This is a genomic window from Scandinavium sp. UTDF21-P1B (assembly GCF_040750395.1).
Lineage (GTDB): Bacteria > Pseudomonadota > Gammaproteobacteria > Enterobacterales > Enterobacteriaceae > Scandinavium.
On sequence record NZ_JBFLVD010000001.1, the window covers coordinates 54790 to 111151 of the forward strand.

General features: G+C 54.4%; 61 protein-coding genes (2 of these 61 running past the window's edge). 51 read left to right on the forward strand and 10 right to left on the reverse strand.

Going from position 1 to position 56362, the window contains the following annotated elements; translation table 11 throughout:
* The 13 genes from fliF to fliR all read left to right on the forward strand — a co-directional run.
* Positions 1–756, forward strand: partial view of a flagellar basal-body MS-ring/collar protein FliF gene (fliF, locus tag AB1287_RS00320; RefSeq protein ID WP_435616571.1) — the 3' end only. The gene continues 954 nt to the left of window position 1, outside the view; 756 of the gene's 1710 nt are visible here — the last part of the coding sequence; the start codon falls outside the window, past its left edge; it ends in the stop codon at positions 754–756.
* Positions 753–1739: a flagellar motor switch protein FliG gene (fliG, locus tag AB1287_RS00325; RefSeq protein WP_435616572.1), complete on the forward strand. Its 987-nt coding sequence runs from the start codon at positions 753–755 to the stop codon at positions 1737–1739. The genes fliF and fliG overlap by 4 nt, the downstream gene beginning before the upstream one ends.
* Entirely contained in the window at positions 1726–2430 is a 705-nt protein-coding gene (locus tag AB1287_RS00330) for a flagellar assembly protein FliH (protein WP_435616573.1), read from the forward strand. Before fliG ends, AB1287_RS00330 begins: the two co-directional genes overlap by 14 nt.
* The gene (gene fliI / locus AB1287_RS00335) at positions 2427–3791 is read left to right on the forward strand and encodes a flagellar protein export ATPase FliI (RefSeq protein ID WP_435616574.1); all 1365 of its coding nucleotides are present in this window, start codon (positions 2427–2429) and stop codon (positions 3789–3791) included. Before AB1287_RS00330 ends, fliI begins: the two co-directional genes overlap by 4 nt.
* 28 nt (positions 3792–3819) lie before the next feature.
* Positions 3820–4251, forward strand: a complete 432-nt coding sequence (gene fliJ, locus AB1287_RS00340; protein WP_435616666.1) for a flagellar export protein FliJ — start codon at positions 3820–3822, stop codon at positions 4249–4251.
* Positions 4248–5330 carry a flagellar hook-length control protein FliK gene (locus tag AB1287_RS00345; protein ID WP_435616575.1) on the forward strand — a complete coding sequence of 361 codons (1083 nt, stop codon included), beginning with the start codon at positions 4248–4250 and terminating at the stop codon, positions 5328–5330. Before fliJ ends, AB1287_RS00345 begins: the two co-directional genes overlap by 4 nt.
* 130 nt (positions 5331–5460) lie before the next feature.
* Positions 5461–5967, forward strand: coding sequence for a flagellar basal body-associated protein FliL (locus AB1287_RS00350; protein WP_435616576.1), 507 nt, complete (start codon positions 5461–5463; stop codon positions 5965–5967).
* Positions 5968–5972: 5 nt separating this feature from the next.
* Positions 5973–6965 (forward strand): flagellar motor switch protein FliM, encoded by a 993-nt coding sequence (gene fliM, locus AB1287_RS00355; protein WP_435616577.1) that lies wholly within the window; start codon positions 5973–5975, stop codon positions 6963–6965.
* A 7-nt stretch (positions 6966–6972) separates the two neighbouring features.
* Complete coding sequence (gene fliN, locus AB1287_RS00360; RefSeq protein WP_435616578.1) at positions 6973–7356, forward strand: flagellar motor switch protein FliN; 384 nt, start codon at positions 6973–6975, stop codon at positions 7354–7356.
* Complete coding sequence (gene fliO, locus AB1287_RS00365; RefSeq protein WP_436799809.1) at positions 7356–7757, forward strand: flagellar biosynthetic protein FliO; 402 nt, start codon at positions 7356–7358, stop codon at positions 7755–7757. Before fliN ends, fliO begins: the two co-directional genes overlap by 1 nt.
* Positions 7754–8500: a flagellar type III secretion system pore protein FliP gene (gene fliP / locus AB1287_RS00370; RefSeq protein ID WP_435616580.1), complete on the forward strand. Its 747-nt coding sequence runs from the start codon at positions 7754–7756 to the stop codon at positions 8498–8500. Before fliO ends, fliP begins: the two co-directional genes overlap by 4 nt.
* Positions 8501–8510: 10 nt before the next feature.
* The gene (gene fliQ, locus AB1287_RS00375; protein WP_435616581.1) at positions 8511–8780 is read left to right on the forward strand and encodes a flagellar biosynthesis protein FliQ; all 270 of its coding nucleotides are present in this window, start codon (positions 8511–8513) and stop codon (positions 8778–8780) included.
* Complete coding sequence (gene fliR, locus AB1287_RS00380) at positions 8780–9559, forward strand: flagellar biosynthetic protein FliR (protein ID WP_435616582.1); 780 nt, start codon at positions 8780–8782, stop codon at positions 9557–9559. Before fliQ ends, fliR begins: the two co-directional genes overlap by 1 nt.
* Positions 9560–9864: 305 nt before the next feature.
* On the opposite strand, the gene AB1287_RS00385 is transcribed toward fliR, so the two are convergent.
* Together AB1287_RS00385 and AB1287_RS00390 are read right to left on the reverse strand one after the other, a co-directional pair.
* The gene (locus AB1287_RS00385; protein WP_435616583.1) at positions 9865–10389 is read right to left on the reverse strand and encodes a hypothetical protein; all 525 of its coding nucleotides are present in this window, start codon (positions 10387–10389) and stop codon (positions 9865–9867) included.
* Positions 10355–11182, reverse strand: coding sequence for a transcriptional regulator (locus AB1287_RS00390; RefSeq protein ID WP_435616584.1), 828 nt, complete (start codon positions 11180–11182; stop codon positions 10355–10357). The genes AB1287_RS00385 and AB1287_RS00390 overlap by 35 nt, the downstream gene beginning before the upstream one ends.
* A 734-nt stretch (positions 11183–11916) precedes the next feature.
* On the opposite strand from AB1287_RS00390, the gene AB1287_RS00395 reads away from it, so the two are divergent.
* Positions 11917–13098, forward strand: coding sequence for a methyl-accepting chemotaxis protein (locus AB1287_RS00395; RefSeq protein WP_435616585.1), 1182 nt, complete (start codon positions 11917–11919; stop codon positions 13096–13098).
* A gap of 221 nt (positions 13099–13319) precedes the next feature.
* Here AB1287_RS00395 and AB1287_RS00400 read toward each other — a convergent pair whose 3' ends face one another.
* A complete protein-coding gene (locus tag AB1287_RS00400) occupies positions 13320–13856 on the reverse strand; it encodes a flagellin (protein WP_435616586.1) in 537 nt (178 codons plus the stop codon).
* A gap of 266 nt (positions 13857–14122) precedes the next feature.
* Entirely contained in the window at positions 14123–15640 is a 1518-nt protein-coding gene (locus tag AB1287_RS00405) for a flagellin (RefSeq protein WP_435616587.1), read from the reverse strand.
* Positions 15641–15940: 300 nt separating this feature from the next.
* Here AB1287_RS00405 and fliD point away from each other — a divergent pair, with 300 nt between their 5' ends.
* From fliD to fliT, 3 genes are read left to right on the forward strand one after another with little or no spacing between them, the layout of a single operon-like run.
* Complete coding sequence (gene fliD / locus AB1287_RS00410) at positions 15941–17395, forward strand: flagellar filament capping protein FliD (protein WP_435616588.1); 1455 nt, start codon at positions 15941–15943, stop codon at positions 17393–17395.
* Positions 17396–17438: 43 nt separating this feature from the next.
* Positions 17439–17843, forward strand: a complete 405-nt coding sequence (fliS, locus tag AB1287_RS00415; RefSeq protein WP_435616589.1) for a flagellar export chaperone FliS — start codon at positions 17439–17441, stop codon at positions 17841–17843.
* Complete coding sequence (gene fliT, locus AB1287_RS00420; protein WP_435616590.1) at positions 17836–18156, forward strand: flagellar protein FliT; 321 nt, start codon at positions 17836–17838, stop codon at positions 18154–18156. Before fliS ends, fliT begins: the two co-directional genes overlap by 8 nt.
* 178 nt (positions 18157–18334) lie before the next feature.
* On the opposite strand, the gene AB1287_RS00425 is transcribed toward fliT, so the two are convergent.
* From AB1287_RS00425 to flgA, 3 genes are all read right to left on the reverse strand, one after another.
* Positions 18335–18778 (reverse strand): flagella synthesis protein FlgN, encoded by a 444-nt coding sequence (locus tag AB1287_RS00425; protein ID WP_435616591.1) that lies wholly within the window; start codon positions 18776–18778, stop codon positions 18335–18337.
* A gap of 20 nt (positions 18779–18798) precedes the next feature.
* Positions 18799–19095 (reverse strand): flagellar biosynthesis anti-sigma factor FlgM, encoded by a 297-nt coding sequence (gene flgM / locus AB1287_RS00430; RefSeq protein WP_435616592.1) that lies wholly within the window; start codon positions 19093–19095, stop codon positions 18799–18801.
* Positions 19096–19169: 74 nt separating this feature from the next.
* On the reverse strand, positions 19170–19868 hold the full coding sequence (gene flgA, locus AB1287_RS00435; protein WP_435616593.1) for a flagellar basal body P-ring formation chaperone FlgA: 699 nt from the start codon (positions 19866–19868) through the stop codon (positions 19170–19172).
* A 259-nt stretch (positions 19869–20127) separates the two neighbouring features.
* Between flgA and flgB the strand changes: the two genes are divergently transcribed.
* From flgB to fos, 20 genes are all read left to right on the forward strand, one after another.
* Positions 20128–20541 carry a flagellar basal body rod protein FlgB gene (gene flgB / locus AB1287_RS00440; RefSeq protein ID WP_435616594.1) on the forward strand — a complete coding sequence of 138 codons (414 nt, stop codon included), beginning with the start codon at positions 20128–20130 and terminating at the stop codon, positions 20539–20541.
* Positions 20542–20546: 5 nt separating this feature from the next.
* A complete protein-coding gene (flgC, locus tag AB1287_RS00445) occupies positions 20547–20951 on the forward strand; it encodes a flagellar basal body rod protein FlgC (protein WP_435616595.1) in 405 nt (134 codons plus the stop codon).
* Between the two features lie 9 nt (positions 20952–20960).
* Complete coding sequence (locus AB1287_RS00450; RefSeq protein WP_435616596.1) at positions 20961–21656, forward strand: flagellar hook assembly protein FlgD; 696 nt, start codon at positions 20961–20963, stop codon at positions 21654–21656.
* Between the two features lie 27 nt (positions 21657–21683).
* Complete coding sequence (flgE, locus tag AB1287_RS00455; RefSeq protein WP_435616597.1) at positions 21684–22895, forward strand: flagellar hook protein FlgE; 1212 nt, start codon at positions 21684–21686, stop codon at positions 22893–22895.
* 12 nt (positions 22896–22907) lie between these two features.
* On the forward strand, positions 22908–23642 hold the full coding sequence (gene flgF / locus AB1287_RS00460) for a flagellar basal body rod protein FlgF (protein WP_435616598.1): 735 nt from the start codon (positions 22908–22910) through the stop codon (positions 23640–23642).
* Between the two features lie 21 nt (positions 23643–23663).
* The gene (gene flgG, locus AB1287_RS00465; RefSeq protein WP_435616599.1) at positions 23664–24446 is read left to right on the forward strand and encodes a flagellar basal-body rod protein FlgG; all 783 of its coding nucleotides are present in this window, start codon (positions 23664–23666) and stop codon (positions 24444–24446) included.
* Positions 24447–24504: 58 nt separating this feature from the next.
* A complete protein-coding gene (locus tag AB1287_RS00470; RefSeq protein WP_435616600.1) occupies positions 24505–25218 on the forward strand; it encodes a flagellar basal body L-ring protein FlgH in 714 nt (237 codons plus the stop codon).
* 1 nt (position 25219) lies between these two features.
* Positions 25220–26347: a flagellar basal body P-ring protein FlgI gene (locus AB1287_RS00475; RefSeq protein WP_436799810.1), complete on the forward strand. Its 1128-nt coding sequence runs from the start codon at positions 25220–25222 to the stop codon at positions 26345–26347.
* Positions 26347–27276 carry a flagellar assembly peptidoglycan hydrolase FlgJ gene (gene flgJ / locus AB1287_RS00480; protein WP_435616602.1) on the forward strand — a complete coding sequence of 310 codons (930 nt, stop codon included), beginning with the start codon at positions 26347–26349 and terminating at the stop codon, positions 27274–27276. Before AB1287_RS00475 ends, flgJ begins: the two co-directional genes overlap by 1 nt.
* Positions 27277–27384: 108 nt before the next feature.
* Positions 27385–29028, forward strand: coding sequence for a flagellar hook-associated protein FlgK (gene flgK / locus AB1287_RS00485; protein ID WP_435616603.1), 1644 nt, complete (start codon positions 27385–27387; stop codon positions 29026–29028).
* 11 nt (positions 29029–29039) lie between these two features.
* Positions 29040–29933 carry a flagellar hook-associated protein FlgL gene (gene flgL, locus AB1287_RS00490; protein WP_435616604.1) on the forward strand — a complete coding sequence of 298 codons (894 nt, stop codon included), beginning with the start codon at positions 29040–29042 and terminating at the stop codon, positions 29931–29933.
* Between the two features lie 78 nt (positions 29934–30011).
* On the forward strand, positions 30012–31649 hold the full coding sequence (locus AB1287_RS00495) for a methyl-accepting chemotaxis protein (RefSeq protein ID WP_435616605.1): 1638 nt from the start codon (positions 30012–30014) through the stop codon (positions 31647–31649).
* Positions 31650–31817: 168 nt separating this feature from the next.
* On the forward strand, positions 31818–32543 hold the full coding sequence (fliA, locus tag AB1287_RS00500; protein WP_435616667.1) for an RNA polymerase sigma factor FliA: 726 nt from the start codon (positions 31818–31820) through the stop codon (positions 32541–32543).
* Between the two features lie 342 nt (positions 32544–32885).
* The gene (gene flhD / locus AB1287_RS00505) at positions 32886–33266 is read left to right on the forward strand and encodes a flagellar transcriptional regulator FlhD (RefSeq protein ID WP_436799811.1); all 381 of its coding nucleotides are present in this window, start codon (positions 32886–32888) and stop codon (positions 33264–33266) included.
* Positions 33259–33837 (forward strand): flagellar transcriptional regulator FlhC, encoded by a 579-nt coding sequence (gene flhC, locus AB1287_RS00510; protein ID WP_435616607.1) that lies wholly within the window; start codon positions 33259–33261, stop codon positions 33835–33837. Before flhD ends, flhC begins: the two co-directional genes overlap by 8 nt.
* A gap of 85 nt (positions 33838–33922) precedes the next feature.
* Entirely contained in the window at positions 33923–34819 is an 897-nt protein-coding gene (gene motA, locus AB1287_RS00515) for a flagellar motor stator protein MotA (protein ID WP_435616608.1), read from the forward strand.
* Positions 34816–35700 (forward strand): flagellar motor protein MotB, encoded by an 885-nt coding sequence (motB, locus tag AB1287_RS00520; protein ID WP_435616609.1) that lies wholly within the window; start codon positions 34816–34818, stop codon positions 35698–35700. Before motA ends, motB begins: the two co-directional genes overlap by 4 nt.
* Positions 35687–37666 carry a chemotaxis protein CheA gene (gene cheA, locus AB1287_RS00525; protein WP_435616610.1) on the forward strand — a complete coding sequence of 660 codons (1980 nt, stop codon included), beginning with the start codon at positions 35687–35689 and terminating at the stop codon, positions 37664–37666. Before motB ends, cheA begins: the two co-directional genes overlap by 14 nt.
* The gene (locus AB1287_RS00530; protein ID WP_435616611.1) at positions 37663–38169 is read left to right on the forward strand and encodes a chemotaxis protein CheW; all 507 of its coding nucleotides are present in this window, start codon (positions 37663–37665) and stop codon (positions 38167–38169) included. The genes cheA and AB1287_RS00530 overlap by 4 nt, the downstream gene beginning before the upstream one ends.
* A gap of 86 nt (positions 38170–38255) precedes the next feature.
* Positions 38256–38660: a fosfomycin resistance glutathione transferase gene (gene fos / locus AB1287_RS00535; protein ID WP_435616612.1), complete on the forward strand. Its 405-nt coding sequence runs from the start codon at positions 38256–38258 to the stop codon at positions 38658–38660.
* A gap of 9 nt (positions 38661–38669) precedes the next feature.
* On the opposite strand, the gene AB1287_RS00540 is transcribed toward fos, so the two are convergent.
* Positions 38670–40082, reverse strand: a complete 1413-nt coding sequence (locus tag AB1287_RS00540; protein WP_312629808.1) for a PLP-dependent aminotransferase family protein — start codon at positions 40080–40082, stop codon at positions 38670–38672.
* 177 nt (positions 40083–40259) lie between these two features.
* On the opposite strand from AB1287_RS00540, the gene AB1287_RS00545 reads away from it, so the two are divergent.
* From AB1287_RS00545 to AB1287_RS00565, 5 genes are all read left to right on the forward strand, one after another.
* Positions 40260–40424 (forward strand): DUF1127 domain-containing protein, encoded by a 165-nt coding sequence (locus AB1287_RS00545; protein WP_312629805.1) that lies wholly within the window; start codon positions 40260–40262, stop codon positions 40422–40424.
* Positions 40425–40616: 192 nt separating this feature from the next.
* Positions 40617–41081, forward strand: a complete 465-nt coding sequence (locus AB1287_RS00550; RefSeq protein WP_312629804.1) for a MarR family transcriptional regulator — start codon at positions 40617–40619, stop codon at positions 41079–41081.
* A 3-nt stretch (positions 41082–41084) separates the two neighbouring features.
* Positions 41085–42152, forward strand: a complete 1068-nt coding sequence (locus AB1287_RS00555; protein WP_312629802.1) for an HlyD family secretion protein — start codon at positions 41085–41087, stop codon at positions 42150–42152.
* Positions 42142–43215 (forward strand): DUF2955 domain-containing protein, encoded by a 1074-nt coding sequence (locus tag AB1287_RS00560; protein ID WP_435616613.1) that lies wholly within the window; start codon positions 42142–42144, stop codon positions 43213–43215. Before AB1287_RS00555 ends, AB1287_RS00560 begins: the two co-directional genes overlap by 11 nt.
* 480 nt (positions 43216–43695) lie before the next feature.
* Positions 43696–43857, forward strand: a complete 162-nt coding sequence (locus AB1287_RS00565; RefSeq protein ID WP_312629800.1) for a hypothetical protein — start codon at positions 43696–43698, stop codon at positions 43855–43857.
* 39 nt (positions 43858–43896) lie between these two features.
* Here AB1287_RS00565 and AB1287_RS00570 read toward each other — a convergent pair whose 3' ends face one another.
* Positions 43897–45177 (reverse strand): DUF445 domain-containing protein, encoded by a 1281-nt coding sequence (locus tag AB1287_RS00570; RefSeq protein ID WP_312629799.1) that lies wholly within the window; start codon positions 45175–45177, stop codon positions 43897–43899.
* Between the two features lie 46 nt (positions 45178–45223).
* Entirely contained in the window at positions 45224–47107 is a 1884-nt protein-coding gene (locus tag AB1287_RS00575; RefSeq protein ID WP_435616668.1) for a potassium transporter Kup, read from the reverse strand.
* A 1039-nt stretch (positions 47108–48146) separates the two neighbouring features.
* Between AB1287_RS00575 and AB1287_RS00580 the strand changes: the two genes are divergently transcribed.
* The 9 genes from AB1287_RS00580 to AB1287_RS00620 all read left to right on the forward strand — a co-directional run.
* Positions 48147–48926 carry a transcriptional regulator gene (locus tag AB1287_RS00580; RefSeq protein ID WP_435616614.1) on the forward strand — a complete coding sequence of 260 codons (780 nt, stop codon included), beginning with the start codon at positions 48147–48149 and terminating at the stop codon, positions 48924–48926.
* The gene (locus AB1287_RS00585; protein ID WP_435616615.1) at positions 48923–49417 is read left to right on the forward strand and encodes a hypothetical protein; all 495 of its coding nucleotides are present in this window, start codon (positions 48923–48925) and stop codon (positions 49415–49417) included. The genes AB1287_RS00580 and AB1287_RS00585 overlap by 4 nt, the downstream gene beginning before the upstream one ends.
* A gap of 1047 nt (positions 49418–50464) precedes the next feature.
* Positions 50465–51019, forward strand: coding sequence for a helix-turn-helix transcriptional regulator (locus AB1287_RS00590; RefSeq protein WP_435616616.1), 555 nt, complete (start codon positions 50465–50467; stop codon positions 51017–51019).
* 356 nt (positions 51020–51375) lie between these two features.
* Positions 51376–52101 carry a transcriptional regulator gene (locus AB1287_RS00595; protein WP_435616669.1) on the forward strand — a complete coding sequence of 242 codons (726 nt, stop codon included), beginning with the start codon at positions 51376–51378 and terminating at the stop codon, positions 52099–52101.
* A complete protein-coding gene (locus tag AB1287_RS00600) occupies positions 52091–52585 on the forward strand; it encodes a hypothetical protein (RefSeq protein ID WP_435616617.1) in 495 nt (164 codons plus the stop codon). Before AB1287_RS00595 ends, AB1287_RS00600 begins: the two co-directional genes overlap by 11 nt.
* Positions 52586–53682: 1097 nt before the next feature.
* On the forward strand, positions 53683–54354 hold the full coding sequence (locus AB1287_RS00605) for a fimbria/pilus chaperone family protein (RefSeq protein WP_435616670.1): 672 nt from the start codon (positions 53683–53685) through the stop codon (positions 54352–54354).
* A gap of 117 nt (positions 54355–54471) precedes the next feature.
* Positions 54472–55188, forward strand: a complete 717-nt coding sequence (locus AB1287_RS00610) for a DUF1120 domain-containing protein (RefSeq protein WP_435616618.1) — start codon at positions 54472–54474, stop codon at positions 55186–55188.
* 38 nt (positions 55189–55226) lie between these two features.
* A complete protein-coding gene (locus AB1287_RS00615; protein WP_435616619.1) occupies positions 55227–55937 on the forward strand; it encodes a DUF1120 domain-containing protein in 711 nt (236 codons plus the stop codon).
* A gap of 93 nt (positions 55938–56030) precedes the next feature.
* Positions 56031–56362: the beginning of a DUF1120 domain-containing protein gene (locus tag AB1287_RS00620; protein WP_435616620.1), read on the forward strand. It continues 376 nt past the right edge of the window; only the first 332 of its 708 coding nucleotides appear in the window; its start codon is at positions 56031–56033; its stop codon lies beyond the right edge, outside the window.

A 56362-nucleotide genomic window follows, 5' to 3' on the forward strand; every position in this document is an offset into this window, starting at 1 on the left:
AATCAGCCTCCTTCTCCCGCCACCGCGCCGGTGACGCAGCCGCTGAATACCCCTGCGCCCGCCGCCGGGGCCGCAGGGGCAGCAGCAGGTGACGCGCGACGCGCCGCGACCAATGCCGGGGGCCGGGAAACCGCGCAGCCGTACAACAACCGCAGCGATGAGACCACCAACTTTGAGGTCGACCGCACCCTTACTCACACCAAATCGAACGCGGGCCGAATTGAACGCCTGTCGGTGGCGGTGGTGATTAACCATCTGCCGCAGGGTGAAGAGGGCAAAACCGGGCCAATGAACGACGCGGAGCTGGCACGAATCAACGCGCTGGTCAAAGAGGCGATCGGCTACAGCGAACAGCGTGGCGACAGCGTCAACATCATGAACTCGCCGTTTAACGGCGTGGTGGAAGAGCCGCTGCCGCCGTTCTGGAAGCAGGAGAGCTTCTATGCCCTGCTGATGTCGATTGCCCGCTATCTGGTGATTGCGATTATCGCCTGGGTGATGTGGCGCAAGCTGGTGCAACCGGCCTGGCAGCGCCATCAGGAAACGGCTCTGCGCCGCATGGAAATGGAAAAAGAAGCGCGCCAGGAACAGATGGCCGAGAAGAAACGCGCGTCGGAAAAAGAGGCTCGCGAACGTGCCCAGCAGCGCGTGGACACCGAACTCAATACCCAGCAGCTGCGTGAGCTGGCTGAGCAGGAGCCACGGGTGATCGCCCTGGTTATCCGCCAGTGGATGAATAAGGATCTCAAATCATGAATGCCGCCGAAAAAAGCGCCATCGTCATGCTGACGCTGGGCGATGAGCTGGCCGCCGAGGTGTTCAAGCACCTCAACGCCCACGAGGTGAAACAGATCAGTAGCTCAATGGTCAACATGGCGGGGTTCACCCATGACCAGATGGCCGACGTGTTGCAGGAGTTTAAAAATGACTCCAACGAATATGCGGCCCTGAGCCTCAACACCAATGACTACCTGCGCAGCGTTCTGGTCAAGGCGCTGGGCGAAGAGCGCGCCTCGTCGCTGCTGGAAGATTTGCTCGATACCCATCAGGGTACCAACGGCATCGAAACGCTCAACTTTATGGAGCCGCAGTCGGTGTTTGATCTGATCCGCGAAGAGCATCCGCAGATCATCGCCACCATCCTGGTCCATCTGAAGCGTAACCAGGCGGCGGACGTGCTCGGCAAATTCGATGATAAGGAACGTAACGACATCATGCTGCGTATCGCCACCTTCGGTGGCGTACAGCCCGCGGCGTTGCAGGAGCTCACCGAAGTACTCAACAATCTGCTGCACGGTCAGAATCTCAAGCGCAGCAAAATGGGCGGTGTCCGTCCGGCGGCGGAGATCCTCAACCTGATGAAATCGCAGCAGGAAGAGTCCGCTATCGAAGCGGTTCGCGATTTCGACGGCGAGCTGGCGCAGAAGATCATCGACGAGATGTTCCTGTTCGAAAACCTGGTCGACGTCGAAGATCGTTCTATCCAGCGTCTGTTGCAGGAAGTGGAGAGCGAGACGCTGATTATTGCCCTGAAGGGGGCCGATCAGGCGCTGCGCGACAAGTTCTTCCGCAATATGTCGCGCCGCCAGTCGGATCTGATGACCGAAGATCTGGCGTCGCGTGGCCCGGTACGTCTGTCGCAGGTGGAAGCCGAGCAGAAGACGATCCTCAATGTGGTGCGTCGCCTGGCCGAGTCGGGCGAAATCCTGATTGGAGGCAGCGACGATGCCTACGTTTGATGATAACCCGCAGCCGCAGTGGCGCAGCTGGCAGCCAGAAAATCTGCTTAATGAGACCCCCGATTCGCCGCTGCCGAAGCTCGACAACGCGCAGTCCGATGAACAGCTGAAGGCCGAGCTGGCGCGTTTACGCCAGCAGGCAGAGAAGCAGGGCCATGCCCAGGGGCTGAGCCGCGGTCAGGAAGAGGGCCGCCAGCAGGGTTATGAAGCCGGTGTGCGCGAAGGCCGCGAAGCCGGGCTGGCGCAGGGCATAGCCCAGGCGAAACAGGATCAGCAGGCGCTGCTTAGTCAGGCCCAGGACTGGGTGAATAATTTTCAGCAGACCCTGGAGAACCTCGACAGCCTGATCCCTGGCCGTCTGGTGCAATTGGCCCTGACCGCCGTACAGCAGCTGTATGGCTCGGTTAGCATGGTGGATAACTCCGCGCTGGTGAAACAAATTCGCACCCTCATGAAGCAGGACGCGCTGCTGCACGGCACTATTCAACTGCACGTCCACCCGGATGAGCGTGCGCAGGTGGCGGCGGCGTTAGGTGAAACGCTGGCGTCGGTGGGCTGGGAGCTGCATACCGATTCGCAGCTGGCTCCGGGTGGCTGCCGTCTGGTATCCCCGGACGTGGAGTTTGATGCCAGCCTGGAAACCCGCTGGCAGACGCTGTGCCAGCTGGCGCGTGAGGAGCTGTCGCAATGAGCCAACGGCTAAAAAGCTGGCTGTCGGCGCTCGACCGCGTTGAAGAACGTTTCGCAGAGATGCCTGATTTTCGCCAGTACGGCAAGCTGACCCGCGCCACCGGTCTGGTGATGGAGGCCGTCGGCCTGAAGCTACCGATTGGTTCGCTTTGCATCGTCGAGCGTCAGACCAGCCAGGGGATCACCGCGGTGGAAAGCGAAGTGGTCGGCTTTAACGGCCAGACTCTGTACCTGATGCCGCTCGAACAGGTGGACGGCATTCTCCCCGGCGCACGGGTGTATGCCCCGGAAGCGGACAGCGCCGATGGCAAACAGCTGCCGGTCGGGCCGCATCTGCTGGGCCGCGTGCTCGATGCGCAGGGGCGACCGCTCGACGGGCGTCCGGCCCCGGGCAAGCCGGTAGCCGGGCTGTTTACTCCGACCCTTAACCCGCTCCACCGTGATCCGATCAAAACGGTGCTCGATGTCGGCGTGCGGGCGATCAACGGCTTACTGACGGTGGGGCGTGGTCAACGTATGGGCCTGTTCGCCGGTTCCGGCGTCGGCAAAAGCGTGCTGCTCGGCATGATGGCCCGCTTTACCACTGCGGATGTGATCGTGGTGGGGCTGATTGGCGAACGTGGGCGCGAAGTTAAAGACTTTATTGAAAACATTCTCGGCAGCGAAGGGCGCGAGCGCGCGGTGGTGGTGGCGGCCCCGGCGGACGTGTCGCCGATCCTGCGTATGCAGGGTGCGGTGTACGCCACCCGCATCGCCGAAGATTTTCGCGATCGCGGGCTGAACGTCCTGCTGATCATGGATTCTCTCACCCGTTATGCGATGGCGCAGCGTGAAGTGGCGCTGGCCATTGGCGAACCGCCGGCCACCAAAGGCTATCCGCCGTCGGTATTTGCCCGCCTGCCCGCGCTGGTGGAGCGGACCGGAAACGGGATGCCGGGCGGCGGGTCGATCACTGCCTTTTATACCGTGCTGACCGAGGGCGACGATCAGCAGGATCCGATCGCCGATTCGGCGAGGGCGATCCTCGACGGGCACATCGTGCTGTCGCGACGGCTGGCGGAGGCCGGGCACTATCCGGCGATCGACATCGAAGCTTCGATCAGCCGTGCGATGACCGAGCTTATTCCCCACGAACAGTACCGCAAGGTGCAGCGCTTTAAACAGTTGCTATCGACCTATCAGCGCAACCGCGACCTGGTCAGCGTCGGGGCCTATGTGAAGGGCAGCGATCCGCTACTCGACCAGGCAATCCTCGACTATCCGGCGCTGGAGGCGTTTCTGCATCAGGCCATTCACGAGCGCAGTCGCTATGAAGATGCGATTGCGGGGCTGTCGGGCCTGTTCCCGGCGATGAGCGAATAAGGGGCCGCCAATGAAGGTCAAAAACCCGATGGTGATGCTGCGCGAAATGGCGGAAGAAAAGCTGACGGAAACCACCCGGACGCTTGGCACCGTGCAGCAAAGTTTGCAGGACGCGGTTGCCCAGCACCAACAGTTGCAGCACTACGAGCGTGAGTACCAGCAGTCGCTGCGTCAGGGCATGATGAGCCGTGGCATGTCGGTGGCGGACCTGGTCAATCACCAGTCCTTTATCGTGTCACTCAATCAGGTGGTGAAGCAGCACGAAGGTCACGTCAACAGCTGTGAAAAAGCGGTGGATCGGGCGAAAGCGAGCTGGATCTCAGACAAGCAGCGCCTGAATGCCTTCGAAACCCTGATTGTTCGCCGCGAGACGGCCCAGGCGCGGGTGGAAAGCCGCCACGAACAGAAACTGATGGACGAGTTCGCCCAGCGTGCCGGACAAAAAAGAGAGAGATTATGAACCTAGACCTGACCCGGCTGTTGTCCGGCGGCAAGGACGCACTGCCGCTGAACGGCGAGCTGACCAGTGCGCTGAGCATGGAAGACTTCGGCCTCAAGCTTGACGAAAAGCTGGCGGAGATCGGATTAGCGACCCTGCCCTTTGCCGCCGAACTGTTGGCGCAACTGCCGCAGCTGCCGCAGCTGCCCGCCCAGGCGCTGGATGCAGCGCCTGACGCCGACGGTGAAATCAGCCTTGAGGGCATCAGCCTGACGGAAGCGGCGCTCCCGGAAGACGTGCTGGCGGCGCTGGTTGCGGAAAGCGGTGAGGAGACGCCGCAGTGGCAGCTCCAGCAGCTGGTACTGCGAAATGCGACCGGCAAGAGCGACGCGGTTCGCCCTGACGTTGCGAACCCCGGTGTTCGCCCGAGCGCGGCGGATGTCATGTCAGCGGTGGCCGGTAAAATGGCGAAAGAAGATAAACCGCTGCCCGCCACAACGGCTCGCACTGAAACTACCCCGGTGGTGGTTCCGGCCAGCGCCCCGGTAATGAACGGAGTTGAAATGCCGGACTCTGCGCCCGCGCAGACGGTCAGCGTCAGTCCGCTGACGCTACCGACGGTTGCCCGTCCGGTGACCCACGCCGCGCCGCTGCCGGTGGCGACGGTCAGCTATCCGCCGGAAGCGCCAGAATGGAAACCTGCGGTCAGCCAGCAGATTGTGATGTTCGCCCGCAACGGCGTCCAGAACGCGGAAATCCGCCTGAATCCTGAGGAACTGGGGTCGCTGCACATTACGCTGCGACTGCGTCAGGATCAGGCCCAGGTCCACGTTGTCAGCGAACATGCGCAGGTTCGCCACGTCATGGAGCAGGCGCTGCCGCAGCTGCGCTCGGCGATGGCGGACTCCGGTATCCAGCTGGGGCAGGCGAGCGTGGGCGCGGATAATCCGTATGCCAGCGCGGACGGGCAAGGCGAGCAGGGCGCGGGAGATCAACAGGCTCAGCAAACTGACGATGAAAAGGTGTCTGATGAGCAAATTGTTCCGCAGCTGTTAACGACTACACCGGGTAATGTTTACGGAATTAATACCTTTGCCTGATGTGCTGAATTAGCGACAGGAATGAAATTTTATCCCCTGATTATGCAGCTCATTAAATGGACTACAATACCCGCCTATTAAATCGGGAGGGCCGATAGTGGCCCTCTCTTATTACAGAGTTTAACTGTCGATGAGTAACAAAAATAAAAAGGCCGCCTCCGGTGGAGGGTCGCGCTCGCTTCTGACAACCCTGATGTTTCTGATTGCCGTCACCGCTTGTGGATTTGCCGGTTATATGTTCTGGGAGCTGAAATTTGCCCAGCCTGCCGTCGCCGCGAAGGAAGAGTCGCAGGAGGCGAAGCCCGCGCCGGTTAACGTCGAGCCGCTCTATTTCTCTCTGAGCTCGTTCACCGTCAGCCTGAAGCCGACGGCCAATGAATCTGACCGGGTGCTGTATCTGGGTATTTCGGTACGCCTGACGGACCGTGACTCGTTATCCATTCTGGAAAAATATTTACCGGAATACCGCAGTCGTCTTTTTATGCTGCTGACGCATCAAACCTACGAAGTCTTATCGACCGATGAGGGCAAAACTCAGCTCATTGCCAGTATTAAGAATGAACTGAGTAAACCGCTGACGCATAACCAGGCGGTACAGCCCACCGACGTTTTAATTAATGAATTTATTCTGCGGTAAATATTATGGCTGACAGCTTCTTATCACAGGATGAGATCGACCGCCTGCTCAATGCCGATAATGAGAGCAGCGACGATCGCCACGGCGGCAGTGCGGATGGAGGGATCAAACCCTACGATCCGCATACCCAGCGCCGGGTGATCCGCGAACGTCTTCATTCGCTGGAAATTATTAACGAACGTTTTGCCCGCCAGTTTCGGATGGGGCTGTTTAACCTTCTTCGCCGTAGCCCGGATATCACGGCGGGTAATATTAAAATTCAACCGTATCACGAGTTTGCCCGTAATTTACCGGTGCCAACCAACCTGAACTTGCTGCACCTGAATCCGCTGCGCGGCACCTCGCTGATGGCATTTTCGCCGGGGCTGGTGTTCATGGCGGTGGATAACCTGTTTGGCGGCGACGGACGTTTCCCGACCAAAGCGGACGGGCGTGAATTTACCCCGACCGAGCAGCGCGTTATTCACCGCATGCTGAGTATGGCGCGGGAAGCCTATGAGTTTGCCTGGAGCTCGATTTACAAAATCAAAACGGAATATATCCGTTCTGAAATTCAGGTGAAATTTACCAATATTACCTCGTCGCCAAACGACGTGGTGGTGACCACGCCTTTTTCGGTGGAAATTGGCTCGCATCGTGGGGAGTTCAATATCTGTATTCCCTTCAGCACCATTGAGCCGCTGCGCGAACTGCTGAGCAACCCGCCGATGGATAACTCGCGCCACGAGGATTCTCACTGGCGCGGGATGCTCGCCAGCCAGATGCGGGAAACCGAACTGGAACTGGTGGCGCGATTCGCTGATATCAGTACCCGACTTTCAAACGTGATGCGGATGAAAAAAGGTGACGTTATCGGCTTAGACAAACAGGAGTTTATTGCAGCGAGTGTCGGCGGGGTGCCGGTATTCACGGCGAAATATGGCTCTGTAAACAATCAATATGCTCTGAAGGTCGAGCAGATGATTCAACCTGCAATACACTCATTAAACAAGGAGTAATTTCCCCATGAGCGATATGAATACCTCGTCGGGCCCGGAAGAGCAGTCCATTGATAATCTTTGGGGTGATGCACTGAGCGAACAACACGCGGCGGGAATTACCGATAGCATGGCTGTCCCACAATTTTCTGAAGAGATGAACCTGATTCTGGATATTCCGGTCAAAATGACCGTGGAATTAGGCCGCACCAAAATGACGATTAAAGAGCTGCTGCGCTTAAGCCAGGGGTCCGTGGTTTCCCTCGACGGTCTGGCCGGTGAGCCGCTCGATATTCTGATCAACGGCTACTTAATTGCTCAGGGCGAAGTGGTGGTGGTGTCGGATAAATTCGGCATCCGTATTACCGATATTATTACGCCGTCCGAGCGTATGCATCGTCTGAGCCGCTAATGAACCGTACAACGCCTCTCCCTGACGTCCAGAAGACGGCCGACGCTATGGCGTCGGACTCCGTGCTGATGACGGTCATGGGCGCGCTGGCGCTGGTGGTGGTGCTGATGGTGGCGCTGGCGTGGGTTTTCCGTCGCAGCGGCCTGTCGCGCCGTCTGAACGACGGCAGCGGCGCCATGACCCTGGTCGCCAGCAAATCCCTCGGTGCGCGTGAGCGCCTGGTGCTGGTGGACGTGGGCGATCAGCGTCTGGTACTGGGCGTGACTGCCAGCCAGATAACCTGTCTCACCGCGCAGCCGCGGCCTGCCGCCGAAACGGCAACCTCCGCCGCTGCGCCGCTGACATTCCCCGCGCTGCTGGAAAAGCTGCGCCATAAATACCGCCAGGATCCAGACTCATGATTTCCCGTCGTCAACTGTGGCGCTGGCTGCTGGGCGCCGGGCTGCTGCTGCCTGCGTTCGGCGTGCTCGCCGCCAATAGCGATATCACCCTTGCCAAACCGATGGGCGAGGCGGGCTGGTCGCTGCCGGTGCAGACCCTGGTTCTGCTCAGCGGCTTTACCTTTATTCCCGGCGTACTGCTGATGATGACCGGGTTTACCCGCATCGTTATCGTGCTCGGCCTGCTGCGTAATGCGCTGGGCACGCCGACCGCGCCGCCGAACCAGGTGCTGGTCGGGCTGGCGCTGTTTCTCACCTTTTATGTGATGTCGCCAGTGTTCAGCCAGATTTATGACAAAGCCTGGCTGCCGTTGCAGGAAGACAAAATCACCATGGAAGTGGCGCTGGCGGAAGGGGTGAAACCGCTGCGCGGCTTTATGCTCGACCAGACGCGCGAAAGTGACCTCGCGATGTTCGCCCGGATTGCCAAAGCCGAGGATATCGCCGGGCCGGAAGCGGTGCCGCTGAGCATTCTGGTGCCCGCGTTCGTCACCAGCGAGCTGAAAACCGCCTTCCAGATTGGCTTCACGATTTTCATCCCGTTCCTGATTATCGATCTGGTGGTTGCCAGCATTCTGATGGCGCTGGGGATGATGATGGTACCGCCGACCACCATTGCCCTGCCGTTCAAGCTGATGCTGTTTGTGCTGGTTGATGGCTGGCAGTTGCTGATGGGCTCGCTGGCCCAAAGCTTTTACAGCTAAGGAGCGCACGATGACCCCTGAAAGCGTGATGATGATAGGTATGCAGGCGATCAAAGTTGGGCTGATGGTCGCCGGGCCGCTGCTGCTGGTCGCATTGGCGACCGGCCTGATTATCAGTATCTTGCAGGCTGCGACCCAGATTAACGAAATGACCATGACCTTCATCCCCAAGATCCTGATGATTGTCGGGGTGGCGGTGGTGCTCGGCCCGTGGATGATGAAAATCTTCATCGAATACACCCGCACGCTGCTGCTCAACATTCCCTTTGCGATCGGCTGATGGCGTTCGGTCTTCCCCTTGAGCAGTTCTATGCGCAGATAAGCCACACCTTTTTTATTATGGTGCGCATCGGCGCGCTGTTGCTGGTCGCGCCGGTGTTTAGCGAGCGCAGCGTCAGCGCGAGGCTGAGGGCCGGGCTGGCGCTGATGACCGCGCTGCTGGTGAGCGGCAGCGTGCCGGATGCCGGAGTCGGGCTCTATTCGTGGACCGGCGTATGGGTGCTGGCTAAACAGGTGGTCATTGGCGCCGCACTCGGGGTCACGCTCCAGCTGATGTTTGCCGCCGTACGCCTGGCAGGGGAAATCATCGGTATGCAGATGGGGCTGTCGTTCGCCACCTTCTTCGATCCCGGCGTGGGTAACAGCCCGGTGATTTCCCGTTTTTTGAATCTGCTGGTGACGCTGCTGTTTCTGGTTTTCAACGGCCATCTGTGGATGCTGGCGCTTATTGCTGAAACCTTTCATGCCCTGCCGATTAATGCCGCACCCCTGCACGCGGGCGGGTTTTTATATCTGGTGAGTCATGCCGGATTAATATTCAACCAGGGACTGATGCTCGGGCTGCCGATAATTGCGCTGCTGCTGTGCATTAATTTCACCCTCGGCCTGTTAAACCGTTTAACGCCTCAGCTCTCTATATTCGTGGTGGGCTTCCCTCTCACGCTCACCGTGGGAATGGTGGCGCTGTTTCTGCTGGCGCAAACTCTTGCCCCGTTCTTCGAACATTTGATGTCACGCGTTTTTGATCATTTCTCGGGCCTGGTGATGTCACTTTCCTGACGCTTTTTATGCAGCATAAGTTTGTGCAAATGGTCTGAATAATCCCCCTTACTGTAATAAGGAAATCTCCTCTGTGGCAGCCAGTCTTTCGCTGGCGTTTATTTCCAGGCCATCGGCCTGGGCCGCATGCAATGATTCCACTCCACCACCGGCCAGACGGTCACCTGTTCACCCACCGCGCATCTGGCTATCGCTATCAGCCACACTAACGATCCTGACAGCCAGCACCGGGAAGATTACGCCGGTACTCCGGGCCTGAGAGTGAACTGCCAGGTTTCCCCCGGTGCGATACCGGGGGCGTAAGGTCAGTTGATGCAGGCGAAGCGGGGCACAGTTTCAGTACCGGTCGCCAACACTTTGCCGTCAAGCAGATAGAGCGAGGTGGTGCCGGTATCGTGGTTTTTGATCTCCGGGAAAATATAGGCCCTGACATCGCTGTCACCGCTCTGATCGCCGAGACGACGATGGTGGCCGGTCACCGTCGTCGACATCACGTTGCCGGAGAAGCTGACATCGAACATCACTTCACGCTGTACCGGCGTCGGCTTGCCTGACAGCTTGCCATCCTCATATCGGGAAATGCTGCCGATAAAGGTCACGCGCCCTTTGTTGAATCCGGCGCGAAATGTGCGGTAGACGCCACGGGTCAGCACCGTATTGTTATCATCGCTAATCGAGTACAGCGACACCGGCATGACGCACTGTGATTTCATCGGCACGGAGTAAATTGAGTACGCCAGATACCCGCCAAACGCCGCGATAAAGCCGCTGAAAAACACCAGCACCCACGGTGATTTAATCAAACCGAAAATAGAACGATTCACAGTCATTGTTTGAATCCTGAAACGGTTGTTCGCAGGCGATAAGCCCCAAATGCTTCTTGATGCGGGGATCCCCGAGCGTGACGTACAACACCTGGGGAGGATTTTCATCCGTCCGCTTAATGAGCGAATGTTGCGTGTAAGCACGCAGTGTGGCTTCTATCAACTCCAGCTGGTTCTCTTTGCCCCTCGGCACCATCACCTGAGTATTGGCAGGCACGCCCGGCCCGTCCCAGCGCACAAAATTGATACGTTCCGGGGTCACGATAAACAAATAGTGCAGCAGTATCGCCACACCTAGCCCGGCGAGAATGCCGCACAGTCCGGTAATCAGGTATTTGCGCGGGTTGCTCCGTTTAACGGGAGGAGGGGGACGCCTGACAGGCTGAGACGCAGGAGGAGCACTCTGAGGATGGAGCGGTGAAGGTGAGGGGGGAGATGCGTCGGTGAGCGGCCCGGTGAGCTCAGCCGTACCGTCGTCTCGAACAATGAGCCGATAGCCGCTGCGGGTCACGGCCAGCAGGGTGACGCTGTCCTGAAGCCCGAGCGAGTTCAGGGCGCGGCGCAGTTTGTTGATCATCACGCGCACGCTATTTTCGGTCACTTCCACACCGGCGCTGCGCCAGCCGATATCCATCAGCTGTTCCTGAGACAACACTTCTCCGTGCGCATCCACCAGGGCCTGTAAGCACAGGCAGGCCGAGGCGGGCAAGGTGACGCTTTCCCCATCAAGCGTCCGGGTGAGTGTCCGGGTATGAAGATCCAGCGTCACCGACGATCCAATCGCAATGTTGTTGAGCATAGTTATTGATTCTTCTAATTAAAATATTGGGTGTTCCGTTAACGATTGATTTTATTAATGGTGGTTAGGTGTCCTTGTTAAAGAGGCGAATACGCGCCAGATTTCTATGTCTTACATCGTCTTTTTTCAAGCATCGCAAAAGGGTAGTAGCAACATTATTAAGGTTATTAATTTTTGTGGTTGAGCGTTTTGTTTACCCCTGGACGGCAGTTGGTTGCGTTAATAAAGTTAACACTGGCGATGCGCGATGTACAACGAGCCCCTTCTCCTCGTCTTTTTCGTTAAATAACCCCATGGTTATTACGATAATAACTATAGCTGACATCAACTTAGTCTGCCGGGGCAGACGCTACGCTATTTACCCATTTGGCGCGCCGCCCGCAAGCGGAGTCGCCTTCCCGATGAAAAAAAATCTTCAGCAGGCCATGGGAAATAGTCGGCACGCAGTTCACCTTGTTAATATTAATTAATAAGTACCGCTTTAATATTTAGGGTTATTCCTGAAGTGAAAAGCCGCACCAAAAAAAATAAAAAACCGCCAGAAACTATTGCACAAGGAAACAATCATATTTTCTTAAGTATGCTTGCTGTTTTTCGACCTGCTTTTTTCGCCACATCGTGGCAAAAGTGCGCGGTTATCGCCCGTTCAACGACCGCCATTCCGCGCCCCGACATAATAAAATACGCGCTGAGTGGCGGCGTGGTGCTGCCGTGGTTTTTACAGGCGTTTATTAATGTTACTCACAGTTATCGTGGTTTTCGTATGCATCCTGCTGCTGGTGGTTGTTCAGTACTATGTGATGCCGCACTTCATCAAATCCGAGGGCGACAGAATTCGTCATCAGGTGGATTCGCTGGCCACCCAGCTTCGCGAACAGCTGGATCGGGTGGAAGCGCAGCAGCGCTCCATGACCGAAAATGTTGTGACCCTTAAAAGCTATGCGCTGGATAAATCGCTGCCCGGTGGCGGGGACGTGGACGCGCAGAGCGGACAGGCACGCAACTTCTTTAATTCACTGGTAAAAGAGCTGGGTGACCGGCTCGGCGGTCGGGTGTGGATTGTTGACGTTGACGGACGCATCGTCGGTGAAGCGGCGGGGGCGGCAAGCCTGCAATCGCTGAACGACGCCGACCTGCCGATGGCGGTGCCGTTGCGCACGCTGCTGGCGCAGAGCGGGGAAGGCCTGCGCCAGACCCGCTTTCGCACCGCCAGCGGCGAGCACACGCTGATCGTCCAGCCACTGCACGACACCACGTGGCTGCTGGCGGTGGATATTCCGACCCGCCATCTGGGCGAACGCCCGACGCTGATCCTGCACAAGCCCTGGCCGCTGGCGACGCTGGTGCTGGTTTCGACATTGACCCTGCTGCGCAGTTTGAATCAGCATCTGGCCCGCCTGAATGAAGAGCTACCCTCGCAGCTGAGAAGCGAGGTTGCCGCGGTGCGCGAGAAGCAGGCGCATCTGCCGCCGCTGATGAACGAGATTGGCGAGCAGGTGCGCACCATCGCCAGCGCCGCCTGCATGATTGCGCAGAAAAACGAGCTGCTGCTTCAGCGTCCGGAAGAGAACGCTAACCGCGTGGCGATGCTGGTCGAAAGCGTGATGAGCGTGGTGCAGTCGATGCATGCGCTGCATCAGGCGGCGTTACAGATTGCCGACGGTGCAGGTGCTCTGGTTCAGCTTTCCAGCCGAGCCTACAGCTATTCATTGAATGGCGACGAAGGCGTGTTTGCGGTTGAAGCGCGCAATCTGGCGCAGCGCTGCGCCCGGTCGTCGAAGGACCTGCGTGCGCTGGTCACCGACGCGGCGATGCAGGCGCAGGACGGCAGCCCGGCAGGAGCGCAGAGTCATAATGTGTTGATTGAAGAGGTCTATACCGTGGCCAATGCGTTGACCCAGCGCAGCAACGGGTAAGCGTATTGGCACGATCGCCCGGCGGCGCAGGCTTGCCGGGCCTACAGCCCCAATCCCAATCCCAATCCCAATCCCAATCCCAAAATTGAAATTGACATTGACATTGACATTGTAGGCCCGATAAGCGTAGCGCCATCGGGCAAAAACATTGGGCACAATCCGGGCAAAAAAAAGCCCTCCGCATGGGAGGGCAAAAGGACAAGCTAAACGACAGGAAAGAATTAACGCAGCAGGCTCAGCACGTTCTGCGGCACCTGGTTTGCCTGAGACAGCACGGAGATACCGGCCTGTTGCAGGATGTTTGAACGGCTCATTGCCGACACTTCCACGGAGAAGTCAGCATCCTGAATACGGGAACGCGCTTCGGTGGTGTTAATCACGGTGGTGTTCAGGTTGGCAATGATCGAGCTGAGGCGGTTCTGAATCGACGCGCGGTCGTCGTTGGAATTAGTGCCGTTTTTCGCCTGCACGGTCAGCTCGCGGATACGCTGTAAGTTCTCGGTCACTTCTTCCAGTGCACCTTCGGTGGTCTGCGCCAGGGAGATACCGTCGTTGGCATTACGCGCCGCCTGGGTCAGGCCACGAATGGAAGAGGTGAAGCGGTTAGAGATGGCCAGACCGTCGGCATCGTCCTTCGCGCTGTTGATGCGCATACCGGAACAGAGGCGCTCGATGGCGGTGCCCAGAGAGGTCCGGGATTTGTTCAGGTTGTTCTGAGCCATCAGGCTCAGTGCGTTGGTATTGATGAGCTGGGCCATATTCATATCCTTTTAAGGTGGGAATATAACCGGACGACACTATCCGGAATACGCGAAAGGGAGTGCGCATACTGTATTTATCGGTGCTAATCGAAATGGCTAAAAAATTTCTTCGGAATTTTAATGGGGTGAATTGGTGTTATTAATGGCACTATTTTGATGGTTGTTTTTCAGGCGGCAGAAATAAAAAAGCCCTCCGGGACGAGAGGGCAAAACGGGGCACGGATGGAGGCCCCGGAAATGAGGTGGTAAAACGTTTTTTATTATTAGCGCAGCAGGGACAGCACGTTCTGCGGAACCTGGTTAGCCTGGGCCAGTACGGACACGCCTGCCTGCTGCAGGATGTTCGCGCGGCTCATGGCGGACACTTCTACGGAGAAGTCGGCGTCCTGAATACGGGAGCGCGCTTCGGTGGTGTTGATGATGTTGGTGTTCAGGTTCGCAATGATGGAGCTGAAACGGTTCTGAACGGCACCCAGGTCGGCACGGAAATCGGCAATCTGAGTGATTGCATTATCCAGTTTTGCCAGCAGGTCACCAGCGATGACACCATTCACCTCTTCCAGAATGGCTGCTTCATCCATTGCACGGGCATCAGCTGCTGTGGCGTTAGTAGCGTCGTCATCCGGGAACTCAATTTCCTGTACAACCATATTGCCACCGGCATCTTTGCCATAAGCGAAGAATTTATCAACGCCAGCATCAGTGGCTTTGAAGAGCTTCATCCCTGAAGCCGCTACATCACTGCCAAATGCTGTATTGGAAATTTCATCAAGTGCAGCGGCGTCCAGGGTAAGTGTGTTGCCATCCAGGGCCTCAATGGTATCACCGGCTTTAAGGGCTGCAATGCCCGTCAGCGCTGAAGGTCCGTTCAGCAGCATATCCTTGTCGAATTTGTCAGTGACTTCTGTAAGGTTGCCAGCAACAACGGTGGCAATCTTGGCATTGGCACCGCCATCATCTGCGAATGTCATGGCAGCAGTGTCAAGCTTATAAATCTTGCCGTCAGCATCGTTTAAAACGAAAGCTTCTTTCGTGGCCTCGTGGACCACGACTTTCATGTTAGCGTCTGTTGCACCACCACCAATAGCCGTTGCGAGCAGCGCAGCATCACCGGCATCCACCTTCCATGTTTTACCTGCTACATTTGTGCCGATTTCGGTATCGACACCAACGCCTTTTGCCACCGCTTTTTCGGTATACTGGACTGCATTTGTACCCGCGCCGTTTACCGTGATACCGATGTCTGCGAAATCAGCCATAAATGTATCCAGACCCAGCGTTTCCATGTCCAGTTTGTTCAGGGTGATATCGATGGTATCGGCATCTTTATCACCAATCTGAATAGTGATCTTATCTTTCGAACCATCAAACACCTTCACGCCGTTAAAGTTGGTGACTTCAGCCACGCGGCTAATTTCTTCCAGACGGGTACCGATTTCTTTCTTGATGGAGTCCAGGTCGCTGGCAGAGTTGGTGCCGTTTTTCGCCTGCACGGTCAGCTCGCGGATACGCTGCATGTTCTCGGTCACTTCTTCCAGTGCGCCTTCGGTGGTCTGCGCCAGGGAGATACCGTCGTTGGCATTACGCGCTGCCTGGGTCATGCCGCGGATAGAAGAGGTGAAGCGGTTAGAAATCGCCAGGCCTGCCGCATCGTCTTTTGCGCTGTTAATACGCATACCGGAAGAGAGGCGCTGAATCGCGGTGCCCAGGGAAGTCTGGGATTTGTTCAGGTTGTTCTGAGCCATCAGGCTCAATGCGTTGGTATTAATGACCTGTGCCATTTTTATATCCTTTTAGGTAATTACGACTGTATGGGATATGCGTTCGTTGATGCGCATACTTACTTCATCGGAGGGAATAAAAATGACTTAATTATTTTTTTAATTTTTTTCAATCGTGGGAAATGGCTGCAAAATTGACACTAATTATTTGGGTTGGTGCGGGGAATAGACCAATAAGACAGCATAATTGTATTCTGCAACAATTAGCATTGTTGGCAGATAAATGAAAAATTAAACTCTCTTCTCTATTGTCCGATAGGAATAGTGTCAGGCTAACCTATTTCAAAAGGAACGTTTATTATGGCTTCAACGAATTTTTTAGGCATAGGCTCCGGGCTGCCGTTTGACCAGTGGCTGGCGGATGAGCGCAAGGGGATCACGCAAAAGCTCAATCCTTATTTGCAAAAGCAGAGTAGCTATAAAGGGCAAATCTCTGCCTGGGGCTCAATTTCCAGTGCACTCAGCACGATGAAGGATAATCTTGGTAAGCTTCAGGATGAGGGATTTAACGGCGTTAGCGTGAGCGACAACAAAACCTTTAAGGCGACGGCGGGCAGTGGTGCCATTCCCAACAGCTATTCCATTGCCGTAAAAAAGCTGGCGAAGGCACACCAGCTTGGGGTTACGCATAACTCACGTGAAACACCGCTTGGTCGCAATAGTGCGACCGTAAAAATCACTATGGAGGGTAGCGATAAGCCGCTTGAGGTGAAGCTGGAACCCGCGGACACCTCCCTCAATAAGATTGCCGAAAAGATCAACGTTCAGAATGGCGATGTGGTGGCGGAAGTGGTGACGATCGATGGGAATGAGCACAAGCTGGTTTTAACCTCTAAAAAAACCGGCGAGGCCGGTGAAATGAGCATTGAGGTGACCGGCGATGCCACTGTTAAGAGTAAGCTGGAAAGTGCCAGCCTCGAAGCAGCACCGCAAGATGCGGAGATCACGCTAAACGGTAAAGATATCAAGCGCAGCTCGAACACCATCACAGATCTGATCACCGGCGTGACGCTTGAGCTGCGAGAAATCTCGGAAGAGCTGTCTGGTGGAGGATATAAAGAGGAATCCCTTACTATCACCGAAGATACCTCAAAGGTGAAAACGCTTATTGAGGAGTTTGTTAAGAACTACAACAGCTACCTCAGCACCGTCGCCAGTGCCACCAAATATACGGCCCCCGATCGCGACAGTAATTCGGATGCTATTGCTCAGCCCGATCCCACCAACGGTGCGCTGTTTAGTGATGGCTCTTTGCGTCGCCTGACAAGCGAGTTAAAAGCCACTGTTGGTGGTGACTATTCTGACGTTGATGATGTCATTAAGTCGCTGGGCAGTCTCGGTATTACCGTCACCTTCGACGGCAAAACTGGCGATGAACGTACCGGCACGCTGGGAACGCTTACCATCGATAATAAAAAGCTTGATGCCGCGCTTAAGGATAACCTTAATGCGGTCGAGGCGCTTTTCCTTGGTAAAGAGGGAAAAGAAGGTATTAAAGATCGAATGGAAGGAATATTTAAAACCTACCTCGGTGATAAAGATTCGATTCAGAAGGAGGATGGGGTAATTGAAACTACCCTGGAATCTATACGTGAACAAGAAAAGCGTATTGGCAAGCAAATCTCGGCGGTTGAAAGACGCATTGAAGAGACCATGGCGCGCAGAGAAAAAGAGTATCAACGCCTCGATAAAGTGATGAGTGAAATGAACAACATGAGCTCACAGTTGATGGGCGCGTTGGCTGGGTTAGTTTAATCTTCACAGAACCGGGCAAATGCCTGCCCGGCAGGATTTAAAGATGTATAGCAAAACGGGCAATAGCGCCTACTCCTCCGTTTCTCTCGACAGCCAGATCGCCGGGGCAACGCCCCATCAGCTGATTGTTATGCTGTTTGATGGTGCAATTAACGCCATGCGTCGGGCGGAAATCTACTTCCAGTCCGGCAATATCGCCCGTCGTGGCGAGATGATCTCCCGGGCCATTAATATTATCGATAACGGCCTGCGCGCCGGGCTTAATCATGAGATTGGCGGCAAGATTACCGAAGATCTCGAAAGCCTGTATGAGTACGTCTCGCGCAATTTGCTGGAGGCCAATATCAACAAGTCCGGCGAGAAGTTGCCGCACCTGATCTCGCTGATGGTCGATTTGTCCGAGACCTGGAAGGCTATTGAACCGAACAGGCAGGCTCAGCATGGATAACTCAGTGGTCAAAGATCTGGAGCAGCTGCTGGAGCGTAACCGCGCGCTGTACGCGCTGGTTGAACAAGAGGCCTGGGAAACCTTTACCGGTGACGTCGAGGACTACACGGTGCGCCTCAACCGGCTCTCCAGCGTCGATTTCAACGGCCTGGCAGACACCGAACGGGAAATGGCCATTCAGTGTCTGGAAACGCTGCTGATGCATGACGCTCAGCTGATGCAGTGCATTCAGGCCCGCCTGAATACCCTCAGCGGGGAGATGAGCGCCCTGCGCAAATCCCGCAGCTCGGCCCACGCCTATACCGCCGTTTAACGGTGGTTTTTTTGCCGGGCGGCACTTCGTTTGCGCGGGCCTACAACACCATCCACGCTCGCCCATAACCCGTAGGCCCGGCAAGCGCAGCGCCGCCGGGCGTTACCGCTGAACGCAGCGCAAAAAAAACTCGCCACATGGGCGAGCAAAAATGTTGAGGCAACAACGAAAGAATAGGTCAAATACTGATGTTGTACTTACGACCGGTCGGGGCGAGGTTCGATTCACCGGCCGGGCCGTACAGGGTATTCGCGTGACCCACCTGATCGACCACTTTCTGCATGTGCTGATTTTTATGCATATGATTTTGCAGCAGTGATTCCACTTTTTGATTCAGCGCGCGGGTCTCGCGCACTTTCTCACTGATTTGCTGCCAGCAGGTGGCGAGCCGGTTCTGCGCGTGATACGGCGCTTCGATGACCGAGACCTGCTCCTGCTGGCGACGCATCTCATCGTAATACTGGATGGTCGACAGCAGCTGGCTTTTATTGTCAGTCAGCACCTGTAAGGAGACCGGATTGATCTGCGCCCGGTTGAGCTGATTGACCTCTTCAATCATGATCGCCTCCAGTTCATCGAGAGACGTTTTCATCTGCGTGAGTATCGGGTACAGCTTATCCATAACTAAAAAAAGTCCTGCGGTTAGTGAAACTGAAACATATCCTGCACCAGTGCCTGGGCGATTTTTTCCGGCTCAAGCGGAAGCTCTCCGGCGGCCAGGGCGGCACGAATTTCGGCGACGCGGGCGTGATTCACATCGCCGCTGTCGTCGGTCTGGATCTGGCGCGTCAGCGCGCTTAAGGTCACCGCAGTTTTGCTTTCGTCCGCAGAAGGGCCGGACGCCGGGGTGTTCTCTTGTGTCGCCGTACGGGCGCGCATCTCGGTAGAGGAAGGGATTCCGCTAACCGGAGTGGTCGGTTGGGTGCTGTCAATGCTCATCGTGGTCCTCGCCTGTAACATCATTTTTCAACGGTCTATACACTTCTCATCGGTGCTTCACGAAAAAACTAAAATTATTGTCGGAAAAAAATCATCACCTGACCGTCGGCGGCCACTTTTCCGCTGACGATCTGCCCGTTGGCGGTCTGTACTTTCAGCGTATCGTTGACCGTGGCGTTGCCGAGCGCCTTGCCCTGGCCGCGAATGCGAAAGCCGTCGCCGCTGGTCACCAGGTCCACCGTCTGCCCGGCGCGCAGCCGCCACTGCTGGCGCAGCTGGTTTTGCAGCACCGGCTTCCCGGCGGTGATGGCGCGGGTCAGGCGCTGGCCGATAATCTCATCCGGGCTGAATACCAGCCCGGCAGGCTGCCCATCCAGGCTGCCGGTATGCGGCTCAATATCGCCGTGCTGGACAATCGCCCCGCCTGGCAGGCTTTGGCTGGCAACCCACCAGGTGCCCTGGGCGCTGACGCGTACCGGCAGGTAGAATTTGCGCTTGCCGCAGCGGGCCGCCACCGTGCGTTTACCGGTCAGGCGGCTATCGTTGCCGGTGAGGCTCAGCTCCGGGGCATCACAGAGTGCGGCAACCTGCTGCGGGGTGGCGAGCAGTTCCACGGTGCGCGCGATAGTGTCCTGATTGTCCGACGGCTGAAACAGCGCGTTCAGCTTCAGCAGCAGCCGCTGTTCTGCGCTCTGTGCCGACGGCACGCTGGCCTGCGCCGGGGTGGTGATTGCCAGCGCCAGCGCGGTGAGAGCGAAAAAGGTAATTCTCATCTTGTTGCCTTATTTAAATAAGCGTAAAGTCAGATCGCTTAATATTCATGGTCAAATTATATACGTGTTGCCAATGCTTTTATTGGGCCAAATGCGCGCACTTTTGTCGGCATTTAAATTCATCACATTTTCCCCATCAAAATATTTTCTTCGAATACGTTAAAAGCGCTTATTTCTGTCGGGTCTTCGCAGTGTGATATTTCACCAGCGCTGTCTACACTATCGCACTCTGGATAAAGCGAGGCAGGAGCCGCTATTTATGATCAATAAACTTGATGATGCGTTTCGCTTTCAACAGCAAGCGTTAAGTCTGCTCACGCGCCGTCAGGACGTGCTGGCATCGAATATTGCCAACGCGGATACACCGGGCTACCTGGCGCGCGATCTTGATTTTACTCAACAGTTAAAAAGCGCCATGGATAACACCTCCATGGCGAAATCACCGGTCTCTCTCTCATTAACGGCAAACCGGCATATTCCTGCAAAGGCGATGCCTTTTGATGACCCGCAGTTGTTATATCGGGTGCCCGATCAGCCCAGCGCTGACGGTAATACCGTGGACATGGACAGAGAACGAATCAATTTCGCGGATAACGCCGTGAAATATCAATCCGGACTGACGTTCCTCGGTGCGGATATTAAGAAAATGATGACCGTACTCAGTCAGGGATAATCGTCATGTCGTTATTTAGTATTTTTGATATATCGGGTTCGGCGATGGCCGCCCAGTCCCGCCGTCTCAACGTCAGCGCCAGCAACATGGCTAACGCCGACAGCGTGGCGGGGCCTGACGGGCAGCCGTACCGCGCCCGTCAGGTGAAGTTTGAAGTTGACGCTGCCGCAGGCGATGCCATAGGCGGCGTGAGGGTCAGCGAAGTGGTGGAAAGCACCGCCCCGGACCGGATGGTGTATGAGCCAGGCAACCCGCTGGCGGATGAGCAGGGCTACGTGCGTATGCCCAACGTCAACGTGGTGAACGAAATGGTGAACACCATTTCCGCTTCCCGCAGCTATCAGGCCAACGTCGAAGTGATGAGCTCCGCCAAGACCCTGATGCTGAAAACCCTGACCCTTGGTCAATAAGGATAAGAAATGGCAGTTTCTTCCGTTAACAACAGCGGTAGCGGCAGCGGTTACGGTGATGGCACCAGCGCCGGTGACCTTAGCGACAGCTTTATGAAGATGCTGGTGGCGCAGATGAAAAACCAGGATCCGACCAACCCGATGGATAACAACCAGCTCACCGCCCAGCTGGCGCAGTTCAACACCGCCGCGGGCGTCGAGAAGCTGAACTCTTCTGTCGCCAACGTTCAGGCGATGATGGCCCAGCTTGGCAGCATGAGTGCCGCCTCCTGGGTGGGTCGTTCGGTGCTGATAGAAGGCGATCCGAAAGTCACCACCGGATCGGGCATCGGTATTACGCAGGACGGCGAGAATGCAGCGGACAGCTTCAGCTTCCTGTTGGGCGGCGATGCGGACACGGTGACCGTCACCCTGACCGCCGAAGATGGCACGGCCTACACCGCGGACCTCAAAAACGTGAAGTCCGGGGTCAAGACCTTCAGCCTCGACGATTTGCAGAACTTCCAGCCGGATCCTGGCCCAGCACCGGATACCGAGTACACCGTCACCTTTGATGCGAAAAACGCAGAAGGTGAGAAGCCGGAGGTGTCGGGTCTGATGCAGGCGCTGGTCGAAGGGGTAACCATGACCCCGGGTGGCGCGGTGCTGCACCTTCTTAACCACGATCCAATCGGCATGGCTGACGTGGTCGTTATCCAAAAATAACTCACTTTTACTCTCAGGAATTTCACTATGGGTTTTTCACAAGGTCTGAGCGGCCTCAGCGCGGCGGCGAAAGCGCTCGACGTGGTCGGCAACAACATCGCCAACTCCCAGACGGTTGGTTTTAAATCCGGCGCGATTGCTTTCTCTGACGTGTTTGCTGGCACGATGGGGCTGGGCGTCCAGGTGGCAGGCGTTACCCAGAACTTTAACGATGGTAACCTGCTGGGCACCGGGCGTAACCTTGACGTCGGCCTGCAAGGGCGCGGTTTCTTCCGCATGGTCAACGAAGGCGGTGGCGTGTTTTACGGTCGCAACGGCCAGTTCGAACAGGACGTTAACGGCAATATCTACAACAAAACCAACGGCCTGTTTTTGACCGGCTATCAGGCCACCGGTACGCCACCGGTGATTTCGCCGGGGGCGCCAATTGGCCCGATTCAGATCCCGACCGACGATATGCCGCCTGTCGCCTCAACCGCAGGCTCGATTGCCGGCAACCTGAAGGCGAAAACGGAAGATTTTATTACCGAAGATTTCGATTATGAGGATGATAAGACCTACGACTACGTAAGCCAGGTCGAAGCCACCGACAGCCTCGGCAACAAGCACACCGTCAAGCTCTACTTTGTGCAGACTGGCAAAGGGGAATGGACAGTGCACGCCCGCGATGAAAGCTCGCCAACAGCTGCTAATGATGGGGTGACGTCGGCAAATATCAAATTCGATGAAGATGGGAAGCTGACCGGGGCAATTGATTCCATTCTCGTGGGCGGGGATCCGCTTAATGGTTCCCGTGCGCTGGCCCTTAATCTGGACCTGTCCTCCATCACCCAGATTGCCGGGGATAACACCATCAAGACCGACAAAATGGACGGACGGGCACCGGGCAAATACCAGACCTTCCAGATTGGTGATAACGGCGAAGTGGTTGCGACCTACAGCAACGGCGAACGCCTGACCGTAGCGCAGATCGTGCTGGCCGATTTCGCCAACAGCGGTGGTCTGTCGCCGCAGGGCAACAACGTCTGGAGCGAAACCCCGCAGTCCGGCCAGCCATTCTTTGGTGAAGCAGGCAGCGGCAGCTTCGGTTCGATGAAGGGCGGGATGCTTGAGCAGTCCAACGTCGAACTGGGCGATGAGATGGTCAACATGATCGTTTATCAGCGTAACTACCAGTCGAACTCCCAGACCATCAAAACCCAGTCGGAGCTTCTCCAGACGCTGGTGAACCTGCGTTAAGGATAGCCGACGATGGATCGCGCAATTTATACCGCCATGAGCGCCGCCAATGCGGCGCTCAACCGCCAGGCGGTGACCTCAAACAATCTGGCGAACAGCTCCACCGCCGGTTTTCGCGCCCAGATGTCCGCGCATCGCGCGGTGCCCATCGAAGGGGAAACCCTGCGCACCCGTGCGCTGGTGGCCGAATCCACGCCGTTTCATGACAACACCATGGGCCCGGTGACCCACACCGGACGTAGCCTCGACGTGGCCCTGCCGCAAAACGGCTGGCTGGCGGTGGTGTTAGCGGACGGCAGCGAAGGCTACACCCGCAACGGCGGCATTGAAGTGGACAACGAAGGCGCGCTGAGCGTCAACGGCAAGCCGCTAATGGGCGACGGCGCACCGCTGACCGTGCCGCCGCAGAGCGAAGTGACCATTGCCGCCGACGGCACCATCTCGGCGCTTGGCGCAGGCGATGACCCGACGGCGGTTGCGCCGGTCGGGCGTCTGAAAATGGTGTCCGCCACTCAGAGTCAGCTGATGCATGGCGACGACGGCGTGTTTCGGGCCTACGCCGGGACCCTGGCCCAGGACGAAACGCTGCGTCTGAGCCCGGAAGCGCTGGAAGGCAGCAACGTCAGCCCGGTGAAAGCGATGACCGAGATGATCGCCATCTCACGCGGTTTCGAGATGAACATGAAGGTTATCCGTACCGCCGATGAGAACGCCCAGAAGGCCAATCAGCTATTAAGCGTGAGCTAATCGCCCACCGAGGAGTCATACATGATCCGTTCTTTATGGATTGCAAAAACCGGGCTGGAAGCACAGCAGCTCAATATGGACGTTATCTCCAACAACCTGGCGAACGTCAACACCAACGGATTTAAGCGCCAGCGGGCGGTATTCCAGGACCTGCTGTATCAGACCATGCGCCAGCCAGGGGCTCAGGCCTCCGAGCAGACGTCGCTGCCAAGCGGCCTGCAGTTAGGTACCGGCGTGCGTCCGGTCTCTACCCAGCGGGTGCATACCCAGGGCGGCTTCAACCCGACCGGCAACGAGCTGGACGTGGCAATTGAAGGCAAAGGCTTCTTCCCGGTGCAGATGCCGGACGGCAGCACCGCCTACACCCGTGACGGCCATTTCGACAAAAACGAAAACGGCCAGCTGGTGAACGCCGACGGGCATCCGATTCAGCCGGGGATCACCGTACCGGCAGATGCCAAAAAGCTGGAAATCAGCCCTGACGGCATCGTCAGCGCCACCGTGCCGGGCCAGGCGGAGCCGCAGCAAATCGGTCAGCTGACCCTGGCGACCTTCGTCAACGAAGCGGGCCTCGAAAGCATTGGCGGCAACCTGTATCGCGAAACCCAGGCCTCCGGCGCGCCGAACGAGCTGAACCCGGGCCTCGAAGATGCGGGCACCCTGAAGCAGAGCTACGTCGAAACCTCCAACGTCAACGTGGCGGAAGAGCTGGTGAGCATGATTCAGGTGCAGCGCGCCTATGAGATCAACAGCAAAGCGGTTTCAGCGTCCGACCAGATGCTGCAACGGCTCTCCCAGCTGTAATGTCCTCTCTCTGGCCGCCGCGATGTTTAGCGGCGGTCAGACTTTTATCGACACTGACATGAAAACACTTTTGATTTCCTCTCTGTTCCGCACGCCGCGCTCGCTGCTGCTGGTCAGTACGCTACTGCTGAGCGGCTGTGCGCATATTTTACAAAAACCTCTGGTGGATGGACCGACCTCCGCAGAGCCATTACCGATGGCACCGGTTGCGACCGGCGGCTCGCTGTTTATGGCCGGTCAGGGCATGAACTACGGCTATCAGCCGATGTTCGAAGACCGCCGTCCGCGCAACGTTGGCGATACGCTGACTATCCTGTTGCAGGAGAACGTTAGCGCCAGCAAGAGCTCCTCCTCCAGTGCCAACCGTAATGGATCGGCCGGAATGGGGCTGATTGCCGTACCGACCAAGCTCGACAGCTGGCTGGGCGATGGCAAAGCCGATTTCGAAGCCGAAGGTAAAAACGATTTTGCGGGCAAAGGCGGCGCGGCGGCGCGTAACACCTTCACCGGCACCATCACCGTGACGGTCAATCAGCTGCTGCCCAATGGCAACCTGCGCGTAGTGGGCGAGAAGCAAATCGCCATCAACCAGGGTACCGAGTTCATCCGCTTTTCCGGGGTGGTTAACCCCCGCACGATCAGCGGCAGCAATACCGTGCCGTCCACTCAGGTGGCAGATGCGCGCATCGAATATGTCGGCAACGGCTATATCAACGAAGCGCAGACTATGGGCTGGCTGCAACGCCTGTTCCTGAACATTTCACCTTTCTGATATCGCCATGAAAAAAGAATTTGTCCTGTTTTTTATCAGCATGATGCTCTACGGCATGATGCTCACCGTGCCAAAAGTGGCGCAGGCGGAGCGTATTCGCGACCTGGTGACCGTGCAGGGTGTGCGCTCCAACTCGCTGATGGGCTACGGCCTGGTGGTCGGGCTTGACGGCACCGGCGACCAGACCATGCAGGCGCCGTTTACCGGCCAGAGCCTCAACAATATGCTCTCGCAGCTCGGCATTACCGTGCCGCCGGGCACCAACATGCAGCTGAAAAACATCGCTGCGGTAATGGTCACCGCCGAACTGCCGCCGTTCGCCCGCTCGGGCGACAAAATTGACATCGTGGTTTCGTCACTCGGCAACGCCAAAAGCCTGCGCGGCGGCACGCTGTTGATGACCCCGCTGAAGGCGGCGGATAACCAGATTTACGCCATGGCGCAGGGTAACGTGCTGATTTCCGGCGCAGGCGCGCAGGCGGGCGGCAGCCGCGTGCAGGTGAACCAGCTCAACGGCGGGCGCATCAGCGGCGGCGCAACGGTCGAGCGTGAAGTGCCGAACGACTTCGCCGCCCAGAGCGTGGTGCGTTTGCAGCTCAATGAGTCCGATTTCTCCCTGGCCCAGCTTATCAGCGATGAGATCAACCGTCGCTACAGCGGCGGCGCGGCTATCCCGGAAGATGCGCGTACGGTGCGGCTGTTTGCCCCGGCCGATGGCCCGTCGCGGGTGCGATTCCTTGCCAATATCCAGGATATTCCCGTGAAGGTCAGCGTGCAGGATGCGAAGGTCATTATCAATTCGCGCACCGGCTCGGTGGTGATGAACCGCCATGTGACGCTCGACACCTGCGCCGTGGCGCACGGCTCGCTGACGGTAGAAGTGACGCAGAACAACGTGGTCAGCCAGCCGGATACGCCGTTTGGCGGCGGTGAAACGGTGGTGGTGCCGCAGACCGATATCTCGGTGCGCGATCGCGGGGGCGCGTTGCAGAACGTGCGCAGCAGTACCGATCTCAACAACGTCATCCGGGCGCTGAACAACCTGGGCGCCACGCCGAACGAGCTGATGTCGATTTTGCAGGCGATGAAAAACGCCGGTTGCCTGAGGGCGAAACTGGAGACCAACTGATGAAGGAACTCGACCGTTTTGACCGCCCGGCCTTTGACGTGCGCTCGCTGGATGTGCTTAAGCGTGAGGCCGGGCGTGCAGCGCCCGGCGCGCTGAAGGCGGCGGCGCAGCAGATGGAAGGCGTCTTCGTGCAGATGATGATGAAAAGCATGCGCGATGCCACCATCAAGGGCGATTTGATGAGCAGCCAGTCCTCGGAGATGTTCACCGCGATGCACGATCAGCAGGTGGCGCAAAACATCGCCGGGAGCGGCCAGCTCGGCTTTGCCAACCTGATTGTCCGCCAGCTTGGCGGCGAGGGTGAAGCCGTCACCGCAACGCCTGGCCGCGACCCGCTCGCGCTGCCGGGCGCATCGCTTTCTGAGGCCCGTCCTGCCACCGGGCCGATGCGTTTACCTGCCCCGGTCTCCTTTGCCCAGCCTGCGGAAGGCGCGCATCCGTTTATCGCCCGTTTGATGCGCCCGGCCCAGGTGGCGGCGCAGCAAAGTGGCCTGCACCCGCAGCTGATCCTCGCCCAGGCGGCGCTGGAATCCGGCTGGGGGCGGCGGGAAATTCCGGCGGCGGACGGCAAGCCGAGCCACAACCTGTTTGGTATTAAGGCCACCGGCGGCTGGGAGGGTAAAACCACCGAAATCACCACCACAGAATACATCAATGGCGTGAAGCGCAAGGTGAAAGCGGCGTTCCGCGTCTACGACTCCTACGAACACGCGCTGGCCGACTACGCGAAGCTGCTGACCAAAAATCCTCGCTACAGCAACGTGGTGCAATCGAGCACGCCGGAGCAGGGCGCGAAGGCGCTGCAGGCGGGCGGCTACGCCACCGATCCGGCGTATGCGAAAAAGCTGATTACCATCATTCAGAAGGTAAAAGGCGATATTCAGCAAGGGGTTGCCGCCTACCAGAACGATTTATCGAAACTTTTTTAGCAAAGTCGTTTTAGAGAATGCCGCAATCACCGATGAAATAAACAGAACACTGATTTTTTTGACCGGCAGAGTCCCCCGGTCATCAACCACGAAACCTGTTGGATTGTTATGAATAATCTCTTTAGTTTAGCGAGAAGCGGCCTGAGTACGGCCCAGGCGGCAATCAGCGTGGTCGGCAGCAACCTGACCAACGGCATGTCCCCGACCTACAGCCGTCGCGATATTATTATCGCGGAATCCGGCGGCCTGGCGACCCCCAACGGCTTTTACGGCTACGGCGCGAAGGTCAATGGCGTGCAGCGTGCGTACGATGCGTTTGCCAACAACCAGCTGCGCGGCTCCATCTCAAACTGGTCGGCGCTTCAGGGCCGCCATGAACAGCTCTCCGATATCGACGATATGCTCGGCAACGAGTCGGATAACGTCTCGGTATCGCTGAACAACCTGTTCAAAGCGATGGCGACCCTGGAAGGCAACGCCAGCGATGGCCCGTCCCGCTCGGCGGTATTTAACTCCCTCGGGGCGCTGACCCAGCGTTTTAACGAAAGCGGTAAACGCCTGTCGGGTCTGGAAAAAAGCACCAATACCCATATTGAGCAGACCGCGAAAGACATCAACAGCTACACGGAACAGCTGGCGGAAATCAACACTCAACTGGAGCGTATTCAGGGGCAGAACGGCACGCCGCCAGCCGATTTGCTGGACCAGCGTGATGCGCTGCTGGAAAAGCTGAGCGAGCAGATTGGTATTGATGTAGCCGAAAACAAAATTACCGGTCGCGTTGACGTCACTCTTGCCGACGGTCGTCCGCTGGTCTCCGGCGGGACGTCTTACAAGCTGGAAACCTCACCGTCCGCCAGCGATCCGAACAAAACCATCGTCTCCTACGTGGGCAGTGACGGCAAGGCTTCGCCGATTAACGAAAGCAGCATTACCCAGGGCCGTCTCGCCGGGCTGTTTAAGTTCCGCAATGAAGACCTGACCGTTGCCCGCAATGAGCTGAACCAGATTGCCTTCCAGATGGCGACCCGCTTCAACGAGCAGCATACGCAAGGTTTCGATCGGAATGGGGACCCGGGTGAACCGCTGTTCTCGCTGCCGGACATCAAGGCCCGTGCCAGCAACGGCAATGCCGGCACTGGCAAGATGGACAGCATTCGGGTGACGGACCCGTCGAGGGTCAGGGCAGACGATTACATCATCAGCTTTGAGGGCGGAAGCTGGACGGTGACCACCGCAGACGGCAGAACTGTTGAGGCGGAAGTCATGCCAGGTATGCAGCCAACCCTGACCTTTGAAGGTGTGCAGATTGATCTTCCGGCGGGCGTTGCCGACGGTGACAGCTTCACGCTGAACCCAATGGCGGGAATGGCGGAAGGCATTGGCCGGGCAATTGACAGCGCGGACAAACTTGCCGCGGCGGGCGATGAAGAGGGTGGCCCGGGCGATCACGACAACCTGACCCTGCTGCTGAAAATTCAGGATGAGAAGCTGGTCGGCGGTGACACCCTGACCGGGGCTTATACCAAGCTGGTCGGCACCATCGGGGCTAACGCCCGTGCGGTGCAGTCGGGGCTGACCTCTGCGGAAATCGATCTTGATACCAAGTACAACACCAAGCAGGCGTTGACCGGGGTGGATATGAACGAAGAGAACGTCAACCTGGCGATGTTTTACCAGTATTACCAGGCGAACTCGCAAATTCTGCAAACCGCGACCTCACTGTTTGACACGCTGCTTTCGATTAGATAAGGGAATACAGGATGCGATTAAGTACGCTTTATATGTTTAAACAAAGCGCTGAGAGCATGTCGAAGCGCGTCAGTGATAACAACGACGTCTATCTGCGTCTCACCGCCGGTAAATCGCTGCTGCGCGCGTCGGACGACCCGAAAGGGGCGACGGATGCGGTGAAATATCAGGACGCGCTGGCGAAGCTCGAAATGTACCGCAGCGCACGCGGCGATGCCCGCAGCGCCATGGAGCATGAAGATCATATCTTAAGCTCGGTCGGCAACCTGCTGACCACCAGCCTGACCGAAAAAATCGTCTCGGCCCAAAACGGGACCTGGAACGAGGATGATTTGCACTCATTCGGCAAAGAGATTGCCGGTATCCGTGCCAACCTGATGGATTTAGCCAATAGCCGCGACGGCAACGGGCGCTATATTTTCTCCGGTTTCAAGACCGATGCTCCGGCGTTCAGCGACGATGGCACCTATATGGGTGGCGGTGCGGTGCGTAAGCAAACTATCACCGATAACACCGAAATGCAGGTCAGCCATCTTGGCAGTGAGGTGTTCGGCGATATCTTTGGTGACCTTGATGGCGCAATAGAGGAATTGTTGCGTGAGCCTATCGATGAAGACGCGCTGAAGGCCGCGCTGAGCGTCGCAAGCGAGGCCGTGCGCGGCGGCATTGAACGGCTGGGCAAGGCGCAGGCGGAGCTCGGGACCAATATGCAGCAGCTTGATGCGCTCGATCTGACCGGCGACAACCTGATTAACGACACCATCATCAAAGTGCAAAACGCCATTGGTTCCGACTACGGCACCATGACGTCGCTGATTATGGATTCAAAAATGTCGGAATACGCGCTGAACGCATCGATGCTGGTGTTCCAGTCGATGCAGAAAATGAATTTGTTTAATAAGTAACGCGCTTTCTCTCTTCTCTTCACTATATAGGTGCTTGCGGCACACGGCCGGTGCTGTCTGTCGCGAGCGATAACGGTCATGTTAAATAAGCTCAAAATTTATACCGCCATCAGCCTGATTATCGGTCTGTTTGCGATTACTCTTTTCGGAGTGACGGCCTTCTCGGTCTCTAACTCTATGTCGAATAACAACAATTTCAAACGTATTCTGGTCGCCTCGGAAAATAACGATCAGATGCGCGATGCGGCCTACAATATCAGCGCCGCGCTGGCGAACATCAATGGCCTGATGCTGCTTTCCTCACACGGCGATGCGCTGCCGGGCAAGCTGGTGGAAAATACTCAGGGGATCCTCAAATCCGCGCAGGAAAAAATGGACGCGTTCATGTCGTCTCCGTTTAATACCCCGCAGGAAGAGAAAGCGGCTGCAGACGTAAAGCTCGCCTTTGAAACAGTTTATGCGGTCGCGTTAGCGCGCATGGACTATCTGCACCGTCCGCAGGAGTACAGCGGTTCGCTGGAAAGTGAAATGGGGCTGCGTACCATGCTGCGTGAGAAAATCGATCGCTATAAAACCGAAACGACCCGTCACAGCCAGAGCTATATCGATGAGGCTGAAAGCGATTATCACCGGATGATTAGCGTCGGTATTGCCGTGGTGATTATGGCCATTGCCATGCTGTTAGCGGTGCGTTACTGGCTGCGTCAGACCCTGGTGCGCCGCATGGAATCGACCGTCGCGGTGCTGAGAAAAGTGGCCTCAGGCGATCTGAGCAACGCGGTGGAAACCGGCAGCGACAATGAAATAGGCAAAATGCTCAACGAGCTGGAGCTGATGCGGACCTCACTGACCGGCACCATTCTCGGCATTCGCCAGAGCGTGCAGCACATTCACAGCAGCGCGCAGGAAATTTCCCACGGCAATAACGACCTCTCTTCGCGTACCGAAGAGCAGGCGGCGGCATTGCAGGAAACCGCGGCCAGCATGGAACAGATCAAAACCACCGTACGTCAGAATGCCGATAACGCCCATGCGGCGCGTCAGCTGGCTGAAAGTGCGAGCAACAACGCCGAGCACGGCGGCGAAGCGATGAAGAGTCTGGAAAGCATCATGGTGCAAATCACCAACAGCTCGCGTCAGATTGCCGACATCATCAGCGTTATCGACAGCATTGCGAACCAGACCAATATCCTGGCGCTGAACGCCGCGGTCGAGGCTGCGCGTGCCGGTGAGCAGGGGCGCGGTTTTGCAGTGGTGGCAGAAGAGGTGCGTAACCTCGCCAAACGCAGCGCCGATGCGGCGAAAGAGATTAATCAGCTGATCAACGTCTGCGTCAATAATATGGACACCGGTTCGCGTCAGGTGACACAGGCCAGCGCCGTGATGCAGGAGATTGTCAGCTCCGTGGCGCAGGTGACGCAGATTATGGGCGAAATCACCTCGGCTTCCGATGAGCAGAGCGCGGGCATCAATCAGATTTCTCAGGCGGTCAATGAGATGGATCTGGTGACCCAGCAGAACGCCGCGATGGTGGAAGAAGCTGCCCTTGCCGCAGGTGAGCTGGAAGTGCAGTCCGATTCGCTGGAACAGCTGGTGGCACAGTTTGTGCTGAGCAGCGAAGGTGTAGTGGCGAAAAAACAGCCGCCGGAAGGGAGCACCGCTTCGCGTCATACGGTGACTATCGATAAAGAGAACGCGCAGTGGGAAACGTTCTGATAAGGACTTTACGTATATAAATATCGGCAGTTCTCGTGGTTATTCTGAACATAGAAAATCATCGTGTCTGAAGGAACAGATTGGGCATTTTTATAAAAGCTTATCGCACTATTTGAATGCCCATTTTCACCGGATAATTCTCGCTGAGAATATAGGGTGGAAGGGAACGTGGACGGCATATATACGGCTGAAGGGCTGGAAGACAAAACGGCATTATGGTCGAAATACCATGGCTTAGTACGGCAGGAAGCATTGCGTTTGCAAAAGCGCCTGCCCGCTAGCGTCGAGCTGGATGATCTTATTCAGGCCGGGGCCATGGGTTTTTTAGGGGCGATTGAAAATTTCGATCCTAAAAAAGGCGTGACGCTCAGTGCCTGGATTACACAACGTGTACGTTGGTCATTGCTGGATGAATTACGAGAGCGTGACTGGGTGCCGCGACGGGTGCGAACGCACTCGCGGGAAATTAGCGCCATCATTAAGCAAATTGAACAGGAAAAAGGGGGCGAGGCCACCGAAGTCGATATTGCTGAACGGATGGGCGTGTCGCTAAAAGAGTTTCATCAGATGCTGGCGGATAATAACAGCAGCCAGATGTACTCGATGGATGAACTCCAGGAAAATTTTGCTGATACGTGGGAGAACTGCGGGGATGAACATGCCGCATTAAATCCGGTGAACGATGCGATACAGCAAAATTTGATTGAGAATATCGCCGAGCATATTCGGGTGATCCCGGAACGAGAACAGCGCATTCTGCAATTGTACTATCAGCAGGATTTGAACATGAAAGAGATAGGACTGGTACTGGATATTACCGAGACGCGGGTCAGCCAATTGCACAGCCTGGCGATAAAACGGTTACGAAGTCGTATGGATCATGAAGCAAAGTAATAACATCAGGATAACATTAACATTGTTAATCACCTTTAACCTGAATGATTTATGTTAACATTCTGACAATTAAGAAGGTTTAACATCTCTATTTTGTCAATTTAATCAGTTGGTTGTGTGGTTAACGTGCCTGTAGGGCTTTTCTGGGCCGTTGTACGGAAATTTCTTAGTGGATATGATTTTCTCAGTTTCACGGTGCAGCCATCCTTTGGCATTGAATTGAAAATTTGATAATTGACTGAGTTATTCCTTCGTGGGGCTCAGACATCTCAATGCCAAAAGATCCTCTGCATCAGTCCGGTAATCTTAATTACCATTGTTGACTCTGCCAGCGTATGGCTGATGAATATTGAGGCGTTTTCTGTGTCTAACTTTGATGAGTACTTACAACATATCCACGATATCAATTTGTCTTACCTGCTGCTCGCTCAGCAGTTAATTCGCCAGGATAAATTTGCCGCCGGTTTTCGCCTGGGGCTGGCGGAAGGAACGATTGATAATTTGAAAGAGCTGTCTCTGCCACAATTAATGAAGCTGGCGGCGACCAATCAATTGATTTGTCGTTTACGCGTTGACGATGAAGTGGTGATTGAAAATCTGACCAAAGATTCACGTATTGAAGCGCTGCAGCAAATTCATACCGGGATTATTTTATCGACCAATTTGCTTAATTCTCTGAGCGAAGATCCGGTTGTCGCAGAGCGAGGTGGCTGGAATGTGTGAGAAAAGCCTGCTGCAAGAAATTGAAGATGTAAATATCGCGATGGGATTAATTTCGCTGGGCGCACGGATGCAGGTTCTGGAATCTGAAACGTCGTTAAGCCGTCGTCGTCTTTTACGTCTGTATAAAGAATTGCGTGGCTGTCCGCCGCCAAAAGGCATGCTGCCTTTTTCCGAGGACTGGTTTATGTCCTGGGAACAAAATATTCATTCGTCGATGTTTTATAACATTTACCTCTATTTGAAACAGACGACAAAGGCGCGTCCGATTGAGACGCTGATGAAAACGTACCGCTTATATCTGGAGCAGTGCAGCACCTCGGCGGATGAGAAGCCGGTATTGGGTCTGACCCGCGCCTGGACATTATTACGTTTTATTGATTGCGGCATTATTTCCCACAAAGCCTGCAACGTTTGCCAGGGCAACTTTGTGGTCACGACGGAGTTCATCAAAAACCCGTTTACCTGCAGCCTGTGCAGCCCACCGTCGCGTGCGTTTAAGAAATCGCAGGTGAGTCACAGCGAACGGCCAAACCCGTTTGCGGTGCCTCCGCAGATGGCGGTCACGGCCTGATCCAATGACAGGTTGCGGGACACAGGATGGCATTTAGATGATGCGGCTTCAGGCTGCATCAGAGAGGAAATAAAAAGGAGCAGTTGTGTTAGTTATCATTGGCTATCTTGTTGTTATTGTGACCGTTTTTGGTGGTTTTATGCTGGCGGGTGGCCAAATGGCGGCCCTGTTCCAGCCGGTGGAGCTGCTGATTATCGGCGGCGCTGGCGTGGGGGCGTTTATCGTTGGCAATAACGTCAAATCACTCAAGGCTACCGGCCGCGCGGTGGTGAAGCTGTTTGTCGGCCGCCGCTATAACAAAGCCGTGTATATGGATCTGATGGCGCTGCTGTTTTTGCTGCTCTCCAAAAGCCGCGTGCAGGGCCTGATGTCGCTGGAAAAGGATATCGAAAATCCACAAGAGAGCGATATTTTCAGTGCCTACCCACGCCTGCTGAGCGACCCGATGCTCAGTAACTTCGTCCTCGATTACTTCCGCCTGATGATCGGCGGTAGCATGAACTCGCATGAAATTGAAGCGCTGATGGACGAAGAGATTGAAACCTGCGAAGAAGAGCTGGAAGTCCCGGCACACAGCCTGAACACGGTCGGCGACGCCTTCCCGGCGTTCGGCATCGTGGCGGCGGTCATGGGCGTGGTGAACGCCCTCGGCGCGGCGGACCGACCGGCGGCGGAACTCGGGATGCTGATTGCCCACGCGATGGTCGGTACCTTCCTCGGTATTCTTATCGCCTACGGCTTCGTCCTGCCGCTGGCCACTCTGCTGCGCCAGAAGAGCACCGATCAGGTCAAAATCCTGCAATGTATTAAGGTCACGCTGCTCTCCAGCCTCAACGGCTATGCGCCGCAGATAGCGGTAGAGTTTGGCCGTAAAACCATTTTCACCAGCGAGCGCCCGTCGTTTGAAGAGCTGGAAGATCATGTGCGTGAAGTAAAATCCAACGCCACCATCAAAGCCAAAGCCACGGATGCTGCCGCATGAAAAATGGATCCCCGGTGATCATTGCGCGCAAGCGCAAAAAGAAGAAACGCGAGCATCACGGCGGCACCTGGAAAATTGCCTACGCCGATTTTATGACCGCGATGATGGCATTCTTCCTGGTGATGTGGCTGCTTTCCCAGTCAACCGATATGCAGCGGGAGCTGATCGCCGACTACTTCCGAATGCCGCTCAAGCCGTCAATGGCCAACGGCGATAAGACCAGCCTCAGCGATAGCGTGATCCCCGGTGGGGGTGATGACCCTATCAAGCAGAAAGGCGAAGTGTATAAGGGCAAGCTCGACAGTATGGAGCGGCAAAAGCGCGTGCAGAGCCTGCGCCAGGCCAAAGAGAAGCTACAGGCGATGATCGAAACCGATCCGCGGCTCAATAATTTTAAATCCAACATCCTGCTGACGCTGACCAACGATGGCCTGCTTATCCAGATTACGGACACCGAAGACCGCCCGATGTTTAAGGTGGGCAGCGAGCGCCCGGAGCAGTATATGAACGGGATTTTGCAGGCGCTGGTGCCGCTGCTCAACGAGCTGCCGAACAAGCTGAGCCTGACCGGGCACACCGATTCTCTGCCCTACGCGGGCGGCGACGGCGGCTACAGCAACTGGGAACTCTCCTCCGGACGTGCTAATGCCGCACGCCGGGTTCTGGTCAGCGCCGGGCTGAGCGACGAGCGCTTTTTACGCGTGATCGGCACCGCCAGCCGGATGCCGCTGGAGGATGTCGCCCCGGATAATCCGAAGAACCGTCGAATCAGCATTCTGGTGCTCAGCAAGCCGAAAGAGCAGGAGATCCTGATGGAAAATACACCGTCGCAAAATACATCGGTAAAACCGGTGCAGGGTTATACCGATGGACATGAATGATTTTTCACAGATTTTCTTTACTGAGGCGGAAGAACTGCTGGCCGAAATGGAACAGCAACTGCTTCAGCTCGATTTAATCTCGCCGGACAAAGAGCAGCTTAACGCCATCTTCCGCGCCGCCCACTCATTAAAAGGCGGTGCCGGGACTTTCGGTTTTGTTGCGTTGCAGGAGACGACTCACCTGCTGGAGAACCTGCTCGATCAGGCGCGCAGCGATGAGCTTCAGCTTACCCGGTCGATCATTAACTTATTTCTGGAAAGTAAGGACATTATGCAAGCGCAGCTGGAAGCCTATCAGGCGTCGCAGGAACCCGATGAGGCGAGTTTCCGCTATATCTGTGAAGCCCTGAGAGAAATTGCGTTGCAGGAGCAGGGCGCTGCTGTCGAACCGGTGCTCACCCCCCAAGCCGCACCCGTCGTCAGCGCCGGGGAAACCATGCTGTGCGTGACTCTAAGCCGGGTTGAAAGTGAGGAGCAGGCGCTGCTGCGCGAAGAGCTGGCCCATTTGGGCGAAATTCTTCAGGCCGAAACCACCGCCAGCAGCATGACGGTGACGCTGTCGACCAACGCCTCGGCCGACGACATCACCGCCGTGCTGTGCTTTGTGCTGGATGCCTCGCAGATTGCGATTGCGCCTGTCTGCGCCGCCGAAGCCGCAGCGCCTGCACCTGCTGTCAGCGTGCCGCAAACGGTAGCGGAGGCCGTCCCCGTGGCGGCACCGGCCCGCCCGGCAAGCGCACCGCGGGCGGCGAATCAGGAGTCGGGCAGTATTCGCGTGGCGGTCAGCAAGGTTGACCAAATCATCAACCAGGTCGGCGAGTTGATTATCACCCAGGCGATGCTCTCCCAACTGACCAACACGCTGGAGCCTGCCAGCCACGACCTTCTGTTGAGCTGCGTGGCGCAGATGGAGCGCAACACCCGCGAGCTGCAGGAGTCGGTGATGTCTATCCGCATGATGCCGATGGATTACGTGTTCAGTCGCTTCCCGCGGCTGGTTCACGATCTGGGCAGCAGGCTGAATAAAGAGATCGAATTGACGCTGAACGGCGGGTCGGCGGAGCTTGATAAGAGCCTGATTGAACAGATTATCGATCCCCTGACTCATCTGGTGCGCAACAGCCTCGATCACGGGATTGAAGCGAAAGAGGCCCGCGTGGCGAAGGGGAAATCGCCGGTCGGCAATTTGACGCTCTCCGCTGAACATCACGGCGGCAATATCGTCATTGAAGTGAGCGACGACGGCGCGGGGCTTAACCGGGAGAAGATCCTCGCCAAAGCCCGCTCGCAGGGTATGAGCGTCAGCGATACGCTCAGTGATGACGAGGTCTGGATGCTGATCTTTGCCGCCGGATTCTCGACGGCGGAGAGCGTGACGGATGTTTCCGGGCGCGGGGTCGGCATGGACGTGGTCCGACGCAACATTCTGGCGATGGGCGGGCACGTAGATGTGCTCTCAAAGCCTGATGAAGGCACGACCGTGCGTATTATTCTGCCGCTGACGCTGGCTATCCTTGACGGCATGCTGGTGAAGACCGGAGAAGAGATTTACGTCCTGCCGCTTAGCGCAGTGATGGAATCGCTGCGACCAAAAGAAGAAATGCTCTGCCGCTTCGTTGGTGAACAGCGTCTGCTGCAGGTGCGCGGCGAATATTTGCCGCTGGTCAATCTTCGTGAGCGTTTCTCCATTGCCGGAGAGAGCGCCACAGAAGAAGGCATTGTGGTGATTGTGCAAAGTGCAGGCTGCCGCTACGCGCTGTGGGTCGACCAGCTAATCGGCCAGCAGCAGGTGGTGGTGAAGAACCTTGAGCAAAACTACCGAAAAGTACCGGGCGTGTCTGCCGCCACAATTCTCGGGGACGGCAGCGTGGCGCTGATCCTCGACGTGGTGGAAATGATGACGCTCACCCATCGACACAGAAACAGCGACCGGTTGACGTCCGGCGTGGAAGGAGTAACAGCATGACGCCAGCCATGAACAACAAATTTGACGGTCCCGATGCCCTGGCGCAGGAGTATCTGGTCTTTCGTCTCGGTGCGGAGGAGTACGGCATTGAGATCCTGAAAGTACAGGAAATTCGCGGCTGCGATCGTGTGACGCGGATCCCGAACTCACCTGACTTTATCTCCGGCGTTACCAACCTGCGGGGCGTGATCGTGCCTATCGTCGATCTTCGCGTGCGCTTCCAGCTGCCGTTTACGGAAGATGACGATAGCACGGTGGTGATCGTCCTGAACCTTAACGATCGCGTGGTAGGCATTGTCGTGGACGGCGTGGCGGATGTGCTGTCGATGAATGCCGATCAGATCAAACCGACCCCGGATGTGGCGTCTGTGCTTTCCAGCCGCTATCTGCTCGGCCTTGGGGTGCTGGAAAGCCGGATGATCGTGCTGGTGAATATCGAGAAGCTGCTGAGCAGGGAAGAGCTCGCGCTGATGGATGAAATGGCAGAAGCCCTGGCCGGGTAAGAGATTTAGCGTCAGTTTGTCTCCGGCAGGCCCGTTGCGGGTCTGCTATTCTGACCCCTCTGAATCGTGCTGAGGGATAAAACACTATGCTGACCGGCCTGAATCATTTGACGCTTGCGGTAACCAATATCGACCAAAGTATTGTCTTCTATCAACAGCTTCCCGGTATGAAGCTCCATGCGCGCTGGGAGCAGGGAGCCTATTTTAGCTGTGGCGACTTATGGCTTTGTTTGTCGCAGGACGCCGCAGTGACGGATAAGCGGGATTATACCCATTATGCTTTTTCACTCTCTGCGGAGGATTTCCCGAACGTGGTGAAGCAACTTGAAACGTTTGGTGCGGTGGTATGGAAACAGAACCGAAGTGAAGGCGCATCGCACTATTTTCTCGATCCCGACGGCCATCGTCTGGAACTTCACGTCGGCAATCTTGCACAGCGCCTGGCGGCATGCCGTGCAAAACCGTATGCCGGTATGGTCTTTTTCGACTGACGAACCCGCTTACTCCATAGCCTTATGAATGGCTTCGCCGAGTTTCTCCATCACGCAGCGGTGCGTTTCCGTGGTCGGCAATGCGCAGTTGATGCGTAAGCAGTTACGGTATTTGCCCGACGCGGAAAACAGCGAGCCCGGTGCGACCTGGATTTTCATCTCGCACAGCTGTTTTGCGACGCAGACCATATCGACGATTTCCGGTAGCTCAACCCACAGCATGTAGCCGCCCTGCGGGCGCGTCACGCAGATATCGCAGGGGAAATACTGGCGGATCCAGCAGGTATAGGTTTCCATGTTGCTGTGATAAATCTGCCGCATCCGGCGAACGTGGCGATGGTAATGGCCGTCGCGGATAAATGCTGCCACCGCCAGCTGAGTGACCGGAACGTTGGTCGCGCTGGTGGCGTATTTCATATGCAGCACCCTGTCGTAATAGCGGCCCGGCACAATCCAGCCGACGCGCAGCCCCGGCGCGACCGTTTTGGTGAAGGAGCTGCACAGTAGCACCCGGCCGTCGATATCCCAGGACTTGATCGTGCGCGGGCGCGGATAGTCATTCGCCAGCTCGCCGTAGATATCATCTTCAAAAATCACGATGTCGTGGCGCTGCGCCAGAGCCAGGATTTGCCGCTTGCGGGCATCGGGCATGATAAAGCCGAGCGGATTGTTGCAGTTCGGCACGAGGATCACGCCCTTCACCGGCCACTGCTCGAGGGCCAGCTCCAGCGCTTCAATGCTGATCCCGGTTTGCGGATCGGTTGGGATCTCAATCGTTTTGATGCCAAACCCGCGCAGCAGCTGCATGGTGCCGTAATAACAGGGCGATTCCACGGCGACGATATCACCCGGCACGCACACTGCTAACAGCGCAATGGACAACGCCGCGTGGCAGCCGTTGGTGATAACGATATCTTCAGAAGTGGCTACGGTGCCGCCATCCAGCATCAGACGGGCGATTTGTTCGCGCAGCTCGCGGCGGCCCGGCAGGGTGTCATAGCTGAAAATATCGCTGGTGCTGTGCTGAACGGCGCGGGTCATGTCGCGCCACAGCGGTTTCAGGCTGGGCTGCGTGACGTCCGGGGAACCGCCACCGAAGGCGGTAATGGATTTGTCACCGCGGGCACTCAATAAATCCAGCACCTGATCCCACTGGGTAATATCCACCGGGCGCTGGACCGGGCGCGTCATTGCCGGGACGGGAGGCTGGGCTTTGCGTGGAGTAATAAAATAACCGGATCGGGGCTGCGGCGTGATGAGCTGCTGCGTCTCCAGCGTCTGATAGGCCTGCTGCACGGTGCTGATACTGACGCCGTGCTCCTGGCTCAGCGCACGTACCGAGGGCAGTTTCTCCCCCTGCCGATAGAGCCCTTGCTCAATGCGTTCGGCGAGCAGATTCGCCAGATGCTGGTAGCGTGTCATCACTGTATCCCCTTTATTCACCATACAGATGCCTGAACCCATACAGATGGACGTAAAAAGCACCGTGCAGATTCCGTTTTAGCGAATCTGTATGTTAAATAAAAGTACATTTTGCATCTGTATTGTAAAGCCTGCGCCCGGCGATGATAGGCCATCGACAGCGAGAGGAGGTGCAGGATGGAATTTTATGAAAACCGGGCGAAAGCACCGTTCCATATTTTTGTTTTGGCTGGACGCTGGGCGCGGCAAACCTGGCGCGCATGGCGGACGCGTCAGGTGCTGGACAGGCTCAGCGACGAGCAGCTTAAAGATGTCGGGCTGCGGCGTGATGACTATTGCTAACCTTTTTTACCCGATGGTGATTGCCCGGTGGCGGCTGCGTTTTACCGGCCCACGCGGCGTGGGTTCGTAGGCCCGGTAAGCGCAGCGCCACCGGGCATTCCCTTTTCACATTCCATGCGCTTTCCTGTCTGTGTTTCTTGATGCTTATCATGGTAAGTATTAGTCTGATCCCCTGTTACTGAGGGGATCGCTATGACCGAAGATGAGTTGTTTGCCCGCCGCCCGATGGGAATGCGTATGGCGATGGTGGTGCGTCAGTGGCGCGCGATTATCGATCACGCCATCACCGATACCGGCCTGACGCAGTCCAGCTGGACCACGCTGATGCAGCTTAAAGAGCTGGGCGACAATGTCTCCGTCAGCGAGCTGGCAGAAGTGCAGGGCATTGAGCTGCCCCCACTGATGCGCACCCTCGTCCAGCTTGAAGAGCAGGGCTATTTGCTGCGTACGATATCGCCGTACGACAAGCGCTGCCGCCTGCTGACGCTGACGCCGAAAGGCCGGGAAGTTCTTGAACGCCTGACAACTGTCGTCGAAACTTGTCAACAGCGCGTCACCGAAACGATTCCTGCCGAAGTCATGGACGCCTTCAGCAATACGCTCAACCAACTCGCCTGCAACATGCGGAACATCCGCGACGAAATCAATAAGACCTGAAAAATGATGAGCCCCGAACAAAAATTTGCCCGCTGGGTAAGGGTGAGTATTGCCTCTTTCCTGCTGATGTTTGTCTACTTTATTGTCGCCGATATCTGGATCCCGCTGACGCCGGACTCCACGGTGATGCGCGTTGTTACGCCCGTGTCCGCACGCGTTTCCGGATACGTTTCGCACGTCTACGTGCACAACAACAGCCAGGTGAAAAAGGGCGACCTGCTTTATGAGCTGGATGCGACACCGTTTATCAACAAGCTGGAGGCGGCGCAGATTGCGCTGGAGCAGGCGAAGCTCAGCAATCAGCAGCTGGATGCCCAAATCGCCGCGCAGCTCGCCAACCTGAAGACCGCACAAATCACCGCCCGCAATAATCAGGCAACTTTTGGCCGCTACCAGCGGCTGGCAACGATGCAGAACGTGTCGCAGCAGGATCTGGATAACGTACGCACCGCGTGGCAGAACAGCCAGCAGTCGGTGAGTTCGCTTAATGCGGGCATTGATAATCTGCGGATCCAGCGCGGGGAGCGTAACGACGATCGTAATGTGACGCTGCAAAAATACCGCAATGCGCTGGAGGAAGCGCAGCTGGCGCTCGGCTGGACGAAGATCCGTGCCGAAGCGGATGGAACGGTGAGCAACTTACAGTTAAGCCCTGGGCTGTATACCAGCGCGGGTACGGCGCTGCTGGCGCTGGTGAACGATAACACCGATATCGTGGCGGACTTCCGTGAAAAAAGTCTGCGTCATACCCGGGTGGGCACCGCTGCCGCCGTGGTGTTTGATGCTCTGCCGGGCCAGGTGTTTCACGCGCAGGTCACCAGCAGCGATGCCGGGATCCTCGCCGGACAGCAGGCGGTGAACGGGCAGCTTTCGCAGCCGGAAGAGTCGAATCGCTGGGTGCGCGACGCCCAGCGGATGCGCATTCACGTCACGCTGAACGAACCCCTCGATAAAACGCTGCCTGCGGGGGCCCGCGCCACTGTCCAGCTTTATAACAGCGAAGGCCCGCTGGCGCGCTTTTTCTCCGGGCTGCAAATCCGCCTCGTCAGCTGGCTGCATTATGTCTATTAACACTCTGGCGCGGGTTTTTACGCCGCACGACAACATCGTCTATAGCGCCAATGATTTTCGTCAGACGCTGCGGATAGTCTTTGCCGGGATGCTGGCGCTCAGCATTTCAACGTTCTACAACGTGCAGTACGGCGTGTTCTTTGTTGTCTATCCGGTGATGCTGTTGTCGCTGGTGCCGGTGTTTAACCGTCATGTCGCCAAACAGTTCGTGTTCAGTTCTGCCATGAACTGCATCGAAATGGTGATGATCATCGGCTATCTGTCACAGTGGCCGGTTATCATGACGTTGGTGGTGTTTGCGCTTTACGTGATGCGCTTTCGCTTTATGAGCCAGGGGCCGCTGTTCCTGTTTGGCTCGATGGGCGTGGTGTGCCAGAGCGTGATGCTCAACTTTATGAGCTACCCCACCAGCAACTGGCACACGCTGATGTTCTCGAATATGGAGGCGAGCGTGATGGCCGTGGCGTTGAGCGCGCTGATGCATTTTCTGCTACCTGACGTCGAACCTCGCCTGCCGCCACCGCGTATTGAAAAAGATGCCGCCCGCGTACGGCATGAATCTTTGCTTTCCGGCACGGTGGCAACGGCTATTTTTGTGATTTTCCAGGCGTGCGATCTGAGCGATTCGCTGTCGGCGCAGATGGCGGGGATCCTGATCCTTTTCCCGATGCATTATCGCGGCGCGGTGCTCAGTTCGCTCTGGCGCGTGGTGGGGGTAGTGCTGGCCTGTCTCTATATTCTGGTGGTGCAGCTTATCCTCTACGATCACAGCAGCCATATGTTGTTGATGATGCCATTGATTGGCCTGGGGCTGGCGTTCAGCGCGCGTTTACACGTAATGGAAAAGGTGGGCGCGGGCGTCGGGTTTGCGAGTATTACCACCATCGGCATCATGTTCGGGCAGAACCTGCATCCGGAACAGGATTTGGTGTTCAGCGATCTCTACCGCGTCGTTTCCGTGACGGTATCGCTGCTGGCCACGCTAACGATGGTGTTCCTGGTGCACAAGATCCTCAATTGTTTCACCGCCACGCGATTTGTGGTCAGCAACCCGAATGCGTGATTCGCCAGGTGACAGGTACAAAAAAGCCGCTTCAACGAGCGGCTTTTTTGTCATGCTAACAGGTTAGCGGCCTGTACATCCCGGTTTAAGCCTGGATGTGCATGTGTTCTGGCAATCAACTTCCACGGGAAAGAGTTTAGCGCTTTGAACGTTCGTTGCAACTGACTTTCATCTTCAAATGTGAAGCTCCTTCCTGAAATAGTCGTTCTTTTTGCAGGGTTACAGTGCAAAATATCAACGTGGAACGAGAACCAGTCCTGCAGGTGAGTGAGGCTGCTTTTTACCCGGCATGCGTTCCCTGAATGCGCATGGCGGGTGAGGGCATACTTACCATGGACCTTTCAGCGGGGTAGCTCCCGCCGGGTATGAAAGCCTGTCAACCGAGCCGGCTCTGGCAGTCAACTTCCACAACTTGATTGCGTCCACGGTGAAGGCCCGGATTAGTTGTGGTAGGGCATGGCTCCGCAAGGAGGCAGGATAGTGAAAATATCACCCCGTGATGTGCTCATTATCGTCGTCGTAACCGCACTTCTTCTGTTTGGACGCGTGAGTTTTGAGGCAAAAAATCTCAAGTTTGATCGCTTCGAGGCTCAGCATCTTGAGCTGCTGTTGAAAGGCGTGTTGCGACGGGCTCAGCAGTAAAGTAACCGACGGGGTGCTTCACCCCGTCACCTTGTTACTTCAGTGAATCAGCGGCATCACCAGCGCGGGCAGCTGTGAAAGCAGCCATAAAATCAGGCCAATGGTGCCGCCGACCAGCGTGCCGTTGATGCGGATAAACTGCAGGTCTTTGCCGATGTTCAGCTCAATCTGCCGCGACATATCCCGCGCGTCCCAGCTCTTAACCGTATCGCTGATATGGCGGGTCAGAAAGGTGGCGAAATCGGGCGCAACGCGGCGAGCGGCCTGCTCCATGTGGCCATTGAGAGACGCCCGCAGGGCGTTGTCCGCAACCAGCGTTTCACCGAACCACTGCCCGGCTTCGGAGAAGCGTTGAAGTACGCGTGAATTATCGGCGGTCATGTCATCCTTCAGCCACTGGCGCAGATCGCCCCACATTTCGCTGAGATAACGGTTAAACGCCTCGTCATTTTTGAGGTAGCGTTTGATGTTGTCTGCCTTCTCCGCCATCTCCGGATCGGCCTTCAGGTTATCAATGAGTTTTGCCACCGCGCGGTCAAAGGCGTGACGTACCTGATGTGCGCTGTCCTGGCTGACGTCATCCAGCAGCGTGTTCACCGCTTCTGTCACCATCTCCGCGCTGTGTTCACCGAGCCATTCGGTTGGCAGCACTTTGGCCTTTAGCGGATGCTCTTTTTTCAGCCAGTGAATGATTTGCCGGGCGATAAATTCGCGGCTGCTCTCACGCTGAAGCAGGGCGATCAGCTGCGTAATCATCGCATCCAGCAGCTTCTGGTGACGGTTATTTTTGGTCATGCTCTCCAGCATCAGCGCGCTGGTGCCGGTTAAATCCACTTTATCAATCGCTTTGTGCACGGCGCGTTTGAGTAAGTTCTGAATGCGTGAATCGTCGGTCAGCTCCAGAAAACCGCTCATCACCTGAATTAAGTGCTGCCCCACGCGCCGCGAGTTTTCGGGCTGGCTGAACCAGGTTCCAAGCATCAGCGCGGGTTCGTGTTTGTGGATCAGATTGACCAGCGACTGGGTGTCGAGAAATTTTTCCTGCACAAAGTGGCCGAGATTGTCGCCAATTCGGTCCTTATTGCGGGGAATGATCGCCGTATGGCGGGAAATAAACGGCAGCGGCACGCGGCGAAAGAGCGCCACCACCGCAAACCAGTCTGCAAGGGCGCCAACCATCGCCGCTTCCGAAATCGCCTTCAGCGCGCTCACCCACCGCGTCGGCGGCAGAAACAGCGTGGTGACAAAAATGGCGGCCGCAACCAGTAGCAGCGAGAGCGCCAGCAGCTTGGCGCGTTTAAGTTCAGCTAATTTTTCCATACCCTAAGCATAGAGCGGGACGGCAGCAGAGTGCAAAGCCTGTGCGTCAGATAGCCACGCGGCGGCTGATTTCCACCACCTGATCGCCAGGAAGATGGTAATAGTGCGTCGCGTGCGTGCAGTTGCGGGCCATGAACGCAAAGCATCGGCGCTGCCAGGTGGCGATTCCTTCGCCATCTTCACGGCCGACGATGGTTTCGTGGCCGAGATAATAGGTGGCATCAGCCAGCTCAAACGGGCAGTTTCGCTTGCTGATTTCACGCTGGAGCGCCGGAATATTCGGGCGTTCCATAAAGCCGTAATAGGCCACTGCACGCCAGTAGTTGGGCGCGGCCCGGCGGATAACCAGCCGGTTCACGTTGGCGATGCGCGGGACATTCAAAACGGTGACGGTCAGGGCCAGGACATTCTCCTGAAGTGCCCGATTACGCATCACATGCCAGCGCATCACCGGCGGAATACCGCCCTGCGAGCGGGTCAAAAACACCGCCGAGCCAGGGCCGCGAGGGATGTTGTTCGCTTCCAGCTTGTCGAAAAAGGTCTCAACGTCCATGCCGATATCGTTCAGCGAACGCAGCGTGGCGGCGCGCCCGCGATGCCAGACTATCATCACCGTACAAATCACCGCGGCGAGCAGCAGCGGAATGTAGCCGCCTTCCAGCACCTTGATAAGGTTGGCTATCAGAAAACAGGTGTCGATAGCCAGGAACAACAGGGCGACCAGCCCGCTGGCGGTGCGGTTCCAGTGCCAGATGCGGCGCATCGCCGCGTACAGCAGACCGGAAGTCATCAGCATGGTCAGCGACACGGCAATGCCATACGCGGCGGCGAGGTTATCGGAGGATTTGAAGAACACGGCGAGAAACACCGTGGCGATCATCAGCAGCCAGTTGACGATGCCGATGTAAATCTGGCCGTAGTTGTCCTCTGCCGTCTGCTTCACCAACAACCTCGGCAGCCAGCCGAGCTGGATGGTCTGGCGGGTCATGGAAAATGCACCGGTAATAATGGCCTGGCTTGCGATGATGGTGGCGAGCGTCGCCAGGATAACTAACGGAATTTGCAGCGTCGGTGGGCAGAGGCGAAAGAAAATATTGTGGGTGATATCCGCCCCGGAAAGCAGCAGCGCTGACTGCCCGGCGTAGTTCAGCAGCAGGCTCGGGAATACCAGGCCAAACCACGCCATCCAGACCGGTTTCTTACCGAAATGCCCCATGTCGGCATACAGTGCCTCGGCTCCGGTCACGCACAGAAAGACCCCGCCCAGCACCAGAAAGCTCACCAGCCCGTTCGACAGCAAAAAATGCACGCCGTAATAAGGGTTTATCGCCATCAACACGGCCGGATGCTGGGCGATGCCCCAGATGCCGAGCCCGGCAATCACCACAAACCACAGCGTCATGATGGGGCCAAACACGATGCCGATTTTGGCCGTGCCAAACGGCTGAATGGCAAACAATGCCACCAGAATGGCCACCGTGCCCGGCAGGATCAGGTGCTGCCCTTCCGGGAAGACGATCTTTAATCCTTCCAGCGCCGACAGCACGGAAATTGCCGGGGTGATTGCCCCGTCGCCGTAGATCAGCGCCGCGCCCAGCAGCCCGGCAAAGATGATGAGCCTGCGGCCTTTGCCGTTGTGCTGTAACAGCGACATGAGCGCCATGATCCCGCCTTCGCCCCGGTTGTCGAAGCGCATCGCGAAGAGGGCATATTTTATTGAGGTGACGAGGATAAGCGTCCAGACGATCAGCGATAGCAGGCCGAGAATGATGGCGGGCGTCGGGCTGCCGCCGGAAAGCAGAATAACCGTTTTCAGGGTATACAGCGGGCTGGTGCCGATATCGCCGAACACCACGCCGAGGGCGCTGCCCGCCAGCCATATAGAGTTGGGAGATTTTTGTGTAGTGGAGTTGTCTGATGCCAGTGCCATCTGGTTCATACAAACATCCTTGCGTCAAAGTGGTCTTTTTACACTATAGCCCCGAATGTTCGCCTGCAGGGCAGGGTGACAATTATCTTCAGTACTGAAGGGATGGCAAATATTGCGCTAAAGCAGGCGTAAAACGCCCGCAAGGTAGAATAATGCGGCAGCCAGGGCTAATACCACTGCGGTGACTTTACCTTTCTTCCTTTTTTCCAAAGTGAACCACAGGAGCTGCAGGGCCAGGATAAACACGAACGTTATCGTCGCCAGAGGATAGCCGTTAGCGGTGTCGTTATTAATTGCCTCCGGTGATAGCGAAGTGTCTATTCCCCGCATCCTGCACGTGGTTCCATAAAATAGTCACTGCTATCATACACGAAGAATAAATGGTTTTTTTGGAAAATAGGTAAGTTCAGTCATCTGATCTACTTGAATACCGAGGGCAATTTATTTGTACAGGGTGTTCTGCATATGCCCAATCACTTTCAGTTCGCTGGAAAATAAAATATTATTGTTTCACAACATAATCAGTAAAGAGGAAAATATACTGTATTTCAGGCTGATTTGTATAAGTATATTTAAGTTAAGGTCGTTATTTTTTTTCGCCCACGAACTATTCAGCCCGTAGTATTGCTTACGTTATTGACACAGAATGCATCCGTTTAAACCAGAGCAATGTTTCAGGAACTGAACGATAAAGAAAGCACCATTCTGTGTCGAATGTTAACAGAGCATTCGCTATATGAGCTGCTTGCCGATACAGAATGCTTCGTGAAAACCATTGGCTTTTACAAACGGTGAACTATGCACAAACTGACCACACGTGCGATATCCGGGATACTGAATGCTCTCTACCATCCTCACGTGAAGGTCAGTGGCAGAGCGTATCAGCCCGGTCGTGCTAGCCTTCCCCGATGAGATCCTGGTGTGAAGCCACGGACACAGACTACCCGGTTGAAAAAAGACAATTTTTTGCGGGTTGCTATATACCTTACCTATACTCACGCTGAATAAACACTCCGCAGGAACATCAGGTATATCGGATATGAACCAAAATGATTTGTTGGCAGAAATTTTCCGCATCAACCACCAGGTGGATTTTGATCCGGAACATAATACTCTCACCCATCTCAGCACCGGGCATACCTGCGCGTTGTTTATTCCGGCTTCCCGTTGTCTGCTGCTGCTGCTGGAGCATCAGAACTCGGTAGTCAGTCAGAAAGAGCTCATTCGCTACGGCTGGGGAGAGCACGGCGTGAATATTACCTCCAATGCCTTTTATCAGCACATCGCCAATATCCGCCGTGCTTTCAGGGAATTGCTTCCGGGGCAGGAGATTGTGGTCACCATCAAGCGGGCAGGGCTCCTTATTCCGGAGGAAGTGCATGTCACCCGCCATCATCGCCCCCCGGAAGGATCGGTGGATGTACCTGAGCCCACAGTCACGAAAAAAACGGTCAGACGGACTGAGCTGGCTGATCTCATCCTGACTGGTGCCGTTCTCCTCAGCATCGTTATTCTGGGGCTGAGTGGTGAGCGCTACCATCAGCTGACCGAGGATAATAATTACTTTTACCGGAACTATATCCGGTACAACATCACCGTAGCCAACTGTACCCTCTATATCAACAAGGATGGTGACCGAACTGTCAGTCCGCGCTTGCTCACAGCCATCAAAGAAAAGGGATGTGATGAATACAATCAGATTTACATCACATCATGGACTGACTGGCCACGGCATTCGGTACTGTACTGCACAACCCCAGAGCTGTTTACGCGAGAACGGGAGTGCGTGACCTTTTTTTATGGGGATCACTATTTATGAACCGGAAAGTCTTTCTTTCATTCCTCATCCTGGCACCGGCCCTGGTGGCCGGTATGGCTGTATGGCTCTTTTCCCGGCATGCCAGCATGCGCGAAACACTTCCGGAGTGCCGTGCCATTACCGTGTTTCATAACTATCAGTACCGTAGCCGGATCATCTTCAATTTTTGGGTTCACGGAGACACTGGCCGCCTTTTTTTTGAAGGGCCCGTATTTGAGGGTGAGAAGCAGATTGGTATGCTGCATCGTAAGATTGACTTCCGACTGAATCGCATGCCGGAAGGTAAAGGTATGCACGGAGCCATCCTTTACAAGAGCTACAATATGACGGTATACCCGAAGGATAACCTTTCTCAGGAGGTCGTTGGTCGCTTTCTTCCCCCCTTTTTCATTGCCAGTAACCATGAGATTTATTTTGATCTCACCGATACCAGCGCCGGGCTCTTTCTGGTAAAGGATAATGTACCGATGCTGTTTTGTCGTCATAACTAAAGGGTGGCGGCAGCCATGAACGGAAGAACGCCCAGGTGCTCTATCGGGGTCTGTTTCTTCGCTGTAGTCTGTCCTTCAGAACTCTTCCTGAAAGGGCTGATAACCCGGCGCTCTGGCCAGAGATAACCTTCTGGCCTACACCCTCATTTATTTCAGCGCATGCTGCGTGCTATTCAGCTTTTCCCTTAGGCTGAACGGTGGCAACAGATCCATGCTCTATTACACCAGCTTCTTACTGACTCCGGCCACTGAAAATTCAGGCACAGATGTCTGAGCAGAAGGTCACCCGATGGTATTTCTCTAGTTTAAGCGCTTGGTAGCTTTCTTCTCTGACGGATCAGCCCGGTCGGTAAAAATGCCGCATCTGGTCAGCAGGATGAGCGCATCTTTCCAGACAATAGTCTGATATCTCGATACTGCTTTTATTAATCGTATAGATCTCGACCAGAGTATCTACGGGCATAGTGTAGAAAAGAGAGCGAGTTTTTATTGTTCCAGCAAACATCTAGTGATTTATATAATAATGATAGTAAAAATTCATCAGCGAAAAATTTTATCATTAACATTAAATGTATAAACTAAACAAAGGAGTCGCGATACGAATCGTTAACTACACAAAAAACAGGGAAGGCTTACAAGCACTTTGATGATCTCGATAGCGCAGGGCACAAAAAATTTCCCTACCAGGCCAGATGATTTCTGTCGTAACAGCGTTGCTTACGAAACCATCAAGTTAATAGTAGTTGCATTATTCATGCTCTCGAAAGGTATTTAAGATAGCACTTAAGTTAAGTAAATTGCATCATTAAGTTAAGTAAATGAAACTTTATTATTGTTTTAATTCCTTTTTTATCAATGACTTATGTGTGGTTGGCTAAATAAATAAACAAAACAGCCTAGAGTTTTCATGTGATATATAACAACAACCTCTATTGATGTACTTAAGCTTAAATTAATTTCAAATATGCATTTTAATATGAATCCAGAATGACTTAGTAAAAACAAAGTTTAATTCAAGGGTGGCATTAAAATGAGGTTTGAATCATAATGGAAAACGTAAGCGTTGGTGAGTGTAAACGGTTGGTTTATATTATAACAAAAAATAACTTTGCCGTAGATGGAATATTTCGGATCGCTAATAGCGATCCATTTATAAAAAAAGAATTGCTCATATTCCATATCAGGGAAGATTTTATCAATATCGATGAGTTAATCTTTCGGATTGGAAACGATAAATATGACAGCAAAGCATCTGAAGTACTCGTTATTGCAGATAGAATACCGTTTAGTAGTTTATTTCTTGGCGGAGAAGAATTTCACAACATATTACTGCCTATGAACATGAAGTTTGAAAATATTTTAGCCTTTTTAAAAAAAGGCATGGCTTCCTCCGCTGAAAGAATAAACAGAGTATTAGAACAAAAAGAAGAAGTAATTCTTTCTCGTATTTTAGCAGGGCGTTCACAATGCCAAATAGCGGAAGAAAGAGATTGTTCAATAAAAACTATTAGTTTTTACAAAAGGAGGGCTATGGATAAGTTGAATATAAAATCATTGGCAGAAATATACCAGCGATTGTATAGCCTCAGTATCACTGCATGATGACACGAGCAGCGTAACTACTTTATCAGCAATGTTTTTGCTGGCCATAATTATTCTGCTGAAATCGTATTTTTACCAGGGGATATTAATACTCAATAATTAAGTATCAAGCTGCAGTTTTCTATTGTGTCTTCAAAACAATGATGGCGAAGTGTATGGACAAGCTAATAACGAAGCTATGTCGCGACAATGCTGAAATATTGAGAATTACTTTTGTTTAATTTTAGATTAGATATTTATTGTGTACTTAGCTTATAATCTCTGTAAAAAATGAACCTGCTGACACATTGCATATGAGCCAGAATAATTCCATCTCAGAAGTTTTCAGGATTAACGACTTGGTCGAATTTAATCCGATGAACCATACGTTAAAAAAATTGAGTACAGGGAAGGTATGCACTCTCTTTACGCCCGCTTCCCGCTGTTTATCGCTGCTAATAGATCATCACAACAGCGTCGTCACCCAAAAGGAGCTAATGAGCTTTGGTTGGGGAGACTATGAAGCTAACATTACCCCTAACGCTTTCTATCAAAACATAGCGAACATCCGCCGTGCATTTGAAGAGTTTCTCCCTGGTATTGAAATAGTTGTTACGGTAAAGCGGGTAGGCCTAATAATTCCTGGCAAAATAAATATCATCCGGGCTCAGCCTGAAGAACGTAGTTCGATTCTCAAAGAGTCTTCCACATTATCTGTAGTGAAGAAAAAAAATAGAATAATTTTTCCAAAAAATATGTTACTGATGAGTTCTATCCTTATGACTACAGTTGTTATATGGGGAAGCTTCTATGTCTACTTTAATTCATACGTAGATAATACAGTATTTTCAAAGAATTATGTTCCCTATAATAATATAGGGAATTGTTTTATTTTCATTAATAAAGATGGAGAGGGAAAACCAGATGAAAAATTGCTAAAAACCATAAACAATGAAGAATGTAGCCATTATAAATATATATACATTACAACATGGTATGGATGGCCGAGAAGTTCAGTACTATACTGTACTGAGTCAATTTTTACCTCAAAAGAGCGCTCTTGTGTTACGTTCTTCTATGGTGATCATTTTTATGAATTTTAAAATAATTATTGCAATTTTCCTAGTGCTTTTTTTTGCCCTGCCAGGCATTGCGATATTGGTATTACATTTGAATTATAACTCTGCTGAATCTATACCAGAGTGTAGGGCTATAACCATATACAACAACTATAACTACCGGGCCAGACTTATTATTAATTTTCGCGTACATAATACTGAGGGGCGAATTTTTTATGAAGGTATGGTTTATGAGGATAACAAAAAGATTGGCTTGCTTCATAGACAAATCAATTTTCGTATAACCCGCATGCCGGGTACAAAAGGTATGAGGGGCTCAGTTCACTATAAAGGCTATGCTATGAAGGCATTTCCTAATGATAATGTTAGTCACGAGGTTGCCAGGAAGTTTCTTCCACCATTTTTTCTTTCTGAAGACGGTGAGATTTATTTTGATTTAATCAACACTAATAAAGGTCTTTACCTTGTGAAAGATAATGTTCCTATGTTTTTTTGTAACCCACGATGATATATAAAATGTAATTTATATTCGTATGTTTTAAGTGGGGTTATACACACAATTTGTATATTACAGCATTAATTAATTTTGTCAGTAAGCGTCATCATAGTCATTCAGACCGATAAAGGTACACCCGCAAAAAACATTCTGTAATACCCATATACAACTCCACATCTGTCCCTGGCTAGTCGCTCGCCTTGTTCCTAATTCTATGATAAACATAAGAAATTTTCATATCCTTTTATTTTATTATGGACAATCATAAGGTTATAATTCTAAATTTTAAAATAAGACAATCGCGATGTCTGCCATATGGTTGCTATCCTGTTCTGGCAAGCTCACTCCATATAGATAGATGTTGTGAAATGATAATTGCGGGAACTTTAAGTAAAAATCTGTAATTACACCCATTCATTATCTCTCTTGACAGAGCTCCTTCGGGTATTAATCTCCAGCGATGTTTATCGTCACTCAGACTGATAGCAATCTCATAACAGACGTAAAGTTTGACTATAATATATCATGCACCAGATGACTTCTGTAAGAAGAACTCTGCAGAAATAACAAAGCCCTCTAAGAATAATTGCTACTTATATTGCCATTTGAAACTAATAATTCACATTTGGATTGTTATTTTCACATATATCTACATTGTAGTCAGACTATTCTATAATCAGCAATTATGTACGTGGATATACTAAGCAAAAATTTTATTTGGGCAAAAAAAACCAAAAGCATCGAATTTATCATCACATTTTAGCACATAATTCTAAAATGGGTACTAATCAGCCTTGCCATGCTACAAAAGAACTTTTATGTGGCTTTATCAGCTAATAGAATAGCTCATATTAGATATTGAATCTGAGCGCTTTGAACTCTTAACAAATACAGGTAACTGGTAAAGAGGCTTAACGCAGGCAAGCATTCTCGGTAATCCCCTTACTGTGAGGTGGATAAATTTTAACTGCCAGATAACGCTTACGTTATTTTATGCAGAAAATGCTGAATGCGATTTTTTACATCACATATCCCTGACGCATGTGTCAAATAAAAGATCGAGGTTTTAATTGAGTAATAATAAAAAAGTTTTCTTAGTATCCAGCTTGTTGCTGGGTACGGTAATCCTTTTTCCTTTAATTTCTTACGCAACCGGCATGGTTCCGGAGACTTCCGTCGTTATTGTTGAAGGTGATGACGGTGAAGCCACCATGAACGTCAGCAACACCGATAACTACCCGATGCTGCTGACGACCACTATTCAGGATATTGCTCAGGATAAAGAGAAACTGCTGCTGGTCTCTCCTCCTGCCATCCGCGTGGACGGCGGCAAAACGCAGAAGGTGCGTTTTATGCTGATAAGCAAAGAGCCACTGAAAACGGAACGCCTGCGCCGCGTCATTTTTAACGGCATCCCGCCACAGAATAAGGGAAAGAATGAAGTGCGTATGAGCGTCAGCCAGAATCTGCCGGTGCTGATTCGTCCGGCAGGGCTGGCCCGCGATGAAGCACCATGGAAACGCCTGAGCTGGAAGGTCGCCGGTAACAAGCTGCTGGTCAGCAATGATTCCCCTTATGTGGTGCGTCTGGCGCAGGGTGTGAAAACGCTCCCGGGGAATGTGACCCTGAGCCTGCCTCAGAGCTACATCCTGCCGGGACAGCATCTTTCTTTACAGGCACCGGAAGGAAAAGCGCTGTCCGGTACGAAGCAGGTGCGTATTTCGCCAGCGACCACATGGGGATATTCGGTAAATACCTTTGATGCACCACTCGCGCAGTAACCTGCATGACGGTCAGTAAGGTGTCTGCCTGAGAAGGAAGCCTGGTCTGCGGGTTTGGCTTCCGGTATGGAAAGCACCGGCCTGGAGCCGGTTTACAGTCATAAAAAGGAAAGCAGAATGAAAACAACAACTATCAGTAAAACCTTACTGGCCACGCTCCTGGCCGCCGTAGCAGGCCAGGCCATGGCCGAAGGCGACAGCGTTGACGTTAAGGTTCGCGGGCAGTTCGTCCCGGCGGCCTGCACCACAACCGTCAGCGGCGGCGGTACCGTGGACTACGGCACCATCAAAGCGGAAACCATTGCGAAGGATGATTTCACCATGCTGGCGGTGAAAAACCTGAACCTGAGCATTGCCTGCGAGGCGCCGATGAAGATTGCGCTCTATGGCAAAGATTTGCGGGCAGATAGCAGAGTTTTGATTTCGGGTAAAAGCTGGAATGTTAAAGCTGGCTCTGTAACCACTGATATTGACTATGGCTCTTTTGGTTTAGGTAAATCAGACAATAAGCCTATTGGAGCCTGGGCTATGTGGATGGAACCAGAAACTGTAAAAGCTGATGGAAATATAGTTGATACTATTAGAGCAACTCAGTTTGGGGATACTCCATCCCAATTAGATTGGGAAACATCCCCAACAAGCGGTGTTATTTGGCCTGCGAGGAATGGGACTGTTTTTTCATGGGCAGCTCCAGGCACAATGACCCCGATTGCGCTGACCACTCTGAACGGCACCCTGTCCGTGCAGGCGGGTATCAATAAAGGTTCAGAGCTTGATCTGACCAAAACCGTAACCCTCGATGGCATGGCTACCATCCAGGTGTTCTACCTCTGATTATTTGCTTCTGAAAATACAAAGGTGGAATACCGATAATGAATAAATTAACCAAACTGGCGGCCGCTACGCTGCTGGCTGCCGTTGCCGGTCAGGCAATGGCGGTTGACGACAACGTTGACGTTAAGGTCACGGGGCAGATCGTGCCGCCAGCCTGTATTCCAGCTATGAGCGGCGGGGCCGTCTTTGATTATGGCGGAATTAAAGCAGCCTCGTTGAATAGCGATGATTTTAACGTGCTGGGTGAGAAAACGCTTAATTTCTCGGTAGCCTGTGAATCACCGACAAAAATGGCCTTTAAAGTAACCGATGCCCGCAAAGGAACTGCCGTATTACCGGTCGGGAAACGTATGCAGCAGCGCACCATCGCGACGGATACGGCTTTGTCTGGTCTGGGAACGGAAGATGGTAAAAATATCGGTGCTTATTCGCTGAATATTGCGAAATTGACCATCGACAAAGGCGATGGCTCCCCGGTGATCGCGCTTAATAGTCTGGACAGCATCCGCTCCGAGGATAACGGGCAGACCTGGACGAAGCTTACCACTGATACATATACCCGTGTTTATCTCGATGACGATGGCCGGCTGTTTTCGCTGGCAGAAAAAGGCTCGCTTGAACCGCTTTCGGTTAAAGTTATGAACGGGACAATGTGGGCACAGGTCGCAATTAATAAAGGGTCAGAACTAAATCTGACAAAAATAAATAACCTGGATGGCCAGTCAAATATCCAGATTATATATCTCTGACTGATTCTTTTTATTGTGAAGGGTATGGGTTTGTAGTCTGTTTATTTTTATAAACGGACGGGCAACCCGATTTACCTTGTAAAGGAAAACACTATGAAAGCAGTAATGCGTAAAACTCTTCTGGCTGCCGTGCTGGCTGCGACCGCAGGACAGGCTCTGGCCGCCGGTGAGAGCATTGACGTAAAAGTTATCGGACAGATTGTCCCGGCGGCCTGCACAGCGAACGTGACCGGTGGCGCGACCGTTGATTACGGCACCATGAAAACCAGTACTCTGGCAACGGATGACTTCACCATGCTGGATGTTAAGACGCTTGAGCTGAGCATCGCCTGCGAAGCACCGGTCAAGCTCGCCCTGAAAACCCAGGACATGCGTTCTGACAGCGTGGTTGACATAAAGGGCAAGCAATGGGGAGTTAAAGCAAC

Coding starts and splice junctions, on each gene's coding strand:
- AB1287_RS00400 (WP_435616586.1), bottom strand. CDS start 13,856: ATGGCCCAGCTCATCAATACCAACGCACTGAGCCTGATGGCTCAGAAC.
- fliS (WP_435616589.1), top strand. CDS start 17,439: ATGTATAGCAAAACGGGCAATAGCGCCTACTCCTCCGTTTCTCTCGAC.
- fliG (WP_435616572.1), top strand. CDS start 753: ATGAATGCCGCCGAAAAAAGCGCCATCGTCATGCTGACGCTGGGCGAT.
- AB1287_RS00470 (WP_435616600.1), top strand. CDS start 24,505: ATGAAAACACTTTTGATTTCCTCTCTGTTCCGCACGCCGCGCTCGCTG.
- AB1287_RS00555 (WP_312629802.1), top strand. CDS start 41,085: ATGATGAGCCCCGAACAAAAATTTGCCCGCTGGGTAAGGGTGAGTATT.
- AB1287_RS00390 (WP_435616584.1), bottom strand. CDS start 11,182: ATGCTCAACAACATTGCGATTGGATCGTCGGTGACGCTGGATCTTCAT.
- fliD (WP_435616588.1), top strand. CDS start 15,941: ATGGCTTCAACGAATTTTTTAGGCATAGGCTCCGGGCTGCCGTTTGAC.
- fliT (WP_435616590.1), top strand. CDS start 17,836: ATGGATAACTCAGTGGTCAAAGATCTGGAGCAGCTGCTGGAGCGTAAC.
- AB1287_RS00615 (WP_435616619.1), top strand. CDS start 55,227: ATGAATAAATTAACCAAACTGGCGGCCGCTACGCTGCTGGCTGCCGTT.
- AB1287_RS00330 (WP_435616573.1), top strand. CDS start 1,726: ATGCCTACGTTTGATGATAACCCGCAGCCGCAGTGGCGCAGCTGGCAG.
- motB (WP_435616609.1), top strand. CDS start 34,816: ATGAAAAATGGATCCCCGGTGATCATTGCGCGCAAGCGCAAAAAGAAG.
- AB1287_RS00585 (WP_435616615.1), top strand. CDS start 48,923: ATGAACCGGAAAGTCTTTCTTTCATTCCTCATCCTGGCACCGGCCCTG.
- AB1287_RS00575 (WP_435616668.1), bottom strand. CDS start 47,107: ATGGCACTGGCATCAGACAACTCCACTACACAAAAATCTCCCAACTCT.
- AB1287_RS00405 (WP_435616587.1), bottom strand. CDS start 15,640: ATGGCACAGGTCATTAATACCAACGCATTGAGCCTGATGGCTCAGAAC.
- flhC (WP_435616607.1), top strand. CDS start 33,259: ATGTGTGAGAAAAGCCTGCTGCAAGAAATTGAAGATGTAAATATCGCG.
- fos (WP_435616612.1), top strand. CDS start 38,256: ATGCTGACCGGCCTGAATCATTTGACGCTTGCGGTAACCAATATCGAC.
- flgA (WP_435616593.1), bottom strand. CDS start 19,868: ATGAGAATTACCTTTTTCGCTCTCACCGCGCTGGCGCTGGCAATCACC.
- AB1287_RS00560 (WP_435616613.1), top strand. CDS start 42,142: ATGTCTATTAACACTCTGGCGCGGGTTTTTACGCCGCACGACAACATC.
- flgE (WP_435616597.1), top strand. CDS start 21,684: ATGGGTTTTTCACAAGGTCTGAGCGGCCTCAGCGCGGCGGCGAAAGCG.
- AB1287_RS00580 (WP_435616614.1), top strand. CDS start 48,147: ATGAACCAAAATGATTTGTTGGCAGAAATTTTCCGCATCAACCACCAG.
- AB1287_RS00530 (WP_435616611.1), top strand. CDS start 37,663: ATGACGCCAGCCATGAACAACAAATTTGACGGTCCCGATGCCCTGGCG.
- AB1287_RS00610 (WP_435616618.1), top strand. CDS start 54,472: ATGAAAACAACAACTATCAGTAAAACCTTACTGGCCACGCTCCTGGCC.
- AB1287_RS00495 (WP_435616605.1), top strand. CDS start 30,012: ATGTTAAATAAGCTCAAAATTTATACCGCCATCAGCCTGATTATCGGT.
- fliJ (WP_435616666.1), top strand. CDS start 3,820: ATGGTGATGCTGCGCGAAATGGCGGAAGAAAAGCTGACGGAAACCACC.
- AB1287_RS00450 (WP_435616596.1), top strand. CDS start 20,961: ATGGCAGTTTCTTCCGTTAACAACAGCGGTAGCGGCAGCGGTTACGGT.
- AB1287_RS00540 (WP_312629808.1), bottom strand. CDS start 40,082: ATGACACGCTACCAGCATCTGGCGAATCTGCTCGCCGAACGCATTGAG.
- fliN (WP_435616578.1), top strand. CDS start 6,973: ATGAGCGATATGAATACCTCGTCGGGCCCGGAAGAGCAGTCCATTGAT.
- fliI (WP_435616574.1), top strand. CDS start 2,427: ATGAGCCAACGGCTAAAAAGCTGGCTGTCGGCGCTCGACCGCGTTGAA.
- flgF (WP_435616598.1), top strand. CDS start 22,908: ATGGATCGCGCAATTTATACCGCCATGAGCGCCGCCAATGCGGCGCTC.
- AB1287_RS00545 (WP_312629805.1), top strand. CDS start 40,260: ATGGAATTTTATGAAAACCGGGCGAAAGCACCGTTCCATATTTTTGTT.
- flgL (WP_435616604.1), top strand. CDS start 29,040: ATGCGATTAAGTACGCTTTATATGTTTAAACAAAGCGCTGAGAGCATG.
- AB1287_RS00425 (WP_435616591.1), bottom strand. CDS start 18,778: ATGGATAAGCTGTACCCGATACTCACGCAGATGAAAACGTCTCTCGAT.
- flgG (WP_435616599.1), top strand. CDS start 23,664: ATGATCCGTTCTTTATGGATTGCAAAAACCGGGCTGGAAGCACAGCAG.
- fliO (WP_436799809.1), top strand. CDS start 7,356: ATGAACCGTACAACGCCTCTCCCTGACGTCCAGAAGACGGCCGACGCT.
- AB1287_RS00550 (WP_312629804.1), top strand. CDS start 40,617: ATGACCGAAGATGAGTTGTTTGCCCGCCGCCCGATGGGAATGCGTATG.
- AB1287_RS00350 (WP_435616576.1), top strand. CDS start 5,461: ATGAGTAACAAAAATAAAAAGGCCGCCTCCGGTGGAGGGTCGCGCTCG.
- flgM (WP_435616592.1), bottom strand. CDS start 19,095: ATGAGCATTGACAGCACCCAACCGACCACTCCGGTTAGCGGAATCCCT.
- fliM (WP_435616577.1), top strand. CDS start 5,973: ATGGCTGACAGCTTCTTATCACAGGATGAGATCGACCGCCTGCTCAAT.
- AB1287_RS00600 (WP_435616617.1), top strand. CDS start 52,091: ATGAATTTTAAAATAATTATTGCAATTTTCCTAGTGCTTTTTTTTGCC.
- AB1287_RS00395 (WP_435616585.1), top strand. CDS start 11,917: ATGTTACTCACAGTTATCGTGGTTTTCGTATGCATCCTGCTGCTGGTG.
- fliR (WP_435616582.1), top strand. CDS start 8,780: ATGGCGTTCGGTCTTCCCCTTGAGCAGTTCTATGCGCAGATAAGCCAC.
- cheA (WP_435616610.1), top strand. CDS start 35,687: ATGGACATGAATGATTTTTCACAGATTTTCTTTACTGAGGCGGAAGAA.
- flgB (WP_435616594.1), top strand. CDS start 20,128: ATGATCAATAAACTTGATGATGCGTTTCGCTTTCAACAGCAAGCGTTA.
- flgC (WP_435616595.1), top strand. CDS start 20,547: ATGTCGTTATTTAGTATTTTTGATATATCGGGTTCGGCGATGGCCGCC.
- AB1287_RS00595 (WP_435616669.1), top strand. CDS start 51,376: ATGAACCATACGTTAAAAAAATTGAGTACAGGGAAGGTATGCACTCTC.
- AB1287_RS00385 (WP_435616583.1), bottom strand. CDS start 10,389: ATGACTGTGAATCGTTCTATTTTCGGTTTGATTAAATCACCGTGGGTG.
- fliQ (WP_435616581.1), top strand. CDS start 8,511: ATGACCCCTGAAAGCGTGATGATGATAGGTATGCAGGCGATCAAAGTT.
- AB1287_RS00590 (WP_435616616.1), top strand. CDS start 50,465: ATGGAAAACGTAAGCGTTGGTGAGTGTAAACGGTTGGTTTATATTATA.
- fliP (WP_435616580.1), top strand. CDS start 7,754: ATGATTTCCCGTCGTCAACTGTGGCGCTGGCTGCTGGGCGCCGGGCTG.
- flgJ (WP_435616602.1), top strand. CDS start 26,347: ATGAAGGAACTCGACCGTTTTGACCGCCCGGCCTTTGACGTGCGCTCG.
- AB1287_RS00345 (WP_435616575.1), top strand. CDS start 4,248: ATGAACCTAGACCTGACCCGGCTGTTGTCCGGCGGCAAGGACGCACTG.
- flgK (WP_435616603.1), top strand. CDS start 27,385: ATGAATAATCTCTTTAGTTTAGCGAGAAGCGGCCTGAGTACGGCCCAG.
- AB1287_RS00570 (WP_312629799.1), bottom strand. CDS start 45,177: ATGGAAAAATTAGCTGAACTTAAACGCGCCAAGCTGCTGGCGCTCTCG.
- flhD (WP_436799811.1), top strand. CDS start 32,886: ATGAATATTGAGGCGTTTTCTGTGTCTAACTTTGATGAGTACTTACAA.